The organism is Shewanella sp. OMA3-2 (assembly GCF_021513195.1).
Taxonomy (GTDB): domain Bacteria; phylum Pseudomonadota; class Gammaproteobacteria; order Enterobacterales; family Shewanellaceae; genus Shewanella.
Map to the genome: position 1 here is coordinate 1009730 of NZ_CP090974.1, position 57671 is coordinate 1067400.

Consider the following 57671-nt stretch of genomic DNA (forward strand, 5'->3'; position numbering starts at 1 on the left):
GCTCAGCTAACGTAAGCCTAGTTAATACAAGCCAAGCACGAAAGGTGAAGGCATTAGTGTTAACTCCAACCCGCGAATTAGCTCAGCAAGTGCATCATAATTTAACGCAGTTAATGGCTGATACCGACATTAAAGCCGCATTACTTTACGGTGGTGTTAGCACTCAAGCTCAAATGAGTGAATTAGCCGCAGGAGTTGATATTATTGTTGCCACCCCAGGGCGTTTATTAGACTTATTGCGTCGACGGGCAACCAGCTTATCTGCGGTTGATTACTTTGTCATTGATGAAGCCGACCGCATGTTAGATATGGGCTTTAGAGATGAAATCATCGAAGTATTAAAGCGCTTACCTAAACAGCGCCAAACCTTATTGTTTTCTGCCACCTTAGACGACCGTATTTTTTCATTTAGTAAGCGGTTACTGACCCAGGCCAAAGTGATTGAAACCCATGGCCGCAATCAAACCGCAGTAACAGTTACCGAGCGAGTTTATAATGTTGATGCAGATAAAAAGTGCGATTTACTTTGCAAACTCATTGCCGTTGAAGCATGGCAACAAGTATTAATTTTTAGCCGTACCAAGCAAGATGCCGATGCGTTGGTGAAACAAATGAGTCAACGCGGGGCAAAAGTGGCAGCTTTACATGCGGACTTATCGCAATTAGTACGTGAGCAAGTACTTACTGACTTTAAGGGCGGCCAATTAACGGCTTTAGTCGCTACTGATGTCGCGGCGCGTGGAATTGATATTAGTCAGTTGGATTACGTAGTGAATATGGAGCTGCCGTTTAAACTTGAAGACTATGTACATCGCATTGGCCGCACAGGCCGAACAGGGCAAGCTGGCCATGCCATTACTTTATTCAGTGTCGACGATGAACCGTTGTTAATAAAGCTAGAAGCGTATTTAGATAAACGTTTACCGCAGCAATGGTACCCAGGCTTCGAGCCCGACTTAACCCAGGTTGCGCCAGTAACACGTAAAACTAAGAAGGGCTCGTTAAAGCAACAGGCTAGGCAAAAAGCATTGGCGCAATCAAAGCGTTAAGTTGATATTTCAAAATTCTGTGGGAGTGAATGGGATCACTGGATCATAACCGCCAGCTTGAGCTGGAGGGTTAAAAGTGGCGGGGAGATCATGCATTCTTTAGCCAGTGCGATGATTGCAGGTTGTATTATTTTACGAATAGCAGCTAAACGTTATTTCGCTTATGTTGCCGCACTAAATAGGCTATCTTGTATTATAAAGTATGCAAAAATACCAAGATGTTGATTATCTGCTGCGAGTAAATCGTTCCAAGGAGTTGTTCTATGCTGATTGAACATGACATTGCTGATGTATGTGTTGGAATGTATGTGGTTGAAATCACCGAATCTAAAGGTAAGTTTTCATTATCAAAGCCTGGGGTGCTTAAAAGTCAGCGTGTTATCGATGCATTAAAACAAAAGTCTGTTACTAAGCTTTTGATTGATACAAGTAAAACAGAGAAAATCCCAGCGGAAGTGATAAAAAGCGAACCTATTCCTGACATACAGCCGCTACAACAAACGCCTAAACTCGCCACCATTGAGAAAAATTTTTTTAATCATGAATTAACCAAAGCTCGTCAAGTTTTTGATTAGTCTAAAAATATCCAAAAAAAGTTATTTCATAATGCACAACATGGTTTGCCGTTAGACATGGGGCCTGTGCAAAAAATTACTACTGAATCGACAGATTTAATTTTCAATAACCCAAATGCATTATCGTGTGTAATTAATATTCGTAATAAAGACGAATATTTACTAGAACACTCTGTGTCGGTATCAGTTTTGATGACTATGTTTGCCGTATATAAAAAAATCGATAAAGACATTGTTAACCAACTCGCTATCGGAGCATTTTTACACGATGTTGGTAAAATCATGATCCCCGATCGCATTCTGAATAAGCCAAATAGATTAACTGATGAAGAGTTTCATATTATGAAAACTCATGCCAGTTATTCAATTGACATCATGAAAAATACTCCAGGTATCAGTACACTCAGTTTAGAGGTGGCCAGTTTACACCATGAAAAACTCAATGGATTAGGTTACCCATTTGGCGTATCAGCAGACAAGATTAGCCTTTACGGAAGAATGATCAGCATTTGCGATATTTTTGATGCACTTACTTCGCACCGTTGCTACAAACAAGGGTACGCCCAAGTAAAGGCCTTCAGTATTTTACGGGTATTAGCTGAAAACAATGAATTAGATAAAGACTTAGTTGATCAATTTATTCGTTGTATGGGAGTTTACCCTGTGGGTTCTGTGGTGCAACTCGCATCAAATAGGCTGGCTATTGTTGAAGGCCATAATCCTAAAGACCCTATTCGTCCACTTGTTAGGCCATTTTACCATTTAAAACCAGATCACTTTGAAGTAGGACAAAAAATTGACTTGGCCACAGTCACTGATGAGCTAATCGTTAAATGCGTTCGTGCAGATGATTTTAATTTGAATATGGAACAAATTATTGAGTATTTAGCTCATGAAGGCTAGCTTGCAAACCAAGTTCATTTATTGTTTGGTAATGAGAATGAGTTATCCCGCCAGCCATATTTTATCCCGAGCAGTCTATTGAGTTTAGTGTGGGTAAACCGTAAAAAAGCCAGTGACTTTGTCACTGGCTTTTTTATATAAAGTGCCTTGCTGCTAACTAAAGCTTAATCCTTGTGGCCTTTATGCTCTTTATCTTTTTTGTGTTTCTTATTGTGTTTCTTGTCATGTTTGTCATGTTTATCATGGTAATAAGGGACGTATTCGTTGTTGTACCAGTTGTCCTGAACAAATAGTACTCGCTCACCACAGGCATTGTAGCGGTGACAATGTTTATCCCATTTTTTGGCGTGTTTATCGGGTACCCGTAAATAAACAACTGGGCGGGAGATAATGACTGATTCAATCATCATAGGCTCGGCGTAGATAAGTTGTGGCGGTGACACATTGCCAAGATCTATCCGGCCATAGAATCCAGGTTGACCTATATTAATGGAAACCCCAACATCTGCGGCGACAGCCTCGAAGCCGAAACTCGTGGTCACTAACACGGTAGCGAAAAGTAAACGCATCATAATGAAAATCCTTTGGAATCGAGAATTGGCCTAGATGAAGCCTGTTAATAGAATCCAGCAAAGCTAGGTTCAGTACTTCAAATAGGGAAAGATGACATTCTAACTGTGGTGCCTAGGGCCTGTCGATTTTCGCTGCAAAAACAACTTTGAAAGATCAACAGATCTAGTATGTAGACTATATTTTGTTAATTAGTTCAGTGGATAAATGTGGCTTAAGGGCTATACCACTGCAGGATAACCTAGAATGCATCTATCGGTAGAGACTTACAAGACTATCTGATAAAAATATTTTCTCTATGATTGCGTTTTGCCAACTTTGGTTACGGATTCTGGGTAACGACCTAATTTATAAAGAATCTTAAATCCGTTATGTTAGTTTATGATAAAAATGGGTTTAATTTTTACTGTTGAGTGTCGATGTTTTTTTAAGACAGTTGTCATTTCGGAGTTGATATACTGACCTGGTCAACTGAATTCGGTCACCCTAGTTAAGTTCGTTACGCCACTTCTGTTAACGGCTTATCCGTACGCTCAAATTCATTGGGACTTTGGTAATTAAGGTATGAATGCATCCGTTGGCTGTTGTACCACATAGTGATGTAATTCAAGACATCTTGTTGAGCTGCGTAGCGTGTTCGATAATTGCGCCAATGAACTCGTTCCTGCTTCAAGCTTCCGAAAAAGCTTTCAGCTACTGCATTATCCCAACAACATCCTTTTTTACTCATACTGCCGACAAACTTATGCAGCCTCAGTATTCGTCTATATTGATGGCTCGCATATTGAACACCTTGATCTGAGTGTATTATCAATCCAGCTTTAGGTTTTCGTTGCCATATAGCCATTGTGAGCGCATCACAAACGAGTAGTGCCTTCATTCTGCTGCCCATACTCCAACCAACAACTTTACGGGAATAGAGATCGATTACGACGGCTAAATACAGCCATCCTTCGGCAGTCCATATGTACGTAATATCTTGAACCCACGCTTGATTGGCGCATTGAACATCAAAATCCTGTTCAAGCTCATTTTCATATATAGGCTTCTTGTGGCCGCTGTTGGTTGTTGCTTTGTACTTCTTTTTATAGCGCACCCAAACGTTTGCTTCTTTCATCAGTTGCGATGTTTTCCTACGCCCAACAGGGTAATCAAGGGAATTCAATGCCTTTTGAATGCGTCTTTGTCCGTAGGTGTTATCGCTAAACTCGGCAATATCCTTAACCCACTGCAACATCTCTTGATGCTCTGTATCAACAGGTGACTGAGACTTCCGCTTTTGATAGCTGTAGTAATTATTGTTTTTCACACCCAACACGTGACACATTAATATCACAGGCCAGATCTTCTTATTTTGGGTAATAAACGCGTATTTCACTTCGTTTCTTTGGCAAAGAAGACCGTCGCTTTTTTTAATATTTCACGCTCTATTTCTAAGCGCTTTACTTGTGCCTTTAGCTTGCGGATCTCTTCCTGCTCAGGTGTCAGCTTGCCGTTGCCTCTAAATGCATGACCATCATCATTTTCTGCTTCTTTTATCCAGCGGCCGAGCAGTTGAGGAGTCACCTCTAAATTTCTAGCGGCTTCAGCAATACTGTAATTTTGCTCTCTTACCAGTGTAATGGCATCAAGCTTGAATTCTTTTGAATAGGATTTACGTGTTTTCATTTGAATCTCCAGTTAAATCAATTATGTCTTAACTGGGTTAGTCGTATCAATTAAACCACGTCATAATCAAAGGCATCATCTTATTTGCTGTATTACTGATCTCCGGCTGTAGTTCTGCTTCGACAGCATTATCGTTAACCGCCGAGTCTGAGCAGGCTAATAAGATTAAGGTATTAAATTTTGGTAGTTTTCACTTGGCGCGACCAATGATGCTACCAAAGTGGCGTTTTATGAAAATTTATTCCAATTTAAATCGAATAAAAATGCATTCAAAAGATAGAGTGTTCATTTTGATGGGCTCAGCACACACCGCTATGCTGAAGGAGTTTATCAACCGTAGCCCTAAGTTTGAAATGGTGGACACTGCCTTGTATTTGCAACCGTTAGCACTGACTCCATTTGGTAATTAGCCCTTGCATCTTGATTGCTGCATTAGGGCTGTTTCTGTTATCATCACCGATCCGATATTCTACCTCTATCATTGTCGCGGATTAACCAAAACCAGTGATGGAGAAAGACTAGAATACGCGCTTAAAATATGTGATATCTATCGACAGCTTTTCGCCTACAGGTAACCTTTATGATTAACCACTTCACTGTACTGGGTGTTAAAGCCAGTGCCAAAGAAGATGAAATTAAAAAAGCCTATAAACGTTTATCCAACAAGTATCATCCAGATAAACTACTCTTAGCCTCAGATGAAGAACGGCAGCAAGCAGCAGTGCAACTGCAAAGAGTGAAGCAAGCTTATGACGTGCTAAGTGATAAAAAGCTTAGAAACGCATTCATCAAAGACTTTAATAACGTGATAGTGACCGATCCTACTGCCGCAATGCGCGAGCTGTGGGACCAATTTTACCCTTGAGTATCCCATGGCCAAATCATTAAATATTGCTCGTATCCATGAGCTTAAAAACAATGCCTATGACAATATCGAGTCATATAACGATCCTGATACACCAAAGGCATTAGAGAATTTTTCTCGTCAGATAAAAGAAATTTTACTGGCCGATATCAGCATGCTGTCTTCAGTACCTGAATACTTACCCGTTGCCCTTTTTGGCCAGGTTAAGTTTGCCGCTGATGCTCAACTTAAGTGGGCGCATTGGATTGATAACGCTATTCAGCCAGAGTGGGACGAATTTAAAGTCAGTATTGCGTTTAATAATAGCGATATACCGTTAGTGCAAGCTGTGCGTGCCCAAGGTGAGTCGTTACTGATTGAAAGTTGCGCGGTATTATATTTGCTGAATCAAGAAGCCAATGGCTCGCAGAAAAAAGCCAAGCCAGCACATGAAGATGACGACGAAGAATACGGTCAATCTAATAGCGACTATGACGATGATGACGATGATAGCGATGAAGAAGGCTATTACGATCAATACGATGATGAGGACAGATAATGACAACCAGTTTGATTGAAATTGCCGCTCAAGAAATAAAGCAACTTGCGGACGTTGAACCACAGCAAGCCAGCAAGCGTTTTGAGATTATCGCTAATACCATGACCGACGCCCAACTTGTGGACGTTATTGAGCTGATGGATATCGTTACCTTGACGCAAATCAACAGCCATCATGACATTTCTTGCCCGTCAATCATGTCTGAGTTGATGAGCCCAGAGCAAATTCGCGACATCGTTTGTCAGCAACCCTTATATTGGGAAGAACAAATAAAAACCAATGCCGATGAGCTGCTTGCGCATACCTTTGAGTTTTTAACGTATTTAATCCGCATTCAAGGCAGCGAAGAAAAACAAGCCGCTATTTTGGAATGTATTGCTGAAGATCCCGCTGGTTTGTTCTATTTATCCATTCCTTTCATTGAGCTTATTCTTGCGCCCAGTGAAGCAGAGGAAGGTTCACCAGAACGTGATAATTATGACGATGAAGATGATGGCACCACAGTGGGTTACGACAACTGGCATGCCAGTGAAGAGTCGCACAGCCTTAGTATGGATGATCCACGCAGCTTAATGGCACTTATTCAAGAGCTTACACCAGAGGTTGCCAAGTCGATTAAGAACTTACTGCGCAACGAAAGTTCTGGTTGGGAACAAATCATCGCTAAGTTCGTTAATGAATTGGTTTTACAGGCGAAAGATAAAAACCAAGTGGCCGATGAATATGCGGAAGTTGACGATATGTTTAGCTTTTTAGATTAAGGATGCCAACTATGCAACTGGCATTACGGGACCCAAATCAAGGGCCATACCTGTCAAAGGTCATCGCTTACGGTCAAAGTGAAAACACGCTAAGCCAAGAACAGCTTGAACAAATAAAAGCTAAGGCGATTTTAATGAGCCTTAAGCTGGCCGATAAGTTTTATAACAAGCATAAAGTGCACTTGTTAGAACATGCCGCCCATGATGTTATTGGTGTGGTCAGCATAGGGCTTATTGCGCTAACAGGACAAGAGCCGGCAACGTCGCTGCCTTTACTGCAAAGTCCAGATGGTGTGCTGAAATGCTTTCAAAAGGGCTGGAGTTTACTCACCCACGCAAGCAGCTTGAACACCAATAAGTCACTTTATGGTGATGTGAGCGAAAGCTTGCTTGAAAATGTGTCTAGCCCTCCGGATATGGAGGAATGGTTAGGTTGGCAAAGCTATCAAAGTGCGTTAACTGAGCATCAGCGCCAACAAGGTATTAAAGCGCTATTGCAGGCGTTTTATGTCACTTCAGATCACGACCCTTTAGATTGTCTAAATCTTGAAGCTGTGTTGGCTGAAGCGGTTATTTATCGCACTTTATTTGCCGATCGCGGTGTAAGGCAAGATCTTAAAAAACGCTTAGGTAAAATTGAGCTTGATGATGCTTGGTTTAATGGCGATTACTTGATGGCGCAAACTGAAAGTGCCCTGAGTAAATTACCCCAAGAGTTAGCCGAGATAATTCGTCAAGATTTGAGCAAGCATTACATTCAAGGTTTATTACGTACCTTAAGTTTTGCAAAAAACTATCGCGAGTTGCAAATGCAAGGTGCCAGTATCGAAAAGCTTGAGCGCTTTGAGCAAAAAGAAGGCCTACACGGCTTACTGGGTTGGCCGCTATACTTGGACTTATAAAGAAAGTTGGTTTTATAAAAAGAGTTGGATTTATAGAAACAGCTAGCGTTTAGACGCTGCTAACGTAATCGTGTTTACGGTGTTATATGGTCTCAACCTAGTCTCAACTTAATTTCACTTTAGCCTCAACAAAAAATAGCGACCTTGGGTCGCTATTTTTTTAACGACACTTTCCTGTCTTTTAATTGCCATCTTTCTGTCATCTAATTGATGCTCAATTGTCATAAATCCCGCTTATCTTATGTCCGGAAACTAATCTTATAAAAAGAAAGTTTACTTGTTGCAGATGACAACGATCTTGAAAACACCTAGACATTCAAAGGACATATTATGAGCAAAGCGACATTTGATCCACGACGTTTTAACCAAAGCGATAACACACCATTTGCACAGGTGATGGAAAAACATTTATCTCGTCGTAACTTTGTTAAAAGAGGCCTAGGGATAGGTGCGATGACCGCATTCGCCGGTGTGGGTTTAACCGCATGTGGCTCAGACGATAATACAGTAACCCCTAATCCAACGCCGACTCCGACACCTACACCGACTCCAACGCCGCCAACAAAAAGTTCAGCAGTGTTAGGTTTTGAGTCTATTGCGGGTTCAAAAACCGATGCAGTGACTATTCCTGCCGGTTATTCAGCCTATGTGCTTGCACCTTGGGGCACGCCACTAAATGCTAAAGCAGCAGCATGGAAAGCCGATGGCACTAATACAGGTGAAGACCAAGCAAACTCTGTGGGTATGCACCATGATGGTATGCATTTTTTCCCACTAAATGACTCAAATGATGATGGTTTACTCTGTATTAACCATGAATATATTGATGAAGATGCGCTGCACCCAACAGGACCAACCTTTGATGCCAATGGCAAGCGCACCATAATTGATGAAATTCGCAAAGAGATTAATGCCCATGGCGTATCTGTTGTGCGCATTAAGCTGAATAACGGCATGTGGGAAGTGGTTAGCAATGATGCCCATAATCGCCGTTTCACTGGTGCTAGCGTAATGGATATTGCGGGGCCAATGGCTTATACCAGTTACTTAGAAACACGTTATTCACCCGATGGCAGCCAGGCTCGCGGTACATTAAATAACTGTGGTAACGGCAGCACGCCTTGGGGCACTTATTTAACCTGTGAAGAAAACTGGCCAGGTTACTTTGTCAATAAAGGCACATTACCAGCAGACCAATCACGCATTGGTATTTCAACTTCAGATACCCGTTATGGCTGGGATCATCTAGCGGGTGATGATGATGAACGACTCGATGAATTTGCGCGTTTTAACATTACGCCTTCAGGTAGCAGCGCCGGTCAAGACTACCGTAATGAAGCTAACGGCCACGGCTATATTGTTGAAATTGACCCATATAACCCCAATTCACGCGCAGTTAAACGTACCGCATTAGGCCGTTTTCGCCATGAAGGGTGTACTTTTGGTAAGTTAGAAGAAGGTAAACCAATTACCTTCTATTCTGGTCATGACTCTCGTTTTGAATACTTATATAAGTTTGTCTCTGATGCGGTGTGGACAGCAGCAGATGCGAATACCAACAATCGCATTGCGATGGGTGATAAGTACATGAATGCTGGCACCTTGTATGTGGCTAAGTTTAGCGAAGACGGTGTGGGTGAGTGGTTACCATTAACCCTAGATGCCGTAACAAAAGATGGCAGCACCTTAGCCAGCAGTTTTGATTCACAGGCAGCGATTATTCTAAACACAGCCGGCGCAGCCGACTTGGTTGGTGCCACACCAATGGACCGTCCTGAATGGGCAACAGTAGACCCGTTTACCGGCAGTGTTTACTTAACATTGACTAATAACACTAAACGTACTGAAGCAAATGCAGCCAACCCACGTTTGAAGAATAGTTTTGGTCATGTCATTCGTTGGGACGAAGGCGATAAAGCTACCGATTTTAGCTGGGATATCTTTGTATTTGGCGCTCCTGCTGACGGCGATGCTGATACTAACTTGTCAGGCTTGGACGACTTAAATCAATTTGCTAGCCCAGATGGTTTAGCGTTTGATGCTCGCGGTATTTTATGGGTACAAACCGATAACGGTGCTGATGAAGTGACCTCTTATACTAATGATCAAATGCTAGCGGTTGTGCCATCTACTTTGGTTGATGCAGATGGTAAGCAACAAGTGATTAGTGCAGAAACACAAGCACAGTTAAAGCGCTTCTTTGTTGGCCCTAATGATTGTGAAGTAACAGGCTTTGCTATCACGCCAGATTATAAAACAGCGTTTGTTAATATTCAGCATCCAGGCAACTGGCCATACTCGAATAACGCCACCGAAGTTACTCCAGCGGGTACTCAGTTACGTCCTCGCGCTGCGACTGTGATGATCCGTAAAAATGATGGCGGCGAAATCGGTATTTAATCACACTGATTAAATAGCCTTACTTAGCAGCAACTATTTAACGGTGCAGAATGTTAATAAAATGGCCCTAGACGTAAAGTCTTAGGGCCTTTTTATTGTGTACGCCCAGCATGGGCATGAACTAATGAGGTGAAAGTCCTCTGTAGGAAGGTCACCGTTTAAATAACATACTGTTATTAAACGTTAACTACTAGCGAATGGCAAGGGCTTAATCGCGAGGTTAGGTCCGGAGGAAGCCGCTAGCAAATTTGCGAGCTGATGAACAAGAACATCATATGAGGCGTAGGCTAGAGGTGAGTTGGCACAAGACGACGAAACCACGTGATCTAATGGCCACCGTAAATGATGCAGCAGTGCAAAGAAAGTTCATGTTCTTATCTGGGGAGATCTGCTTAACACGCGATTGGTCATTAACCAGTAAGGCTCTGGTTTATTAAGTGCCTTGGCTTTTCAATTTCATCGACTGAAAAGAGCGAATCAGATGGAAACCGATAGCGCATGACGAGGTAACTTGACATGTGATTAAGCAGAAGTCAGCAGACGGCATAGTAGCCCAACGCCCATCGTAATGGTTGGGACATGGTGAAGGCCTGAACATTTAGAAGAAGGAGGAGTCTTGTCAAACTTGTCGATACCCACTACGTCGCCAGACGATTACTATCGGCAGCGTATTGATATGCAACCGGCCTTCAACCGCGATCTATTTCAACAACTGCTCGAACCTGAAAATCTACACCGAGCTTGGCGTCAAGTTAAAGCCAATAAAGGTGCAGCGGGCATCGATGGCATGACCATCGAAGCCTTCCCGCTCTGGATGCAACAAGGCGGCTGGCAACAGTGTAAATCTCAATTAGAGCGAGGTGAATACCAACCCTCAGCGGTCAGGCGCGTAGAGATCGACAAACCCGATGGCGGTAAACGCAAATTGGGGATCCCTAACGTCATTGACCGTGTGATACAGCAAGCTATTGCACAAATACTCACGCCACTGTTTGACCCATTCTTCTCGACTAATAGCTTTGGCTTTAGGCCGAACAGAAATGCTAAACAAGCGGTACTGCAAGTCAGGGATATCATCAAACAGAAACGCAAATTTGCCGTTGATGTTGATCTGTCTAAGTTCTTTGACCGAGTTAATCATGATCTCTTGATGACTCAGCTGAGGAGCAAGGTACAGGATAAGCGTCTGTTGGCGCTTATCGGTAAGTACCTACGAGCAGGGGTGATGGTCAATGACCAATTTGAAGCAAGCTTTGAAGGTGTGCCTCAAGGCGGTCCACTCTCGCCATTACTCTCTAACATTATGTTGGATAGTCTGGATAAAGAGCTGGAAAGCCGAGAGCACAAATTCGCCCGCTACGCGGACGATTTTATCATATTGGTAAAATCTCAACGCGCTGGCGAACGGGTACTCAAGAGTATTACTCAATACCTTGCCACTAAGTTAAAACTGGTTGTAAATGAACAGAAAAGCCAAGTGGTTAAGGTCGCTCAAAGCAAGTTTCTTGGGTTTACATTTAACCGAGGCAAGATCCAGTGGCATGCTAAAACATTACACATTTTCAAACAAAAGATGAGACGACTAACGAACCGAAATTGGGGCGTGAGTATGAGTTATCAGCTATTTAAAGTGCGTCAATACATGCAAGGCTGGATCAATTATTTTGGCATCGCTAACGCTTATCAAGGGTGTGTCGATTTAGACCATTGGATCCGACGTCGTGTTCGTATGTGTTACTGGCGTCAGTGGCGAAAACCACGGACTAAGGTACAAAACTTACTTAAGCGTGGCGTCAGGATCCAAGTGGCTGTTGGTTGTGGGATCACAAGCAAAGGTCCATGGCGAAGTTCGAAAACACCAGGGATACAGCAAGCGCTGAGTAATGAGTACCTGAAGAAAGCAGGATTATATTCACTAAGAGATGGATGGATCGCAGTTCATTATCCTAACCCAAAAGTGAGTTAGGAGTTCTAAATGAACCGCCCTGTGCGGAGCCGCATGCAGGGTGGTGTGGGGGCTGGAGGCTAGATACCTCCGGCTACCCGATTAGCTGAGTATGACGTTTTTTCAATAGGCCCAGCCAGCGTAAACGCATCGATCGCCAAATCAATAGATGCGACAAAGTACAGGCTTAACTAGTGAGCCAGTGCATAACCGCCTTTTAGGTGAGCGATATGTGAAAACCCCAGACGCTGCATAGCTTGAGCGGCCACAAGTGAACGACTGCCACTACGACAAATTAATACCCATTCACTGTCTTTATCTTGCTGATGTTGCTGCATAAATTGTACTAAACGTGTTAAAGGCACATTTTCACAAGCTTTGGCAGTATGCTGTAAGGCGTACTCGTGTGGCTCGCGTATATCAAGTAATTTAACCTTAGGTGAGTTTAAGGCGATAGCTAAACTAGTCGCCGAATATTCTTTTATCGGTTTAAATTTGCTGCAAGCTATTATAGGTAATGCGCCGCAAAGTATTTCACTGCCAGTTTGATCGTTGAGTTGGCTGTCGAGTATTAGCTTACTCGCTACAAACTCATCAACCGTGATGGCGTTCTGTATTACCTGTTGTAATAGCGGATTACGCAGGTATTCCGCACTTAAATGGGTGGCAAATTCGTTTTGGTAATCATGGCTTGCACATATAAGACTTTGTGGTGCTAAGACGCTGCTGAGTAATTGAATGCTGTCATACATGGATATCGCACAGCTAGTGTCAAAATTTGTTCGGCCTAAGGTGCCCATCAAAATAGTGTCACCACAAAAAGCAAATAAGGTGTTACTGGCTAACGTGTCTGAGCCGGTTAAAGGTTGACACAAAAGTAAGCTAATACTGTCGTTGGTATGCCCAGGCGTAGGCACTTTGACTAACCATTTATCAGCCACTTTAATATATTCAAATTGGCGATCATGGTCGGTGACGAATAAAGTGGTTTGTGGCCAACCTAGTCCGTCGCACTGAATGCTTTGCGGATGTTTTTTCGCCAGTAATACCCGTCCTGAAACATGGTCAGCATGGCCGTGGGTATCAATAATGGCCATTAGTGCTAATTGCTGACATTGCAGTAAGGTGTCTAAACGCTCTGTTAATTCAGGCAGGGGATCAATAATCAATGCATGTTTTGACGCCGCATCGACATATATCCATGTACAGCTCGCTCCTGAGCGTAATTGTACTAAACCATTTAAAGGGGTTTTATCATCAATATTGGCACCATCTAACACCATACAACTTTGGGTTAACGCTTGGGCGGTACTGATAATACGTTGGCAAGCGTGATCAACTTCAACCTGGGTCATGGCTGGGCCAAAAGACAGCCTGATAGCCGACTCACTTTGCCAAGCAGGTAAGCCCATCGCATCTAACACAAAGCTGCGGGTAACTTTAGATGAGCAAGCTGATCCAGAGCTAACGCGAATATTAGCGGCGTCAAATAAGTCCATTATTTCTTTACTGCTAAAGCCTTTAATCGCAAAGTTTAGTGTGGTGGGCACGCTGTTGTTAAAACTGTGGTTAAACACTATTTGCGGAAAAGCTTTAATTAATGTGTCGGCAAGTTGTTGACGGTATGCATATAAGGTTTGATGATTAGCAAAACAGGATTCAGTCGAAATCAGTTGGTCGAAAATAACACTCATCGCCGCCATGCCGGGCAGGTTTTCTGTACCTGAACGCTGGCCGCTTTCTTGGCCACCACCAGCAATAACCGCTGTCAACGGGGCATTTTCTCGAATATAAATAAAACCAATACCTTTTGGCGCATACAATTTATGGCCGCTAAAAGGTGCGTAGTCGATGCTGGTTTGAGCTAAATTCAGCGATATTTTGCCAAGCGCTTGTACGCAGTCAACTAGCCAAAAAATAGATTTATTCGCTTGGCGAATGGTAGTTTCTAAAGCCTTGAGGTCTTGATATACGCCAGTTTCGTTATTCACCGCCATAGTACAAATCATTAATGATTTGGGGGCGTATTGGCTAATAAAGGCATGATCTAAGTTACCATAACCATCCACCGGAATGGCAATAAGTTTTGCATTGATACCTAGCAAGGCATTCCAATGCTTAAGCGACTCAGGTACCGCTTTGTGCTCTGTTGCGCCATAGAGTAAATAGTAATCATTACCTTGTTGCTGAGTGGCTTTTAAGGTATCTCTGGCACTGATTAATGCCGACAAAATAGCTGTTTGAATACCTTCGGTTGCGCCGCTAGTAAAAATAATTCTACCTTTTTCAGAGCCTAAAACCTGCTTAGCTTTACAGCGGGTTTGTTCCATTAAGTCCTTGGCACGTAAGCCGGTAATATGGCTTGAGCTCGGGTTGCCAAATAGCTGTTCCATCGCAGAAAGTGCAGCTTTGGCGGCTTGAGGCAGTACTGGGGTTGTTGCATTAGCATCGAGGTAAATTTGGCTTAGGTCATTGTTATTGTTCATTTAGATAAACTCTGCTTGATTTTTTAGGGTGAAATTGTTTATTTCTTTTTGTTATATGTAATTTCGTTTGGTTATATTAGCAGTTTATTAATCAGTTACAAGCCTAAATCTATGGCGAACAATTTGTTAAAGCATTTTTAGTGTCATTGTTTTAAAACCGATTAATAAGCGCCTTCTTGAACCTGAGCATCTTGCAACGTATGATGCATTTTTTTAGCAGTAGGCCCTAAGATGCGTCATTTAATCACTTATTATCATCCTGATACGCCAGCCGAATTTATCGATAATAATCCGTCAACTATGCTGACCCGTTTGGCCACCCGCGCCATTGTGCTGCGTGGTAATGATATTTTAATCTTATATACCCAGCGTTATCATGACTACTCGCTACCGGGTGGCGGAGTCGATGCTGGTGAGGATATCGAACAAGGATTAGTGCGTGAGCTGCGGGAAGAAACCGGTGCCAATATTGTTGGCGACATTATTCCGTTTGGTGTGTATCAAGAATACCGCCCATGGCGACGTGACGGCTTTGAGTCGGTTAATATGCTGTCTTACTGTTATGTGTGTCAAATTGAAGATAAATTGGGCGATACCCAGTTTGAGGCACACGAGATCAATAATGGTATGACCCCGATGTGGATTGATATTGATACCGCGATTACCCATAATTTGGCAACTATCGCCAACAGTGATAAAAAAGGCTTATCAATAGAAAGAGAAACCTTTTTATTGCAGTTGATTAAGCAAGAATTATTGAATTAAACAGCAAGCGACTTTGTGGTAAAAGTCGCTGCGAGTAGGATAAGGAATAGCATTCATTCAATGCTAGCTATGACATTTCGCAGTTAACTTTCAGGTCAATACTGACAGTTAAATACGGACAGTTAAATACGGACTTTAATCACCACTTTACGCACTTTTTGAGGTGTGGCTAAAGTACCAGGCATGTGCATATCGCCAGGGAAGAAAATAGCAAACATACCGGTTTTTAAAGCAATAAACGCAGCATCTTGTTTATTTGATTCAAAGTCGAACTCGGCATAATCATGTTTATCATAATACGGCTTAGACGGTGTTTGATCCGCTAACGGTAAATAACCAAATTCTTCTGCGCCACTGACTACATATTGCACATCAATATACTGCTGATGCACTTCAAAAGACTCAAGCTCTCTTGGTTTAGTTTCATAATCATTAACGATGACAAACAGGTTTTTACCGTCTAATTCATAATTACCAACAGGTTTGGTGGTAAAATCTGTTTCGGCTAAATGCGCTAATGCCGATGCTAAACGCGGATGCAGTTTTGTATATAGGTGGCGATTTGCTAAAGTGTCAACAATCATAAGAGTTCCAATGAATAATTCAGCAGTGAAAGTGTCATAGTGTGGCAATAATATCACTGTTTCAACTCTTCAAGTATTAGAGGATCAACATTTGTCAGCATTACGGCTTATTGCCGGTGAGACCGCTTTTAAACAGATAGAAGCACAAGGTCTACAGCAAGCTATGTTTACTCAGCTATTAGCCGCTTCAGGTGGTCCTAAGTGGATTAGTGTTGCTGGGCTAGATAAGTATATTTTTGGTGAGTTTTTTAAGGGGCGTGAAGACCCTTTGTATATGCTTGGCGCCTCTTCAGGGGCATGGCGTTTGGCCTGTTTAGGCCAAGAAAACCCTTTAGCAGCCTATGAGCGATTAGAGCATTTTTATATTAATCAGCGTTATGACGAGGTGCCAACAAGAGAGCAAGTCACTCAGCAAGTACAGGGTGTGGTTGATGGCATTTTAGGTGACAAAGCGGGGGCCGATATTATTGCCAACCCGATATTTAGAGATCATATTATTGCCTGTCGTGCCCGCCATGTTAATAGTAGTCAATCTAAGGTGGGTATTGCTATTGGTTTGGCCTTAGCTGCGGCCAGTAATAGCGTAAATCGTAAAAGTATTGCGTGGCATTTTGAACGCATTCTATTGAGCCATAAAGATGCCGCATCTCCGTTTGGGCGCTTAAAAGACTTACCAACCAAGCAAATGGCACTTATTGAAACAAATATTCGCCAGGCAATGCTTGCCACAGGGTCAATTCCGTTGTTATTGGATCCAGTACGTGAAATTGATGGCCTGCCAAAAGGTAAGTATTACGATGGGGGTATTACCGATTACCACTTTGATTTGCCCTTACCCAAAGAAAGCGGCTTAACCTTATATCCACACTTTTATCCGCATATGAGCCCTGGTTGGTTTGATAAGTCATTGATATGGCGTAAAGCCCGCAGTAATTATCACAATGCACTTATTTTGGCACCATCGGCTGAATTTATTGCTTCACTACCCTATGGCAAAATCCCAGGTCGTGAAGACTTTAAGCATCTTGATACTCAATCTCGTATTGATTACTGGCAAACAAGTATCAAACAAAGTCAAATGTTAGCGGATGAGCTAGCAACGATTGTGGCTAATGGTACTGTGATGGATCATCTTGAGATGTGGTAAATGACTAGGGGTTACGGAACACTGTCAGTTGAATTTCAGATCGTACATTAGCATTATTTAATCTCAGTTTATTGTTGGTTTTTTCACCTTTGACTACACTCATATAACGCAGCATCTTATTGATGCTCGCTTTTTGTGGTGCTTCACCTTTATGGTGTAGGAGGCGAAAATGCAAACCCGTGAAATGGCTTTACTGATACAAGATGCGGTATTACTGCCCAATGGTCGGCTCGAGTTTAGGGTAGCGTTTCCTGCTGAATTAGCGCTGGTGGCCTCAGTGCTTAAAGGTGAATATGGTTTGGCGATGGCAGCGCAAAAAGCAAAAAGTGAACTGCCCTGTTATCGCAGTGTCACAGAGTGTGAAATTATCGACTTTCATCAATTAGAAGATAAGTCGTTGAGTATTGTGCTAGAAGGTAAACAGCGCTTAAGAGTCTTATCGGCGGCTAAACAACGTAATGGCGTGTGGATAGCACGCACTTTGCCTTGTCAGAATTGGTGCCATGAGCCAATAGCAGGTAAGTTTGAAATTATTAGTGCAGCGCTTGAACAGTTTTATGAAGTTAATCCCGATTTACTGGGTTTGTATTCACAAATTCATTTAGAAGATGCAACCTGGGTAAGTCAGCGTTGGCTAGAGGTTTTGCCCATGTACAGTCGCGATAAGCTACGTTTGGTAGAACAGCCCAATTGTCACAAAGCGATGGACTTTGTGCTGCAATTACTAAAATCCCATGTTGACGTATAACCTGATAATATAAGGGTATCTATTCGGTACCCTGATACTTTTTATGTCGATATTTTCTCACCAGTCACCTTCATCTACTGGCGCTATAGCAGCGCAGCCGTCCTATGTAGTCTTACCTCGTGCCAGTGCATCCAGTCCAGTTTATTCTACTGTATTGGCTTTTTTGATTGATAAATTTCCACAAATACCTCCTTCAGCGTGGGATCAACGTATTAAAGAGGGCAAGGTACATTGGCAAGATGGTCAATTGATTGATCACCGAAGTGAATTTATTGCCACTAAGCGGGTTTATTACTATCGTGAAGTTGCAGTTGAAAGAAAGGTGCCCTTTACCGAGCAAATTCTTTATCAGGACGATCATAAAATCATTGTCTATAAACCGCATTTTTTACCCGTGACTCCCGGTGGTAATTACGTTAATGAATGCTTAGTGCATCGTTTACGTATTCGAACAGGTATCGACACCATAGCGCCAGCGCATCGATTGGATAAAGATACCGCAGGGGTGATGTTAATGACGGTTAATCCAGACACTCGCCATGCCTATCATCAGCTTTTTCTTGACGATAAAATAAAAAAAACCTATCAAGCCGTGGCGGAGTTATCGCAAGGTTTTTTATCGGCCCAAACGATAATACCGCAACATTGGACGGTTAAAAATCGGCTCGAACGTGGCCAGCCAAGCTTTACTATGCAAATAGTTGATGGACTCAGTAATAGTCACTCAGAGATAAAATTGCTCAAGGTTAGCAATAATCTAGGCTTGTTTGAGCTTGAGCCCGTTACCGGAAAAACCCATCAGTTACGGGTACATATGCAAAGTTTAGGTTTGCCGCTACTGCATGACCGTTTTTACCCCAGCTTACAGGCCAAAAGCGAAGATGAGTTTGATAAGCCCTTGCAGTTATTAGCGCAACGCCTGCAATTTGTTGACCCTATCACAGGTGAAGATAATGACTGGTGCTGTGAAGGTTTGAGCGTGTGATCTAAGTTATTTAAATCAGAATTTTATAAGCTACCGAACGACTTTATCGTTAATAGCAATGCGCTAAGCGTACATAATACTAACGTTGCTTTGCGGGTTTTGTTTTTATCGACTCGTCCAACAATTCGCCCAGCAATAATATACCCAGCAATAACTGACGGTAGCAGCATTAATGATAAGCCAATATGCTTGCTTTCTACTAAGCCTACAGATGCCAAAATAGCCAATGCAATCATAGAACTAAAGATAAAAAATGCTGATAACGCGGCGCGAAATTGGCTCGCATCTTTACCCGATAATAAAATAGCCATAGGTGGCCCGCCAATGGCGGCAATATTACCAAAGATACCTGATACAAAACCGGCGATAAATAAAGTGATACGATTAACGGGGGCTGAAAGTTTAAAAACACTAAGTAAAACGGCGGTAAATACGATGCCTGCAATAGCAAGGCCTAGCACGGCTTGTGGTGCAAATAATAATAAACTTGCCCCTAAAAAACCACCAGGAACACGTCCAATTAACGCATATTGTAAGCCATTAAATTGTAAGTGGCCGCGCTCACGAAATAAGGTCATCAGTGATATAGAAAATCCCATTACTATCACGGGGACCGGCACTAACTGCGGGTCAACAATATACAATAATGGGCTGGCAACAACGGCTAACCCAAATCCAATCAGGCTTTGGGTTAATGCACCACAAAAAATAATCAGTGAGGCAAGCAGTAGGGTTGTAGGATCAACAAATAACATTCAGTTACTCTCAAAAACGGGATGATATTACTTCCCCGCAGCCTAAAAACAACAATCCACCAAAGTAAACTACCTCAAGTAAGGCAATTTAATGTGGTGGAAAGTGCAGGAATGAAATCGAGTCAGAAAAGACGCGTGGTCAGATTATTCCAAATCTTCCCATTCAATCCCCATTTGATCCATTAAGGCTTTCGCTTCGCGCGGAATACTATCAGGGAGCTCTTTTGATAAATCATTATCATCAGGTAATGGTTGGCCTGTGTAAGCATGTAAAAATGCTTCACATAACAATTCACTGTTAGTCGCATGGCGCAAGTTATTTACTTGTCGACGGGTACGTTCATCGGTCAATACTTTTAAAACTTTTAAAGGGATTGATACAGTGATTTTTTTTACTTGCTCGTTCTTCTTGCCGTGCTCGGCATATGGGCTAATATAGTCGCCATTCCACTCAGTCATTCATTCACCCTTAACTTTAAATACGGTGCAGATTTTAAACTCTTACAATCTCTAGTCAAATTATTGCTGTGTTTTAATGTACATTGCAAATAGATTTCTTGATGTTTAGACGTCTAAACGTCTATTATTGTTGACCTAAGCACTTCTATTAGGTAGATTTAGCCATCTAGACATCTGTGTGTGTGTTCGTAATGTTAGGAGTCACCCATGACCAAACCTTTTAAAGCACATAGCAGTGCAACAATAGCCGTTCGCCAAGGCATAGAAAGTGACACCCAACATGGCGCTGTGGTGCCACCTATTTATTTATCGACGAATTATTCTTTTGAAGGCCATAAAAATCCACGTGAATTTGATTATAGCCGCTCAGGCAACCCAACACGTTGTATTTTAGGCGAAGCCTTAGCCAAATTAGAGCAAGGTGCCAGCGGTATCATCACATGTACTGGTATGGCAGCGATTACCTTAGTCACTCATTTACTTGGCCCTGATGACTTACTTGTTGTGCCCCACGACTGTTATGGCGGCAGTTATCGCTTATTTACTAATCTAGCCAAAAAAGGTCAGTTTAAACTGGCTATTGTGGATCAAACTGATGCTGTAGCATTGGCGGCAGCGATAGCGAAAAAACCTAAAATGGTGTGGTTAGAAACCCCCTCCAACCCTCTGCTACGGGTGGTGGATATTGCTGCAATAGCCGAAGCGGCTAAGCAAGTCGGTGCATTAGTGACCGTGGATAACACCTTTTTATCGCCAATATTACAACAGCCACTTAACTTAGGGGCTGACATTGTGATTCATTCGACCACTAAGTACATCAATGGACACAGTGATGTGGTTGGTGGCGCCGTAGTGGCCAAATCACCTGAATTGGGTGAGCTATTGCATTGGTGGTCAAATACCTTAGGCTTAACAGGATCTGCGTTTGACAGTTATCTGACCTTACGTGGTATTCGTACTTTAGCGGTGCGTATTCGTGAACATCAAGCCAATGCAAAACAGATAGTTGATGTGTTATGTCAAAGTCCTGTGGTGGAAAAAGTGTATTATCCAGGGTTATCTAATCATCCTGGGCATGACATTGCTAAAAAACAGCAAAAAGGCTTCGGCGCTATGCTCAGTTTCGAGCTAAAAGGGGGGAAGCAGAGGTTGTGGCATTTTTAGATGCGTTAACCCTGTTCAGTGTTGCTGAAAGTTTAGGCGGAGTGGAAAGTTTAGTCGCCGTTCCTGCAACCATGACCCATAGAGCAATGGATGCCCAAGCCCGTTTTGAGGCTGGTGTTAAAGATACATTATTGAGACTATCTGTTGGTATTGAAGATAGTGAAGATTTAGTGGCAGATATTGAAGCCGCATTAGCTGCAGTCGCAGCGCTATAATAGTTGTCGTTTAAGGAGTTATACATGGCGCGTGGTCATTTACATAAATTTGGTGGTTCAAGTCTTGCTGATGCAGATTGTTATCGCCGAGTCGCCCACATTTTACTCACCCATGGTCACAGCGATGATTTGATTGTTGTTTCAGCGGCAGGCAAAAGTACTAACTTTTTATATAAGCTGCTCAACTTGCGTGAAACCGGTCAGCTATGGCAAGAAGAGCTACAGGTCTTAATCGGCTATCAGCAAACCTTAATCGAACAATTATTATCTAATGAGCAAGCGCGTGATTTACGTGAGCGTTTGTCGACTGATAAGTCACAGTTGATCAGCTTATTATCGCTTGAACAGCGCAATGAATATCAAATTAGTCATGTGGTGAGTTTTGGTGAACGTTGGTCAGCAAGATTAATGGCCGCGTTATTACGTGAGTCTGGTGTTGCGTCATCCCATGTAGATGCTTGTTCAATACTGGTCGCTGATGAAGACGCTGTACCTAACATTAGGGTTGATGAGTCGCGCGCCAAGGTACAGGCTTTGTTAGCCGCTCACCCTAATGAGCGTCTAGTGATTACAGGGTTTATTTGTGCCAACAGCCAAGGTGAAACGTTATTACTTGGGCGCAATGGTTCTGATTATAGCGCGACATTAATTGCCAGTTTGGCGGACATTGACCGGGTGACAATTTGGACCGATGTTGAAGGGGTATTTAATGCCGACCCGAATAAAATTAATGATGCCAAACTGCTAAAAAGTATGTCTTTGGCTGAAGCCGACCGATTAGCTAGACTGGGCTCTCCGGTACTGCATTCTCGTACATTACAGCCTTTGTTCAATACTGAAGTGAGTTTAGCGGTACGCTCAAGCTATGCCTCTCACACAGATTTTACCTTGATTGCGCCCCATAGTTCGTCAGCGAGCGCCCCTGTGGTAACCAGTTTAAATGAAGTCGTGCTATTTAGTTTTAAAGCCGCTGCAGATATAGAGCCTTTGTTAACCTTGTTGACCGCAGCGGGTTTAACCCCGCTGGCTTATTGGCCATTGGCACAACATAAGTATGAATTTGCTTTTACCTTAGAAAGGCAAAAGCAAGTGCAGGCCTTGTTAGTGGCTCAAACCCTTGAGTTTGATATTACGCAATTGCAGGTGCAGTGTGATCTGGGGCTAGTGGCTTTGGTCAGTGCCGATGCAGAATTATACCGCAAAAGCTTTGCCCGTTTGTTAAGCCGTGACGCCAAACCTGTCTATCAAGATGGCTTAAGTTTAGTGACATTGGTACCGCGGGGGCAGGTGAGCCTACTGACTCAAAAGATACATCGCCGCTGTGCAGGCCCAAGAATGCGCATAGGTGTGCTACTACTGGGGGTAGGTAATATTGGTGAGGCTTGGATTGATTTATTTAAACGTGCTCGTCTTGGACTAAATAAAGACTTAGAAGCGACGGTTGAATTAGTGGGTTTGGTGAGCTCTAAAAAAGCCTTAGTTGATAATGCCGGGATTAATTTAGACCACTGGCAGCAACAATATGAACAACAAGGCACAGAATGGACCTATGACAGTTTGTTTGATCAATTAGAACAACTGTCTTGTGACGAGGTAGTTGCACTTGATATCAGCGCCAGTGCGGCCCTGACCTTACAATACCCACAATTATTCGCTAAAGGTATTCATGTGGTTAGTGCTAATAAATTAGCGGGTTCAGGACCATTGCCTTTTTATCGGGAGCTAAAGCAGCAGCTGTGTAATCGACGCTTGTTCTGGCGTTACAATGCCAGTTGTGGCGCTGGGTTGCCTATTCAGCATGCACTAAATGATTTACGTAATAGCGGTGACACGATTGAAGCCGTTGGCGGTATTTTTTCAGGTACTTTATGTTGGTTATTTGAAAACTACGATGGCAGCAAACCCTTTTCTGAGTTAGTGCTTGAGGCCAAAGGGCTGGGTATTACAGAGCCTGATCCCCGTGATGATTTATCGGGCCGAGACATGCAACGTAAATTGCTTATTTTGGCGCGTGAAATTGGTTTAGCAATTGAGTTAGAAGATATTACCCTTAATTCATTAGTACCAGAGGCGCTAGCAAAACTGACTGTAACAGACTTTTTAAAGCGCATTACTGAACTTGATGCAGGTATGTTGCAGCAATTTTTGGCCGCAGCGGAGCAAAATAAAGTACTCCGTTATGTGGCAGCATTGGACAAAGTGGGTGGTAAATTAAAAGCAGAGGTGGGTATTCAATGGGTAGACAGTAATCATCCGTATGCCAACTTAACGCCCGGTGATAATGTGTTTGTTATCCGCAGTGCATTTTATCAAGGTAATCCACTGATTATTCGCGGTCCAGGTGCAGGCAGAGAGGTTACCGCTGCAGCGGTTCAGTCTGATTTAGTGCATATCTGCCGCGACTTGCTACAAGAATAATAACCTTGCTTTGACAGTAATCAAGTTTCATTAAGCAAGACTCAGTTGAGTCTTGCTTTTTTTTATCTTCAAATTGAGCATTCTTCATCTTAGTTATACCGACTCAATGGATATTTACGCTTGACATCATGGTCAGTTAAATTACTATGTAGACATATGGACGTCTAAACGTCCGTAGCCGATTTCTAGTAAAGTAATAGACAGTCTCATCCGAGTATTAAATCCATCGATGTCCGCATCGAAGCAGTTGAAGGAAATAGAAAATGGCTTTTCATCACGCCCAACACTCACAGTCGTTAAATCAGAGCTTATCTGAGTTAGGTGATATCAACGTGTCATTTGAGTTTTTTCCACCTTCAACACCAGAAATGGAAACTATTCTATGGAATTCTATTCGCCGTTTAGAACCGTTAAATCCTAAGTTTGTTTCAGTGACTTATGGTGCTAATTCAGGCGTGCGTGACCGCACTCATAGTGTTATTGAGCGTATTCAAAAGGAAACCAATTTAATTGCAGCGCCGCATTTAACGTTAGTAGATGCCAGTGATGAAGAGCTGATTGAACTTGCCAAACATTATTGGAATTCAGGCATTAAAGATATTGTCGCCCTGCGTGGTGACTTACCTGATGGCAGTCCAAAGCCGACTCGCTTTGCCAACGATTTAGTGCGTTTACTTCGTTCGGTCGCTGATTTTGATATTTCGGTCGCGGCTTATCCTGAAGTGCATCCAGATGCGCGTAATGCTCAAGCTGATTTAATTCACCTAAAGAAAAAAATTGATGCAGGTGCAAACCGTGCTATTACTCAGTTCTTTTTCAATGTTGAGTCATACCTTCGTTTTCGCGACCGCTGTGTTACCGCTGGTATTGATGTTGAGATTGTGCCAGGTATTTTACCGGTCACTAACTTTAAGCAAACTAAGCGTTTTGCCGATATGACCAATGTGGCCATACCGCAATGGTTACACCGTCAGTTTGAAGGCTTAGATGATGACCCTGCCACGCGCCAATTAGTCGGTGCCAACGTTGCCATTGATACTGTAAAAGTATTGGCCCGCGAAGGGGTAAAAGACTTCCATTTTTACACGCTAAATCGTGCTGAATTAACTTACGCTATTTGCCATACTTTAGGTGTGCGACCTAAGTAGCGTCATTAAGTTGTCATTTTAGATACTCACTAAAGCTTCTATAGCATCACTATGGAGGCTTTTTTGTATTAATCACATACTGAGTAGAATAATCATCTATAGTTTATGTCAAGGTATAGATTCATGAAGGATGAAATGATGAATAAAACAATCATCACTGCAATATTTTTTAGCTGTGTAATTAGTTTACCTGCAAGCGCATCAACTCCTGACTCCTCAACCAAAGAGGCACCACAAACAGTGCCCGTTGCCGCACAGATGTGTGTTAGTTGTCACGGTGCTCAAGGGCAGGGAATGGATGTTGCTGGACCAAAGCTAGCAGGGCTATCAGCAGCTTATATGGTTAAGCAGATCAAACTGTTTCAGTCGGGAAGTCGACAAAGCCCCCTGATGCAGCCAATGGCAATGATGGTTCAGGGTGACGCAATTCAAGTGGTAGCGGATTATTTTGCATCTCAACCGGTCGACCACGTTACGCTGCGTTACCGTGGTGATAAGCTGGTTATGACTGAACCCGCCGAAAAGTTAGCTTATCAAGGGGATTGGTCGCGTGATATTCCCGCCTGTTTTTCCTGTCATGGTCCTTCAGCTGTGGGTGCTGAGTTATTTCCACGCTTAGCGGGTCAACAAGCCAGCTATATTAAAAGTCAGCTTGAAGCTTGGCAAAAAGGCACTCGCAAAGGCGATACTGATAATGTAATGGGTAAGGTTGCCAGTAAGCTCACCGCAACCGAGATAGATGCACTTGCGCACTATTTTACTTCGCTTAAGTAAGGATACGCCATGAAATTTCAATTGAACATCATCTTAGGCGCTGCGGTACTGTGTAGTTTGCAAATGAGCGCTACAGTCGTTGCGACAGAATTGCCTGATCGCCAACAAGCTTTACCCTCTGTGTCTAAGCAAGCTGGACAGACATACCTCCAGCCAGCAGCATTGTCAGACATACCCGTAGGTGAGTTTGGTGACAAGGTTCGTTTAGGTTATCAATTATTTGTTAATACTCAGCAATTGCGTGACAAGTATGTCGGCAATCAACTTAATTGTGTTAATTGTCACCTTAATGCAGGCAACAAAGCCAATGCCTCACCTTTGTGGGGGGCATATTTTGCTTATCCGGCTTACCGTAAAAAAAACGATAAAGTGAATAGTTTTGAAGAACGCTTACAAGGCTGTTTTACTTATTCGATGAATGGCAAAGCGCCAGAATCAGGCAGTAAAGAATTAGTCGCGTTGTCAGCTTATTCCTATTGGTTGGGCATGTCTGGGTTAATGCTGCAGCACAATGTTGCTGGCCCTGTGGCTGAATTAAGTGATAGTGAGTTGGTTAAAGGGGCAAAACGCGATGACCTTATTTTACCTGATGCCATTTCAAGTAAAATGGATCACAATGCATTAGCGCAATTACCCGGGCGCGGTTTTCCCAAAGTGCCTAAAGCAGCGCAAGCTTATTCGCCAGAACGTGGTTTAGTGGTTTATCAAGCACATTGTCAGTCTTGTCATGGGCAAGATGGTCAAGGACAGATTATTGCCGGGGTTGCCGCTCTGCCACCAGTATGGGGACCACAAAGTTTTAATTGGGGGGCAGGCATGCACAGAGTCAATACAGCGGCAGATTTTATTTATGAAAACATGCCTTTAGGTAAAAGTATCCAACTGACACCTCAGCAAGCTTGGGACGTCGCGGCGTATATTAATTCGCAAGACCGACCTCAAGACCCAAGGTTTAAAGGTAATGTGGCTGACACGCAAGGTCAATATCATCAACATGATGGTTTTTATGGTCAAAGCGTTGCAGGAACAATATTAGGTAGCGCTTCTTCTGCTAATTTTCCGAAAAAATAGTGTATAACTTACATCGTTCTAGTTTGAGTTTGTCAAGCTGGGCGATGTAAGCTTTTGTCTGTTATCGATTAACATTTTTTATTTAATAAACAATTATCAAAGGTATGTCTTTGTCTGCAATCAATTGTCCAATCTGTGATCAAATGAACCAATGTATGATGGCAAGCGGGCAGGATATTTCAACTTGTTGGTGTTTATCGCTAGATTATTCTGCGGTAGAACTGATCCAGCGCTATCTGTTAGAGCATCCTCAAGTTAACATCAATGCAGACCAATGTGTCTGTTCATCATGTTTAACTCAAATAGCATTAATGTTCCAACCTGCATTAGCTGCAGCTGCAGTACAAATTTTTAAACCATAAATTGATCATTTAGCCGTAAATTCAATTGTTAACTATTTGTTGTTAACGCGATGTTGATGAGTATACTGATGTGCTAACTAACAATGAGGATACCTAAAATGATAAAGAAAATTCTCATAGTGCTTGCCACTATTATCGCCATTCCATTTATTGCAGCTTTATTTATCAAAAAAAGTTATCAAGTCGAAAAAGTGATTGTTATCAATCAACCTATTGCCGAGGTCTTTGATTATGTAAAACATCTGAAGAATCAAGATAACTTCAGTAAATGGGCCATGATGGACCCTGATATGCAAAAAACGTATCAAGGTACAGATGCTACTGTAGGTTTTGTATCCGCTTGGTCAAGTGATAACCCCGATGTGGGTATGGGTGAACAAGAGATTAAAGCCATTGCTGAAGGTCAAAGAATTGATTTTGAACTGCGATTTCTATCACCATTTGAGTCAACTGAGCCTGCGTATATGACGACCGAAGCTTTAGGTGACAATCAAACTGAAGTGCGCTGGGGATTTAGTGGGCATATGGATTACCCAATGAACTTAATGTTTTTATTCATCGATTTTGAAACCATGATTGGTGCAGATTTACAGCAAGGATTAGATACACTTAAAGTGGTGCTTGAGAAATAAATTATCATCCAATAGCGGTTTAATGGCTTGCCGTATCGTGAGTTGGTTTTTGCTAGATTGATTGTTGCAAAAATCTGCTTAATCAAGGTACTCTAAAAAATTGCTGCAAATAATGCTTCGGGTTCGATAGATTTCAGCATTAATAAAACATAAATAATAATAAACATAATAATTTAGTTAAACATGGGATGTTAAATGGAAGCGATCACACTTTTAATCAATAATATTAACGGCATCGTTTGGGGTATTCCCATGCTGGTGATGATATTAGGCGTTGGGTTATTTTTATCGATTGGTTTAAAGTTCATGCCAATCCTCAAGTTAGGCACAGGTTTTAAATTACTATGGTCAGGCAGAACGGTCACTGACGAAAGTGAAAAAGGCGATGTGAGCCCTTTCAATGCATTAATGACCTCGCTGTCTGCCACTATCGGTACCGGTAATATTGCTGGTGTTGCTACCGCAATTGTAATCGGTGGTCCAGGCGCCTTATTTTGGATGTGGTGTACCGCATTAGTGGGCATGGCAACCAAATTTGCTGAAGCGGTATTAGCGGTAAAGTTTCGTGAAACTGACAGCAATGGCGATCATGTTGGCGGCCCTATGTATTACATCAAAAATGGCTTAGGTAAAAAGTGGGCTTGGTTGGGTACCGCCTTTGCGTTTTTTGGTATGTTTGCAGGGTTTGGTATTGGTAATACTGTGCAATCAAATTCGGTAGCAGACGCATTAAGCAGTAACTTTGGTGTGCCGAGTTGGATTACGGGTGTGGTGCTAATGGTATTAGTTGGCGCAGTGTTAATGGGCGGTATTAAGCGTATTGCTGAAGTTGCAGGCAAGCTTGTGCCATTAATGACGGTATTTTATATCACTGCCGGACTTGCAGTATTAGTGGTTTATATTGATCAAGTGCCTGCGGCGTTTGAGCTGATTGTGCATAGTGCATTCAATCCCGTTGCTGCCCAAGGCGGTTTTGCTGGGGCAGCTGTTTGGGCGGCGATTCGTTTTGGTGTGGCACGTGGGGTATTTTCAAATGAAGCTGGCTTAGGCAGTGCACCAATTGCCCACGCTGCGGCAAAAACCAATAACCCAGTTAAACAAGGCCTAGTAGCAATGTTAGGTACGTTTATCGACACCATTATTGTATGTTCTATCACCGGCTTAGCCATTGTTGTTTCTGGCTCGTGGACATCGGGTGAAAATGGTGCAGCCTTGACCTCGCTGGCATTCTCCCATGCGTTGCCAATGGGTAATTACATTGTGGCAATTGCATTGGCTATATTTGCATTTACCACCATTTTGGGTTGGAGCTTTTACAGTGAAAAGTGCGTGCAGTACTTATTTGGTGATAAAGCCGTTAAGCCATTCCGTTTAATATTTACCTTAGTTGTGCCGATAGGGGCAATTAGTTCACTAGAGTTTATTTGGCTATTAGCTGATACGTTAAATGCCATGATGGCGCTACCAAACTTGATCGCATTAATGTTATTAAGCCCAGTAGTATTCGGGTTAACCCGCGAGTATTTTGCAAAACAAAAAGCACTTAAAAAAGCGAAAGTATAAAGCGTCAGCACTATAAACAATAAAAGGCATATGTGAATGACATATGCCTTTTTAGTGAGAATAAATTCTCTGTGTGTTGACTCAATTAATCCGAGTTATTATCAAATTCAGAGTCATCAAATAAATCAGCTTCTGGGGTTTTGAAGGTGACTTTGTTAAAAGAGCGCGCAAAGTGACGCTGCACCCCTTTCAAATCAATATTACCAATGCCTGATGCAAAACCAAACCATGCATATAGACCACTAATGTCTGCAAACATTGGTGGAAGATACTTGGGGCCAGCGATGACACCTTCTTGATAAGCCTGATAGAGATCGGGAATATCTTCGATAGCTAGCTTACCTAAAAACAGCATAGGAATAAGTTCGGGTAACCCAGTACTAATAGCACTGCGAATAAAGTTGATGTTTTCAACATAGCCGCGGACATAGGAAATATCTTTGGTAAAGAAACTGCCGCCTTGCACCATGCCGCCACGAAATACACGTTGGGTAACGCGGTAACTGTCTTTTGAGCTTAAGTGCAGGTTTCTAAAATATCGGTACACTTCGATAAAGTCAGCCCCTTGTTCAGCCATATCAACCGCAGATACGCGATCGCTGATACGTCTTGCTCTGCCTGGGTTAGAGCTTAGGGTTAACATCTCCATCAACACTGCCAGACCTTCCTGTGAGGCGGTCACGCGTGGCGAGCCTACACTAAGCCAGGTTGCATGGGGTTGAGCACGTCCATTGAGCGTGGTGCCGACATGCACCCAACCTTCATGGACTTCATACACATTCATATCTGATTCGCTGAACATGGCGCGGGTGTTTATTTTAACCGTGTCACCGCCGACAGCGGCATCTGACACAATACCATCGCTAAGTTTTACGTATATTTGGTCATCATGAAAGTAATTAACCAGTCGTTGACTGAGCTGGTTTACTGCCTCTGGTGCTGTGATGATTTTAGGGTGTTGCTTACTCATATGTCTTGCTGCAGGCAATGAAAAAATATGACTTAGCCTGTCACCTAACTGACGTAATGTATGGCGATCTCCGTGTAATTTATGACTGGCACTACCATAAAGCTCTTGGCTGAGTTTGCCAAACATGGGTTTACCACGGTTATTAAGCATATCGATCACAATGCGATATTGGTCGACGTTGGCGATGAGTATTTTGCCTAGTTTGTCTTTCTTTCCTAAGCCTTTTTCAATTGCAGAACGAAGGCCTTTTAAGTCTTGTTGGGTTTTATCTGTATTGAAAGACAGTGGGATAGAGTCATAAAAGTCAGTGCTAATTTCTGGTAATACTTTGGTTTGTTTGGCTAAAAATTTGTCTTCGATTTCACGTGGCCATTTAATGGTGTCGAGGATTTTAATCGGTGCTTGTATACGGATTAACTCATCCGAAAAACGGCGAATATCTTGTTGATAACGAGTTAAAGCATCAGACATTGCATTACCTATGGTTTGATAAATCGTAGCAAAGTGAGCCAATGTTCTCATTAATTGCTTGGTTTCACCAATTGAAAATTTTCATCTGCCATGGATTAATTCGGTGCAATTGCACAGGTTTGAGATCTAAATAAGATGCATTTATTTTTAAGTTATTGAATTTGTTATGACAATTAGTTGGCGTAATCACTGCTTTAACATCTTATGCTAAAGAGGGAGTGGTATATGGCTGCAATGAGTTTTTTAAGTGTTATTGCACGTTATCATGAGCATGAATCGGTTATTCATGAATTATTGGATTCCATTATATTAGGGTTAAGTGATGCATCGATATTTCATCATCCTACTTCAGACAAGGTGTTTACTGGGCTAGCTAAGAGCTATCCTTTTGTGCAATTGCTGTATCTACTTGATAAAAATGGCACTCAAGTGAGCGACAATCTTGTGGTGTCTCAAGGCAAAGTTAAATTATCTGCTAAGGGGCGTGATACCGACAGAAGCCATCGTCCCTATTTTACCGGTTTAGCGGAGCAAGACAGTAGCCGTTATATTACTAGTCCTTATTATCGATTGCTGGCTCAGCCTGCGCAAAATGATCCGTTACTGCTTTTTGGTATTATTATTTTTCTGATCCTTGCTCTGGCCATTTTCGACTTGGGTAAAACGATTTTGGAAGAAGAAGTGTTAATGCATAAAGATATATTTCGTCATAGCTCAACACGGCGAACGATAACCTGCTTTATTTCCACCATCTTAATCGCAATTTCGATAGAAGCTTTGTTAACTATGTTTAAAGCTTCTTTAGGGGAGGAGCAATTGTTGACTCAAAATCAGCAACAAAAATTTAATCGATTGTCTTAAGGATTGAGTTTTTACAGCGATTAAAATAATAAACCATCGTGTTAACGGCTTACCAATAGCAGTTGTAACGATGGTTTTTTATTGGTGTGATGGTTATGCGACTAGAAGAAGTCGTCATCACCAATGGCTTTTCTAAGCTGTGCTTGTTCAAGAAAATCTTCTAAACGCCTTTTTATCTGACGTTTATGTTGCAGATTCTCTGCTCCTTTAGCACTTCTTGGTGAAGTCATCGCTTCAATTTCTGTATCGTCAGGCACTCTTTCAGTGATATTAGCCATAATAAAACCCTCATAACCAATGGTAAACAACAGTACTAAACCAATGAGCTCTTTCTAACTAAAAAATTATCCTTAGAAAAGCAAAATATATTGTTCGATATGAACAGTTTTTTTTACCTTCATGATTTGAGCTTAGCAGTTATTTACTTACAAGCTAATTGAGCGTTAAAGATAGGAAGGAGTGGCTTTGTGCTTTTTAGGTATTTGGCAATTATATTGGGGATGTTGATCTTTGGAGCTGAATTTTTAATACACAAACGCCACCCAAAGGTGGCGTTAAGGCAATTTAACACACTAATGTTAATTGCTTACTTTGCAGGCTAGTAAATAATTAACATGGTAGTACTGTTATAGATCAAAGCTGTATGAATAACCTAAAACAACTTTAGCATCATCATCTGCTAAATCTGTGTTAGATACCATGAAAGAGACGGTGCCGACATCGGTATCAGCGCTTAGTGACACATTGTAGTCAGAATAAGTTTCGCTAAAGATATTTTTAACCACATCGCCTTGTGAATATCCATAATGTACGCCTAGGCTGACTTTTTCTGTTAAAGGAAAGCTGACATTGGCTTGCAAGTAACTCCAATCAGTTTCGCTGTCAGCACCAGAGACATCTGAGTCTGCATTAACGACTTTTGAATAACCGAGTTCTAGCCATTTCCAACCAAGTAAAAATGTTATTTCACCAAAATCATAGCTGCTGTCAGCATCTGGATAAGCGTAATATAAATAACTCACGTCATAAGTGAAATCTTCACCGAATTCACCTGAATATCCAGCATAAAAGTCAGCTTCATAGGTTGCTGCGTCACCAAAATCAACATTTGATGCCCAAGTGCCAGCATAAAAACCAGATTCGTGTGCGTAATCAATTCCACCCTGTACCGCTACAGCACCATCTGTCTGGGTGACTCCTCGCCATAAGTAGTTAGATGTCGCGCCAATATTAGCGGAGACTTCGGCAAAAGCTGTGCTGCTAAGCAGTAGCGTGCTTGATAATGTAACGGCTTGTAATAGTGATTTTTTCATCATCTTTCCTCAAGGTTTATTATGCATTTACATACCGTGTATGTCAGGACGTGAATACTTCATATATCGAGACAGGCTAGTAAATGTTGGTTTATCTGTATTGAATTAAGCGAAGCGTGTGCCAAGATTAAAACTTGTTTTATATTAGGTGGTTAGATTTATTTAGCCATTTTTAACATGTTTGTTGCTTTGTCATGGTGCGACATTGCACTTGGTTTGGGCACTAGACTAAGTTTGCGTAGCGAACGCGAGGGGAGCTAGACGTTGCTTGGAAAATGATATGCTTTTGTATTGGCAGGATGATGATTTGTTACAGGGTAAACTATTTTGGGGAGGGCAAGTTGACTGAAATTCGGGTATAAAAAAACCTCCAAAAGGAGGTTTTTAAAAACAACAATTAACATATTTTTAGTTAACGCTATCTTTTAACGTTTTACCTGCTTTGAACTTAGGCACAGTTGCAGCAGCAATTTGGATTTCTTTACCGGTTTGCGGATTACGACCAGTACGTGCAGCACGTTGTGAGGTTTCAAATGATCCAAAACCAACGATAGAAATTTTTTCGCCGTTTTTCATTGCTTCAGTTACCGCTGCTTCAAATGATTTTAATGCACGGCCAGCTTCTGCTTTAGTTAGATCTGCGTTTTCAGCAATTTTTGCAATCAGTTCACTTTTGTTCATATTGATATTCTCTGCTTTCCATAGAAATGTTTCAAAACGTGGTTAACATGCCATAAGCGTTGACGCTTTAAAAGTATTTTGTCCGATAAAAGAGTAAAAAGAGTGTGAAATGCGCACTATGTTACTCTTCGAGCAGTTGATATAAGATCCGTTTGACTAAATTAGGTTCAAAAGGCTTATCACAAAGGGCATTCACTCCAGCACTGGATACGTTACTTAAATGGGTGTCATTAGCCTCAGAGGAGACCATTAAAATAGGAATGTGTGACTGTTGGCTTTCATTACGAATATATTGTGTTAGTGCTAATCCATCAACACTGGGCATGTTGTAATCGGTAATCACTAAATCATACATATTATGCTGCATTAAATTAATCGCTTGTTGACCATCTTCTGCTTCCGTAATAATTCTTATGCCTAAATTACCAATAGTCCTTTTGATCACGTTACGTGCTAAACGACTATCATCAACTACCAGAACTCTTAGGTTATGCACATCAAAATGGCTCAAATCTAATTCGTCATTACTGATTAAATCTATGGTTGAATTTAATGCGCGAGCTAAATGATCGGCATTAAAAGGCTTTGGTAAAATAGCTACTACACCGGACTGTCTAAAAATTTCAAGTTGTTCGCGGCGGCATTCACTCGACACCAACATAAACTGAATATCTTGGTATTCTGGCTTTTGCTTGATATAAGCCAGTAAATCTGTCGCTTCGCCATCTGAAAAATGTAATGCACTGGTAATTAAGTCAGGCTTATGACGAGCAATAATGGCTTTGGCATCAGCCAGAGTGGTGGCGGTTTGAATGCTGACAACGCCTTCTTGTTGTAAGTGAGACATGATGATTTTTCGTTGAGTCTCAGACGGCTCAAGCAATAAAATAGATAATTCGCTAGGGGATAAACTGTGCATTTATTAAACTCTTTATTATTGGTTGCAACTAGATAGATTATAGCATATACACATTAAGTACATTATCATCAAATACGTCCTCAGAAATCAGTGTTCACTGGGTCTTTAAGCGCTGGAATGATTCAGATACTGACGGACTTTATGGTTTAGTGCAGCCCACCATTGTAAGGTAATTAGGCTTGTTGCTGTGCATGTCACCATCCAAATCGGAATGATTTGGCCATTAAATTCAATTATCACGTCTTCAGGAGTAATTTGAAACGCGATCAATGCAGTTGTGCCCATCGCAATTAACACTAAGGTTTGCAATCCTAGATGAAAAAACAGCACTATTTTAGCCCATTTTGCCTGCATCAATAGGCCCACTAAAACGGGTAAAACCCCAAGGGTTAGTATGTCGAAAGCCGCATGTTGAGTCGCGCGCCAAAGGGCGATAAGGGTAAATAAGGTGTATAAAGCAATCAGTAATATAATCCCCAAAGGGCGCTTAACCTGTGTCATTTTGTTCACTTGATTGAGTGTATTTAGGATAGAATATCGTAATTTAGTGGATATTGGGAAAGTTCAATGACTGAAACACAATTTTGGCAACTGGTTACCCGCACTCAAGCTGATCAGTCTTCTGAACAAATCGTGCAGCAATTACAGCAGTCACTCGATTCTTTAGATGATGAGTCATTAAAGGCATTTGATAAAATGTTTGGCCAACAATTACGTCGAAGCTACCAATGGGCTATTTGGGGAGCTGCTTATATTGTGACTGGGTGTGATTCTGATTATGCCTTTACTGAGTTTCGGTGTTTTATTTTGTCATTGGGTCAAGAATGGTATGACAAAATTATTGCTCAACCGGATAGCTTAGGTGATTTGGCTGATTGGCCATTAAAAGATAATTATGCATATCCCTTTATTGAAGATTACGATTTAGTTGCCGGCCAGTTATATGAAGATCGCAATGAAGATGAGCTCCCGTTTGTGCCTTCTGGCAATAAAAAGCCCGAGGGGAAAAAGTTCTCGACTAAACCTAAAGTGTTAAAGCTAACTTACCCTAAATTAAGTGCACGATTCCCATTTTAATTAATACTTGTATTGACTTAAAAATGGTCTATGAGTCGAACCTTACATTCCCATAAGTAAAAGCCCCGACCAAAGTCAGGGCAATTATTACATCTATCGTGAGAGCGGTATTTCGTTCTGTACTGACTCACTATTGCTTTAGACAAGTTGACGTATCATTATCGTAAGATAAATTATATTGTTGGCAAATTTGAGCAACATATTGACCTTCTGCTTTTGCTATTTGCTGATTAAGTTGTTGCTCTGACGACAATTCTAGCTGTTGTTCATTTTGCATTATTTGTTGGCTTAATTGAATGCTCTGTTGCTCTATTACGTTACTGTGAAGGCCTCGCTCATTGGCTTGGCTTTGAGCTGAAATCGCCATTCCCACAACAAGAGTTGCTAATAAAGCTGCTAAAGAAACACGCTTGGTTGAATTAGTGATTAGTTTCATTGTTATGACTCCGTAGAATAAATATTAATTAGTCACGACGTTAGTTCCTTGAACAATCGCTAGTATAAAGACACTGTCTTTTCGTTGGAGTGATAGTAGCTTCAGTTTATTGAACCAAAGCTGAACGAAATATAAAAAAGCAGAATAATTAGTTTGTATGATTTTAATGCTTAAAAATAACGTTTTAATTAATTTATTAGAATTTGCTTTATGTTAAGCAAATGTACAGGTTCACTTTGTTAGAGTTGTTTCATCAAGTAAATATCTATTTAAATTTTTGCCTGGAGGCATTTTATGAACATTAACTATTTATTAGTGGTTGGGGCATTCGTCAGTAGCGTGGTAATTGCAGAAGAAGCCGAAGTTGTCAGCCCTATCACTGAGACAGGTATTGTTAAAGTAGAATGGCAAGAGCCTGATAACTACCGTGACATTAAGTCTTCAAATGAACTGCAATCACGCTTTGAAAATAGATTTTTTGAAGCAATAACAAAAAACATTAATAAACAGGCAGAGAAGATACTTAAGCCTAATCAAAAGCTTGAAATGCAGGTTTCTAATGTTGATTTGGCGGGGGATGTTCGCCCGACTTTTGGCGCAACAGTTGGTGATTTACGAATTGTCAAAGAGTTATACCCTCCAAGAATGACCTTTACGTATCAAATTTTGGAAGATAGTAAAGTTATTATCAGCGGTGATGAAAAGTTGACTGACATGGGTTTTTTAAATCGTATCAGTCGCATAAATGAACGTCCTTTCGAGGCCGAAACCAACATGTTGGATGACTGGTTAAAACGCACGGTTGCACCACAACTTGAGGCATCCAAAGCGCTTTAAGTAACATGTAATTTAATTAGTTCGTCTAAAAAAGGCAAAGTCGCTACCAGCGGGCTTTGCCTTTTTTACTAGCATTTAATATCGGCAGTTAATGTGGTGTCGTATTAGCAGTAATGTTTGGGAAGTTATTTACTTTGTTGTTTAAATGCCTGTAATGTTTGCAGTAGAATTGCCAATTTTTTTACAAATGCCTCAAGGGTTTCTGGTGCAGTGTGGACACTTTGTTCTATTGTTTCAAATTCTGTGGCAAGTTCTTGAACATAAGGTAAAAAACGGTTGCTGCTCTGGCTAAAGCCATGTTCTTCTGTGAATATAGCAATAAACTTACCGTGACCCGCCTTGCGAAGTTCATCTAAGCGAATATCGCAGTCAATGGCTTGTCGGTATGCGACTTGCATGTTTTCTTTTAACTGTTGAATGACTTTGGTGTACGGCATAAGAGTCTCTAAATCTAACGATAAATTTGTACAAATTATAAGGTTCTGACATGGATGCAACAAGGAAAAGTCACCATAGCGTGAATATGAATAGACAGGTGTTAACTATATTGAGTCTTAACGTGTTGAAAGTAATGAGTGTTAGTCAGTTTACTTTGCTGATCATATTGATAAGTTTTTTCATTTCGCCTCAGCTATATGCCGCAAAAGATGATCAAGCCCCTTTCTATAAAGTGACCTGGAAAAATCAACAAGCTTATTTACTGGGCTCTATTCATGTGGGCAAGGCTGACTTTTATCCTATGGCGCCTCAGATTGAACGCGCTTTTGAGCAAAGTGCTGCCTTGGTATTAGAAGCTGATGTCAGCAAAGCTGATACTACCAGGTTGTTACAACAATACGGCTATGCAGAGGCTGCACTACTGCAACAAGCCAAGCCAGTTACAGATAAGTATTGCCAGTCAATGGAGCAATTTTGTGTTGCGATACAACCATTTGCTCCTTGGTTACAAGCTGCACAAATCAGCATTATGCGTTTTAGCACTTTAGGCTATAGCGCAGAACAAGGGGTCGATGTCACCTTTGCTGCAAACCGGCAGTCTAAACCCTTATTGGAACTTGAAAGTGTGGCTTTTCAATTTGAGTTAATCTCCTCTTTTAGTCAACAAAGCCAAATTCAAATGTTAGATGAGGCGGTCAATGCCACTGACGCTGAAATGCTTGAATTAATCGGCGCATGGCGTAATGGTGATAAAAAACAGTTAGCTAATATTATGGAGCAACAAGCTGGTGACTCTGATGAGTTATTGAATAAGTTGTTATGGCAGCGAAACCACACCATGAGCGACAAAATGCTGTTGTTGATGCAACAAAAAGCTCAACAACAGTTATTTTTTATTATCGGTGCGGGTCATTTAGTCGGGCAACAAAATATACCTCAATTGCTACGTCAACAAGGAGCCAAAGTACAAGATTGTTGGCAGCAAAGCTGTAATTAAAGCTACATTAATGACAGCGGCTAGCTGCCGTAGATGTCATCGTATTAATAGGATTAATCAAGTTAAAATGATATTGAGTTATGTTTTGAAATGCGTTTAAGCTTGTTTAGCCAAAAAGTGTACATAACGACCAAGTGATAAATAGGGTTCGCGCTGCGAATAAAGCAGCTCCATGTCAATCAGCTGTTTAGCATCGAAATTAGGCGGTAATTGATTTTTTAAATAATCATTTATCACTCGAACACCAGACTGACAAATCATTTGCAGCTGCCATTGGTTAAACCATTGGCGGACATCTTCGATATATAAAGGATGTGTAGGGGTTAAACCGACTTGCTTTTTAACTTTCATATCACGCATTACATAATCAAAATTACCTGAAATTAGGCTATGAAAACGCATTGCCTCTTTGTTGTAAAACATCAAAGAGAATAACCCTTGTGGCTTTAATAAGGGTAATAAACCCTGCAATGTTGATTGTGCATCGATTAGCCATTCAGCCACAGCATGGCATAAAATAATATCAAACTGGCCATTAAGCTCAGGTGTTAAAGCTTGAATAGGGCTGTGGAGCAAGGTGATATTTAACGGTGTTGCATGGGCATCAATTTGTTGCTGCGCCTCGGCCAACATTTGCGCTGAAATATCGCACAGCACTACTTCGTGTCCTAGTTTAGCTAATTTTTGGCTGAGTAAACCAAAACCGCCGCCGGCATCTAATATTCGTAGCTGGGGATGATTTATGGCGGCCAATGCACTGATGGCAGGCTCAAGATCGCGCCACAATACTGCTGCTCGAATATCACCTTTTGTGGTGCCATAGATATTTTTGGCAAATTTTTGGCTAAGTTTGTCGAAGTTAGTGTCTTGCACAATACATCTTTTGATTAGTTTGACAGACGCTCATTTTGCAACGACTGTGATGGTGGGTAAAGCTAAAAATAACAGTATTTAAGCCATCAATTCATGATAAATATTAAGTGTTAATTCAAGTATTTCAATATTAGGGAAATACTGAGTTATAATATTAGCCTATGGCGCAAGGCGTGCCGTTTAAAAAGGGTTGTCACATTGAGTTTCGATTACAAAATTGATTTAAAAGCGATGCCATCGCTTTTTACACTTTATCGCAAAATATTTTTCAGCCGTAAACCTGGTTGGGATAAAAAACCGTTACCTAAAATTGAGATTCAAACTGACAATGTTTTTTTATCAAATGATAAAGTGCGTCAATACGCTAATGTCTGTGGCTTTCAATTTGATGAAAAAGTATTACCACCCACTTATTTGTATGTACTGGCCTTTCGTCTACATGCGGTTATATTTGCGCACAAAGCGATTACCTTTCCTTTGCTTGGCATGATCCACCTTAAAAACAGTATTAGTGTATTTCGTCCAGTGAAAACGAATGAGATATTGACCCTAAAGTGTCAGCTTACCAGTAGCACTGAAACCGATGCAGGGTTAGAGTTTGTACTTGAATCGAGTGTTTATGCAGCAGAAGAGTTAGTTTGGCAAGCGCATTCAACCTACTTGTACCGCATTGAGTCAGCTAATCGTCGTCCTCGTCCACCTCGAGCATCTGATATGGCATGGGAAAATATACAGCAATGGCGCTTAACCGAAGACTTAGGGCGTCATTACGCCAAAGCATCGGGTGATTACAATCTAATCCACTTACACCCGTTATTGTCAAAACGATTCGGTTTTGAGCGAGTACTTGCCCATGGAATGTGGTCAAAAGCACGTTGTATGGCGCAGTTAATGCCATTTGTTGGCGAGCGTCCATTTACCGTGGATGTGGAATTTAAGCTGCCGGTATTTATGCCATCAGAAGTTACTTTTGCCTATGAGTCGCTTGCTGATGGTAAGTGTTTTGAAATGCGTGATGTAAAGGGTAAACGCCCTCATTTACATGGCAAAATGCGTTATCTAGATTAGTTAACTTACCCTCATATTTTAGTAATATGAGGGTAATTGATGTTTACGCAACGCTGTGTCCCGTTGATGCTTGCCAAATACTAAACCATTGTTGCTTGGTTAATTGAATAGTGCTGGAGTTAACTGCACTACGAATTCGCTCAATGTTACCGCTGCCAATAATAGGTGTCGGTTTACTGGGTAACATAGCGACCCAAGCATAAATGACCTGACTTATATCTGATGTTCCTACCTGTTCAGCCACCACAGTTAAACAGCTTCTTAATCGTATAGCTTGCTCTGTTTGCTCACTAAATAATGTACCGCCTCCTAAACATGACCATGCCATAGGGCGTATATTTAATTGTTGGCATTGATCCAATACACCGTCGTGCAAATGGGTTAAGCATTGCGGTGATATTTCCACTTGATTGGTGATCAGTGGGGCGTCTAACCGTGACTGCAACAAAGTGAAATGATGGGGCAAAAAGTTGGATACCCCAAAATGGTTTACTTTACCTTGCTGTTTTAACTGCAAGAAAGCCTCAGCAACCTCATCCGCTTGCATTAAAGGATCGGGGCGATGAATGAGTAATGCATCTAAATAGTCGGTTTTTAACTCGACAAGTGAACGCTCAACGCTACTAATAATATGCTGTTTACTGGTGTCGTAATGGTTGACGTAACGATTGTCGAAACCATCAAATGCGGGTTTGATACCGCACTTACCAATAAGCTGCATTTGTTGGCGTAAATGCGGTGCAAGAGCAAGGGCCTCTCCAAATAAGGTTTCACATTGATACACGCCATAAATATCAGCGTGATCCATGCTGGTTACCCCAAGTTCAAGATATTGTTCAATAAGTGTGAGTCGTTGTTGAGGAGTCATGTTCCATGCATCAATACGCCAAAAGCCGGCAATAAAATCTGAAAATTCAAAATGAGAGGTTGTCATGGAATATCCTAATGTAGTTTGACGGTAAATTGTTCCGCTGAATTTTCGGTACACTATTTTTAGTGGGTAAGTTATTTTTGATCAGTGAGTTGATTAAAAGATCCTGTGAATAAACGATGTATCTTTGGCGTACCAACAATCGGATATTTTATCATAAAATGTTTCTATCACTTAACCAATAAGCTTTTGGCATTAAGCTAATATTAGCCCATAATACACCGCTGATTTAATAGGGTTGTTGACGTTATTTAGGCTAAGTTACGTTTGATGAGTGATGTTTACCCCGCAAGGATTTTTAGATGTTATTACAGTGTGCGTTTTGTCATAAAGGATTTTCAGTAGCCAGTGTCACGCAAAGCCGTGGTAAGGGTCTTGGTTCACATATTCAATGCCCTAAGTGTGGTGCTTGGTTAGGACGGAATAAGTGGCTAACATCAGCTAAAGTGATAGGCTTTTACAGTGCGGTGGCAGCGGGAGTTGCTGGATACTTTTTAGATAATGTGATGCATATAGTTACCCCAACAATCATACTATCTGTCATATTAGTTGGGATAACGCATATTATGGATCACTTAATATTAATTGAAGCGCCGGAAGAACCTGCTCAAAACATAAAAGCTGATTAATCTATTACCTGTACTTGTCCCTCTAAAGAGGCTTCTACCCAGTAGATACCACCGAGTACAACCACGCCAATGATTACCATAGTGAGAATAATACCGATGTTGTCACGTATAAAGTTAGCCATGGTCAGTCCTATTTTTACAATTTAACAGAATATGTGCCAATGTTACGAATAACAGCTTAAGTTTATCTTAATTTGATAAAGTCTTTGGTTGAATAGCCAAGCCGCGAATAAAGTGACGCTAGAAGTGATTTGTAACAATCTATAGCTTGCTTTTTCAATACTGTCTTTTAGAATTGTGCTCCTTATTACATCTTCTTAAGTTTGGTATTTTTGTGAGATTTAGCCTTCAGTTAAAGCAACATATCGCAATTTGGCTTTGTGCCATTCTGCTGGTATTGGCTTTTGCTGCGTCAAATCACAGTACTGAACACCATGAAGACGGCGTAAACTCCCATCACTGTACTTTGTGTTTTCATCAGCATCAGCTGAATAAAGTACTGCATTCATTTTCTTTTTCTATTCCCATTCAAAAGCAACAATACCAAGTTAGTATTGATGTGTTGCCTGTTTTTACCTCAGTTAGTACCTTTCATTATTACAGTCGTGGCCCTCCCACTATCGTATAGACCCATTACAAATTGTGATTAATTTTTAATTGAATCGTCAGCAATGATTGCTTTGACGATCGTGAGTTTATGGTTCTAGTGTTGCTAAATAAAATGGCAAGCTAGAACGTAGGGAGCATGTATGTCTGTTTTAAAAACACCTTTATCTTTAGTCGCTATCGGCTGTGCGTTTACTGCTGTTGCTGTTATGGCGGAAGACTCAAGTTTAACTAACCCAAATATCAGTGCCGTGCTAGATGGCTATTATCAGTCGGGTGACCGCGCTATGTCTGAACGTGCTGAAGGCTTTGGCTTAGGTGAAACCGAATTGGCTATTAGCGCCAATATTGACGATATGTTCTACGGCAAGGTGACAGCAGTATTAGCCAGCCATGACGGTGATACTGAGTTAGAGTTAGAAGAAGCCTTTATTCAAACTATGGCATTACCTGCTGGTTTATCAGTTCGCGCAGGACGTTTTTTATCTGATGTGGGATACCTTAACAATCAACATCTTCATACTGATGCTTTTGCCGACCGTCCAGCCGCTTACCGTGCATTTTTAGGCGGACATTATTTTGATGATGGTTTACGCGTTAGCCTGGTTGCTCCAACAGATATTTATTGGAACTTAGGTCTTGAAGTGTTTCAGGGTGATAAAATGCACGCCGCAGATGAACATGGTGAGCGTGACTTTAGTGATTTGGGTGTGTATACCGCTTTTACCAAGCTAGGTGGCGATATTGGTGTTGATAGCTCTTGGCAGCTAGGCTTAGCTTACCTTGGTAATGACAATGGTAAATTGATTGGCGAAGAAGAACGCGATCATGCCGACGAAGGCGATGCTCATGATGCCCACGAGGGACATGATCATAGTGCTAACTATACTGGTGAGAATACCTATATTGCCGATTTTGTTTATAAATGGGCACCTAATGGTAATTATAAATATCAACACTTAACTGTAAGTGGCGAGTACTTTCGTGTAACGGATATTTTTGGCGTTGAAGAGCTTGACCACGACCATGCAGATGAAGGCGATCACGATCATGGCATGTTAGGTGAAGACGCTAATAATGACTATCATGAAGGTTGGTATGTCAGTAGCGTATATCAATTAAACCCAAATTGGTCTACGGGTTTACGCTATGGTGAAGTTGATACTTTTGAAGCTCATGGTGATCATTTACATTCACAAAAGTTAAAAGAAACTGAAATCAGCTTAGCTTGGCATCACAGCCATTTCTCAACAGTTCGCCTGCAATATACTCATCAGCAAGGGACTAACTTTGAGGGTTTTGAAGACGACAATATCATCACTTTACAATATGTTATGACATTAGGAGCTCACGGTGCACATCAATTCTAGAATGATTAAAATGGCTGCAGGGCTTGCGTTGATATGTTCCGCATCGGCCAATGCAGAGTTAAACGTATTTGCTTGTGAGCCAGAATATGCCGCATTGGCGCAGTCACTTGCGCCTGGTGCAAAAGTATATTCCGCCACTACAGCGATGCAAGACCCGCACTTGGTGCAGGCTCGGCCAAGCTTAATTGCCAAAATGCGCCAGGCTGATTTAGTGGTTTGTGCTGGTGCTGACCTGGAGATTGGTTGGTTACCTATGTTGCAGATGAAGGCGTCTAACAACCGAGTGCGTTCAACTGATACCGGATTATTTTATGCCGCCGAACATACTGACACCTTAGATAAACTCGATACTGTCGATCGTTCTATGGGTGATGTGCATGCTAAAGGTAATCCACATTTGCATTTCGATCCTGTTAAGGTGCTTGAAGTCGCTCAAGGTTTATCTGTTAAATTGATCCAGTTAGATCCGGATAATAAAGCGGATTATGAACAGGCATTGAGTCTTTTTAGCAGTCAGTGGCAAGCTAAAATTCCACAGTGGCAACAACAAGCGCAAAGTCTGAAGGGTAAAAAAGTTATCGCTTACCATTCTAGTTTTCGTTATTTGTTTAACTGGACCGGAATAGAGCAGGTGGCAGACTTAGAGCCTAAACCTGGTTTAGCACCAACAAGCAGTCATTTAGCCACTTTACTTGCTCGTGCTGAAAAGGGCGATGTAATGGCGATTATTGTGGCATCTTATCAAGATGAACGTGGTGCAAATTGGTTAGGTGAACGGGCTAATCTTAAGGTTATTACCTTACCTATGTCGATTGGCGGGAATGAGCAAAGTACTGACTTAATCAGCTTGTACGATAATGTGTTGTCGTTATTAAACGGGGTGAAATAACTCATGTTTGATTTCGAACTTGCCTCCATTCTATTGCCAGCCTTAGTGGCTGGCTTGCTGGTGTTATCCACTCATGTGGTGCTAGGTCGGCAAGTGTTAAAGCGTGGCATAATCTTTATAGATTTGGCCATTGCTCAGGTTGCTGCACTTGGTGCTATTGTGTCGCATATTGATCACGATATTGAGAATATCCCTTTTTCACATGTGTGGATGCCAGCGCTATTCGCGTTAGCTGGCGCGGGTGTAATAGCTTGGATGGCACGTAAATTTGAAGGTGAGCTTGAGGCTTTTATTGGTTGTTTTTATGTGCTGAGTGCCGTGGGGGCTATGTTGCTGTTAGCCAATGATCCACACGGTGCTGAGCTGTTAAAACAGTTAATGTCGGGTCAAATATTGTGGGTGAGTTGGTCACAATTAATTTTACCCGCAGCAGTCTCAGCAGTTATTTTAGCCGCTATTGCGATTAGGCCTAACTTACTCGAAGGCATGAGTTTTTACTTTCTATTTGCGATTGTAATTACTTTGTCGGTGGAGCTTGTAGGGGTTTATTTAGTCTTTAGTTCGTTAATTTTACCGGCACTTGCACTGAATAAATACTTAGGTAAAGCAAGATTAGTATTGGCTTATATGGTCGGCATTATTGGTTATGTTAGTGGCTTATGGTTATCAGCCAGTTATGACTTACCCAGTGGTGCCGCTATTGTTGCTACTTTAGCTATTAGTGCTTTAGTATTTAGATTAGCCATTGCACAAATGAATAAAACCTCGCCAATAGTGATGAATTAAATTATTTATTGTTCATCTATAAAGGCTTGTAGTTCATAAATAGTCTGTATCATTAGGCGAAATCGACGGTTTGTGTTGGTTTCGCCTTTTTTGAGCGTACACATGTATGCAAAATTGATTGAGTCAACTTACAGCCATCGTTATACTGTCGCCAATTAATCTGCAGGAGTCTGTTGTGCTGCTAATCGCTCGTACGTTAATACTTGCCATACTATTGTGCCTCGCGTTTGTTTTGGTACTTATTTTATGCATCGTTCGCCCTATGCACCGTGACAATGTTCATGTGTTGGCTAGGATTTTTTCCTCAGTATCGCCAGTGCTCGGCATTAAGGTGATAACTCGTCATGTACAACCTGATGTAGTTAATCAACAGAATATCTATTTAGGTAACCATCAAAACACTTTCGATCTTTTTACCCAAACATCAGCAGTGCCTAAAGCGACTGTGAGTTTAGGCAAAAAAAGCTTGGCATGGGTTCCCTTGTTTGGGCAAATTTACTGGTTAACCGGTAATATTCTTATTGATCGTAAAAATCGTTCTAGTGCATTTGATACTATGGCAAAAACGGTTAAGAAAATGCAACAAAAGTTATTGTCGGTATGGATTTTTCCGGAAGGCACCCGTTCACGGGGTCGTGGCTTATTACCGCTTAAGGTTGGTGCTTTTCATACCGCGATAGCAGCTCAAGTGCCAGTTGTGCCGGTATTGGCATCTTGTCAGGCGCATATTAAGCTAAATCGTTGGAACAACGGTGTGGTGATTGTTGAAATGATGGCACCAATAACTACCCAAGGTATCGATAAAGCAGACGCAAAACTTTTTGCAGTGCAAGTACATACTATTATGGCAAAGCGTTGGGCAGAGCTAAATCTAGAAGCGGCCGAATTAATGGCTAAACCTACGGCTTAAGATAACGTATAATAGCCAAATTATTGCCTTATCTATTTTAAAGTCTTGGAGTACGTTATGTCCGTCGAACGTCAGTTGAAAGAACAGTTAGCCGAAAACCGCGAAATTGTTGAAACCCTTATTGCTGATGGTTCAGAACCTGATGCTGAATACACAATTGAACATCATTTTTCATCGAATAATTTTGATCGTTTAGAAAAAGCGGCTGTTGAAGCGTTCAAAATGGGTTTTGAAGTGAATGATGCTGAAGAGATGGAATTAGAAGATGGATCTATTATCTTCTGTTTTGATGCTATCTCAAATCATAAGTTAGAGGTTTCTTTACTGGATCAAGCTTGTGAGCAGCTGATTGCTATTGCGGTCAAACAAAAGGTCGATTATGACGGCTGGGGCACCTACTTTGTTGGTGACGTTGAAGAGGGTGAAGAAGACGACGATGGTTATGACGATGACGGCTTTGAAGATGAAGATGAAGACGACTATGAAGATGATGATAACAGTGTTAAAAAGCACTAGGTTTAACAGTATTCGATTAAATTGCGTTGCTTAACATTAGGCTCGTTTTAAAGCCAACACCAAACATAAAAACCACTATTTAGAGTGGTTTTTATGTTTACGGCTTATGCTTAATTTACTCGACTTACGCGCGGCTTATTCGTTATCGGTAAATACTACACTCTGGTTTCGGCCGTTTTGTTTCGCTTGATAAAGCGCCTTATCCGCACCTGATAACCAAGTAGAGCAGTTCTCCGTGCTAGGTTTGATCTCGTTAATCCCCAAGCTTACAGTAACTTTAATGATACGGTTATCACTTATTATCTCTGAGGCTTCAATTTTTTTCCGTAACCTTTCTGTAAAATATAAGGCGTCTGCAGAGCCTGTTTTAGCCAATACAATAGCAAACTCCTCTCCGCCATATCGGCCTGCACAATCGGTTTCACGTAAAGACTGCTTTAATAAATGGGCGATATGCTGAATGACTTTATCGCCCGCGGGATGACCATAGGTATCGTTTACACTTTTAAAGTGGTCAATATCGATCATCACTAATGTTGCTTGATCTTGATAACGAATATTGCGTTCATACTCACGTTCCATACAGTTTTGCCAATGTCGGCGGTTGTATAGTTGAGTTAATCCATCAGTTTGACTTAATTCTTCAAGTTGTTCGTTCATTGCTTTGAGCTGTAATCTATTGACTGCGACATCACTGACATCGTAAACAATAATACTCATATGGGTGATATTACCCGTCAATGAGGCTAACGGCAGCAAAGTAATGTTTTGGTACATAAAGTCAGCACGGCCAGTGATTGGACGATAGTTTTTAAACTTAAACACGTATGGTCGTTGTTCCCAGCTGATGAAAGTGCGGTTTTTGAGTAAAAAAACCGATTCCATTTTCTGTTTTAACCAGTCAGCAGGGACTTCTGGTAACTCGGTAAACAGATTTTTGCCTTTAATAAAATTCGGTGAAATACCACTGTGGTTTTCCATAAACCCATTCCACAGTTGAATATTGTAATTGCGATCTAACACAATCAAGCCGACATCTATGGTTTGCACCATATCGATAAGCCAATGTAGTTCGTTCATCGCATCGTGATCATTTGACATATTAACAATATCCAACTTTTAATCGAGAAGATAACCAAGCTTAAAATTAAGCGTAGGTATCGAGTCTTCGGTAAACAGTAGCAGTAAGTCGCATTGGATATTGTAATCTTCAATGCGATAATTAATTTCCATTGCAAGTGTACGTTGCCACTTTTCTGAGCTGGCATGAATAAGGTCGTTAACAGTGCAATGACGTCCCAATACAATTGGGTGGCTTTGACTAAATTTCATATCCAGTTGTTCAGAAATGCCGCTTAAAAAAGCGCCTATCAGCACATTGCCGGTATCCATTAACACTTCAACTTCGGTGTGGGTTTGTTCTTCACTATTAATTTTCATCAGTTTTGCCATATCTTCAAAACTGGAATCATGAAACAGCAGCAATGCCTCGCCAGCGACACCAGCACCAATAAAGCCTTGGCAAAGAGCCGATATTGAGGATGAATCTTCAGTAGCTTTAAGTGCCATGGTCAATTCACTGACCTCTAACACGTTAACATTGGGAATAGGTAACACCACAAAAACATCAAGCAGTTTTGACAGTAAATCAGCTGCACGCCCCATAGCAACGTTAGCAATTTCTTGGCAAGCATCACGTAGGTCGACTTTGACCATAGGCTTTATATCAGCTTCAGCACCCTGAGTCAGAGTTAATATGCCATATTCTTGTAAAATATGGCTGATAGCATCTGCGCTAACAGGTTTTTGGATAAAGTCTAATGCGCCTAATGCCTTAACGCGCTCATGGGCTTTTATTTGAATATCACCAGAAACAACAATAATTAATGCGGGTAAGTCTTGCTGTTGAACTATTTTTAGTACTTCATAGCCGTCCATGACTGGCATATTAAGGTCAAGGAAAACAATTTCACCTTTTCCGGCGCGAATAGCTTCAATACCCTCGGCGCCATTATTGGCAAAAGTCACTTCTACATCCCAATCTTTTGGGAGTGTACGTGCCATCTGTTTTCTTGCTAATGCAGAATCATCACATATTAGTACCGGAATGGTCATGTTGACTTGTTGTCCTTATTTCGCCTTGATGAGGTAAGTATTTACTATCACGTGGGCAGCAATACAATCTGGGCGTTTATTTATTATTATAAGACATTTTGCTGCTTTATCTTTCATTCTAGAATACTCGACAACAAGATGCGAAATTATTAATAGTTTCATACATCAACTTAACGAGATGGTCATTTATATCATGCAGTGTTTTGATAAAATCCCACTGAAATATGCTCAAAAAGTGAATAACTTGTTTGCTGTATCTCACCCGTAGTCGGCATATTGACCTTGGACAATAAGTTGACATGTTATATCTATTCGTTAAATACGACAAACATGTTAACCTAAAATCTGGACTGACCAGTAAGGAAATGTTTCATGGAAATCAATTTAGTGACTCTCGAGATAAGGCAGCATATTGCTTATGTTTGCCTTAATCGTCCCGAGAAAATGAATGCATTAAATTTTGATATGTTTGTTGCTATTGATAACACGATTAAACGTATTGCCAAAGACCGTAACATTAAAGCCATTATTTTATCAGGATCGCAAGGGAATTTCAGCGCTGGTTTAGATGTTAAAAGTCTGTCCAAGCAGCCGTCTAAGGCTGTTTCATTATTGTTTAAATGGTTGCCAGGGAATGCTAATTTAGCTCAGCGCGTATCGATTGGTTGGCAGCGGCTACCGGTACCTGTGATTGCTGTAATACAAGGGTGTTGTTTTGGCGGTGGCACCCAAATTGTACTAGGTGCTGATATGCGTATTGCAGAACCTTCGGCAAAGTTTTCTATTATGGAAGCTAAATGGGGGTTGGTGCCTGATATGGCAGGTCTTGCCAGTTTAAGACAGATTATGGCTAAAGATAAAGCGTTACAATTAACCTATAGCGCAGAAGTATTTAGCGCAGATATGGCCTTAGAATATGGTTTAGTGTCAGAGGTGTCTGAGGACGCGATGGCAAGGGCGGAAGCTTTGGCTTTACAGTTTATGCAAACATCACCCGATGCAATAGCGGCCATTAAACACAGTATTAATCGCAGTTGGGGGGCATCGGTTAGGCAGTTGTTATGCCGAGAGTCGTTAAGCCAAATACGTCTTTTAATTGGTAAAAACCGTGTTATAGCTGCAATTCGTCAAACTAAAAATCCTGATAAATCTTATCAACCTCGTCAACCTTGGTGGTAAAGTTGTCTTTGTCGCAGCGATTGATTAACAGTTTTGGTGAGCGTATTGGGGCTTATGATGTTGTAGATACAGAAGTTTAAATAAGTGGAGAACAGTGCTCCACTAATTATCTGAATTCTGGTTGTTTATTATTAGTCACCAGCGTTATCGGCCGATAACGCTTCTTGAAAACCCTTCGATACGTTCAAGTGCTTCTTGCCAACCACTGGCGTTAGCTAAGGTTAAATCTAACTGATATTGGCGATAATACTTAATCGGTTTGACTTGGTTGTATTGCTTGCGCACAGGCGCATTTGCCTGTGCGAGTGGGTGAGCGTCAGGTGACACTAAATCTAAGATCGGAATAGACATCATTACCAATTGTTCAGCTATTTGTTTGCGTTGATTCGATTCATCAATTAAGTCTTCATATTCGCGATACGGGTTCACTAAAATCAGTAACTCAGGGCTGGGTATTTTCTTTTCAAATAACAAGTGAGTGACCATGCCTGCACTGTCATCAAATGCGATGATAATTTTTGCACCAGGATATGGCTGGCTAATTGTGGTTAATTGATTTAATGCTTCAGTGAGATTAGCTTGCTGAAAGTTGCGTAGCTCCAGTAGTTGCGCTGAATTATATTTAGGCACGGCTTGTTGTGCGGGTAAGCTAAGTTGCGCGTCACCGGCTTTTTTTATCTGCTCACTTTCGGTGGCAAAGTTAGGTCTATATAACCCTTTGGGTGGGGTTAAACTGACAGTAGCCCAGCCTTTAGCGTTGAGTTGATGGCGTAAAAAACCTACCAGCCCCATACTTTCTGCCTGACTGTCTGACGGCCCGATAATGATAGCTAAGCCAAACTGTTGTTTGCCACTCCAAGGTCTGACTAATACATCAATCTCTTTTTCCGCTACGGTGATTTTTTTTATTTCAGTGGCGGGAATGGGGGCAAAAGAAGGTTGAGCCAATACAGATGTGGACATGAACAACACGCATAATAAGTAATACCAAGTACGTAATGGGCTCAAATTAACCTCTTTTTTATGCTAGTAATCCACTGTGATACAAGCAGTTATATATCAATAATAGCTTAATTGATTTAAAAAAAGAAGCACATGCCTTTTAACAGTACATGTGCTTCTACTTTTATCTGCTATTAATACAAATAGCTTAAGTCAGGCATTATTACACGTGGCTGACCAACACCATGCGAATTGCATCAAGTTGCAGCAAGCTGTCGTCAATATAGTCATTCAATTCTGCCATTTGATTACGGATATAATCCAGTTCAGCGTCACGAATGTTAGGGTTAACCGCTTTAAGCGCTTCAAGGCGGTTTAATTCACCACCAAGTTGATGACTCATTTTATCTTTAGCTTTGACAACTAATTCAGATAATACCGTTTGGGCATGGGCTTCGCCATGGGCAAACAAAGGGTGCAATATCGGCTGAGAAGCGTTGACTAATTTACTGGCAATATGGCGGTTAACCGCACTAAGTTGCTTGTCAAAACTTTTATAATCAACTTTGTCCGACATATTATTACCACTTTTATCCAGTAAAATACGGATAGGCGTCGGTGGCATATAACGGTATAACTGAGTCGATTTGGGGGCTGAAGCATCAGCCATATAAATCAGTTCTAAAAATAAGGTTCCAGCAGGGAGCGCTTTGTTTTTTAGTACAGCCACACTAGTGGTGCCTGTTTCTGAACCGGTAATTAAATCTAGACCCGTTTGTACGATAGGGTGCTCTTGCGAAATAAAGGCTATATCATCACGCGATAACGCAGTTTCGCGATCGAAGGTTACAGTGACCCCATCTTCAGGTAAACCTGGGTAAGTTGGGTACAGCATATGTTCGCTTGGGCGCAACACGATAGTGTTTTCACCGCTATCTTCCTGGTCAACGCCAATAATGTCCCATAAGCGGATGACACTGCCGACCAAATCTGTACTGCTGTCATTATCTGCTAAACGTTTTATCAGCGCGTTGGCGCGTTCACCGCCATGTGAGTTGATTTCAAGTAGCTTATCGCGACCTTGTTCCATGGATATTTTTAATTGCTGATATTGCTGCTTAGTGTGATTCAGTAGCTGTGTCAGTGCCTCTTCGTCATCATTGGCCAATACTTGAGTTAACTCTTCAGCAAACTGATTAAACAATACATGGCCGCTTGGGCAGGTGAGTTCAAATGAGTTTAACCCATCGCGATACCAACGCATCAGGCGTTCCTGAGCGGTATCGGCTAAATAAGGTAAATGAATTTGAATGTCATTCTTTTGGCCAATACGATCTAAGCGACCGATACGTTGTTCGAGTAAATCTGGGTTAAGCGGTAAGTCAAATAGCACCAAATGACTGGCAAATTGGAAGTTACGTCCTTCAGAACCAATTTCAGAACAAATAAGCGCCTGAGCCCCACCGTCTTCCTGGGCAAAATAAGCACCGGCTTTATCACGTTCGATAATAGACATGCCTTCATGGAATACCGTTGCCTGAATACCTTCGCGGGTACGTAAAGCTTCTTCAAGGCTTAACGCTGTTTCGGCTAAGCTGGCAATAATGAGCACTTTTTTACTGCGATGACTTTTAAGGAAATCAATTAACCAGTCTACACGGGGGTCAAACTTCCACCATGAGCTGTCATTTTCAAATGCTTGATACAGTTTTTCAGGGCTTAGGGCTTGTAATGCTTTTGCTTCTGGCGTTTTAGCGCCGCCCATCATGTCATTCACTCTTTGCGCCGTGATGTATTGCTCCGGCATTGCTTGTGGATAGGCATTAAAATGACGCTGCGGGAAACCTTTTACTGAGGCTCGGCTGTTGCGGTAAAGCACGCGGCCAGTGCCATGACGGTCTAATAGCTCTTGTAATAATTCATCACGGGCTTCTTGTTGTTGCTCTTTATCAACATCAGTGGCTTGAATTAAGCGAATACTGGGTTCGATGTCTTTCTCTGACAATAGCTCAGTTAAGCCGTTGATTGCATCTTGGCTTAAATTATCATTAGACGCTAACGCTTGAGCGGCATCGGCGACATCTTTGTAGCTGTTTTCTTCGCTTAAGAAAGCGTCGTAATCATAAAAGCGATCAGGATCGAGTAGACGTAAACGGGCAAAGTGACTCTGGTGACCAAGTTGATCTGGTGTGGCTGTAAGCAGTAACACTCCAGGTACAACTTCACTTAATGCTTCCACTATTTTATATGCGCGACTAGGAGCGTCTTCAGACCATTCTAAATGGTGCGCTTCATCGACCACCAATAAATCCCAATCGGCATCTAATGCTTGCTCAAGACGTTTCTTTTTACGCAATAACTCAAGCGAACAAATCACTAATTGTTCAGTATAAAAAGGATTATCGTTATCGGCATAGGCTTCAACGCAGCGATCTTCATCAAATACTGAAAACCTGAGGTTAAAACGGCGCAGCATTTCGACTAACCATTGGTGGCGTAAAGTATCTGGCACTATCACTAGAATGCGTTCAGCGCGACCGGTTAGCAATTGCTGGTGGATGATTAGCCTGGCTTCAATGGTTTTGCCTAAGCCCACTTCATCGGCAAGTAATACCCTAGGCGCATAACGACGACCCACTTCATGGGCTATCCATTGTTGATGTGCAATTAAGCCTACACGTGGACCTTGTAAACCGAGTAAATCTGAGGTGGCTAACTTATGGCGTAACAATTGGCATTGGTAGCGCACACCAAAACGTTCTAAACGATCAATTTGACCGGCAAACAAGCGGTCTTGCGGCTTATTAAAACGGATATTATGGCTCAGTAATGTTTCCCTTAAACTGACCTTTTCTTGGGTGTCGCTGTGGATCCCGTGATAAACCACAATGTGATCTTTTTCTTCAATATCTTCAACGGTCAGCTTCCAGCCATCACCGCTTTCAATGCAATCACCAGGATTAAAAATGACCCTTGTTAGAGGTGCTTCAGCACGGGAGAACATCCGGTTCTCTCCTGTGGCAGGAAATAATAATGTGACCATCCGGCCTTCAACTTGCACGACTGTGCCTAATCCTAGTTCTGACTCGGTATCACTGATCCAGCGTTGACCTAAAGCAAACGGCATCTTCAACTCTCATGTTTAAAGCGGGAAACAAAAAGGGGCGTATATTATCTCAAACCCACTCAGATTTAAAATTTTAGCACTTAATTAGGCAGATATTTTAAAATTAATCTGATAACTGTAACAAGCACGTCGCGGGGAGGTTAATAAGTGCTCGTAAAGGTTGATGCAAACGGTGATTTTTTAACAATGTATTATTTCATTTGACTGCTTTTTAGAATTTCTGCCCAAATAGAATCAGGCTGTTCAAGGTTACGTCACTTAAGATATCAACAATTTTATCGTTGAATTTAGATGGTGTGCGGTTTTATCTGACGGACAAGACAACATGATTTACGACTTCAGTATCAATTAACACTACTCAATCGCTGAATTCACTATCCCACCTTTTAACCTATTATGCTGCTCATTTCTGTGTAGTCGAATTGACACAGGCCCTGTTGTTTATTCGACTGCAAAATATAAAAAATGATAATAAAAATCAATATAGTCATTAAATATCAACGGCTTAATTATTTGGCATGAGGTTTGCTATTTAGGAGGTGAAATCTTATATCAAGGAGTCGTTAATGGCTGAGAAATTTACAAAAAGTATGGCCCGTAATATTTACTATGGCGGCAGCTTTTTCTTTTTGTTACTGCTGTTTGGTTTGTCAGTGGACACCGTCCGCCAACTGCCTAAGCGGGAAAATAGAGATGCGCTGACTGAGCAAGTGATTGCTGGTAAGGGTTTATGGGAAACCAACAATTGCATCGGTTGCCACAGTTTGATGGGCGAGGGGGCTTATTATGCTCCTGAACTTGCTAACGTGTTTGATCGTCGTGGAGCGGGTAACGAGGCTGCATTTAAGAGTTATATGCGTGGCTGGATGAATGCCCAGCCTTTGCCTATTCCTCATCGTCGTAAGATGCCGCAATTTAATTTAACCGATGAAGAAATCGATAGTTTGGCAGAGTTTCTGATCTGGACATCCAGAATTGATGATAACAATTGGCCACCTAATATCGAAGGTTAAGGAGAGGAGCGAAATATGAAGTATGAATCTCAACTAATTGCAAAGCCGTATTTTATCTTTGCGATGATTTTATTTGCAGGCCAAGTGATTTTTGGTTTACTCATGGGGCTGCAATACATTAATGGTGATGCTGGTTTTCCTTACATTCCCTTTAACGCAGCACGTATGGTGCACACCAATTTATTAATTGTGTGGATGTTGTTTGGCTTTATGGGCGCTAGCTATTATTTGGTGCCAGAAGAAGCGGAAACCGAACTGTATAGTCCCATGTTAGCAAAAATAACCTTTTGGGTGTTTGCATTTGCAGGTGTGGCGACCATTTTAGGTTACTTACTTGTGCCTTATGCTGAACTGGCTAGAATCACCAAAAATGAGCTATTCCCTACCATGGGACGTGAGTTTTTAGAACAACCCACCATCACTAAAATAGGTATCGTATTAGTCTGTTTGTCCTTTGTATTTAATATCGGTATGACCATATTAAGAGGCCGCAAAACAGTGATTAATATGGTGCTGCTAACCGGTCTTGTCGGTTTGGCGGTGTTCTATTTATTCTCTTTCTATAATCCTGACAGCTTAACCCTAGATAAATACTTCTGGTGGTTTGTGGTGCATTTATGGGTTGAAGGTGTGTGGGAGCTTATTTTAGGTGCGCTATTAGCCTTCGTGCTCATTAAGGTTACTGGGGTTGATCGCGAACATATTGAAAAGTGGCTTTATGTCATTATTGCAATGGCGCTGATCTCAGGACTGATAGGTATGGGACATCACTATTTTTGGGTTGGCCCACCAAGATATTGGTTATGGATGGGATCGCTATTCTCAGCCTTAGAGCCAGTACCTTTCTTCATGATGGTGGTATTTGCCTTCAAAGTGGTGAAAGAGCGTCGTCGAGATCATGGTAACAAGATAGCCACTACTTGGGCTCAAGGTACAGCTGTTATGGCTTTCTTAGGCGCAGGTGTATGGGGTTTCTTACATACCTTAGCCCCCGTAAATTACTATACACACGGTTCACAATTAACTGCCGCACATGGTCATTTAGCCTTCTTTGGCGCATATGCCATGGTAGTCATGTGCATGATTTCTTACTCTATGCCGGTGATGAATGGTCGTTTGCAGGGTAACAGTGCCAGGGCACAAAAAGTGGAACGCATCAGTTTTTGGTTGATGTGTATCGGTATGCTTGGCATTACCTTTGCGCTGACCGCAGCAGGTATTTGGCAAGTGGCGTTGCAGCGGTTACCAGAAGCTGGTGAAGCGTTAGGCTTTATGGCAACTCAAACAGAGTTAACCCCATTTTATGTGGTACGACTTGGATTTGCATTAATCTTCACCGCAGGTGTTATAACGTATTTTACCAGCTTTGTGGTCGCTAATTATGATGGTAAAAAACAGCTTAGCGATAATGCTAATGTAGTTGAGAAAATGGCTTAAACCAGAAGTAATAATGGGTTATTTAAACACGCCAATGGGGCGGTGATTGATTGATGTCTGCCCCATTTTAATGTTTAACAACAGCACCGATTGAGCCAGCCAGGTAAGTTGCCACCCTTTTACTTGGCTGGATTTTATTGAACCCTTGTAGTGGGATTTGACCCCATAGCGCTATTTGTAACTCTAGTGCTATTTCAATCTTAGTGCTTTTTCATCTCAAGTCGCAAAACGAGTCACTCTTTAATTATCGAGGTAAAAATGGAAGAAGTCGTCGGCAAAATATGGGACAAATGGTTAACGTCCCAAGTGACTACTGACCATGACGATACCAAGGTTCATTTCAGTGAATTACAATCACAGTTACTTATTTATTACCGCGCTATGGGCGGCGATGGCGCCAAAAGTGTTGAAATGGCTGAAAAGCGTGAACTTAATATTCACCGCAGCACAATGCAAAAAATTGCCGGCAGTCATAAACAATTCTATGTAAGTTGGCAAGATGAACGTAGCCTTAGACTACCACCTTATATCGCCTTATTTACCGATAAAAATCTTAATCAGTCGCTATATTTTTGGCTCACGGCATTAGCTGCCCAGCTAGATAAACAGCGCCGCAGTGCTGAGCTAAACAATCATAATGTAGGCCACCCTGATGCAAATAATAGCGGTCCTGTATTTAATCAAAATCAACATGATTGGTTTAATGACAATCAGCAGGCAACTTGCCATTTAATAACTGAATACGCCGGCCTAAGGCGACTTTACAGCACCTTAGCGCACGAGGTACTGCGTCTGCGCAGTATCGAAATTGATGCATCCCTTAAAAAA

General features: G+C 41.6%; 56 protein-coding genes and 2 pseudogenes (2 of these 58 running past the window's edge). 37 read left to right on the forward strand and 21 right to left on the reverse strand.

The features are described from left to right. Window positions 1-1049: the 3' portion of a DEAD/DEAH box helicase gene (locus L0B17_RS04480; protein ID WP_235087895.1), read on the forward strand. Its footprint begins 259 nt before the window's first position; only the last 1049 of its 1308 coding nucleotides appear in the window; its start codon lies off the left edge, out of view; it ends in the stop codon at window positions 1047-1049. A 263-nt stretch (window positions 1050-1312) separates the two neighbouring features. Continuing rightward, window positions 1313-2527, forward strand: a pseudogene (locus L0B17_RS04485) (HD-GYP domain-containing protein). Window positions 2528-2691: 164 nt separating this feature from the next. Here the strand turns inward: L0B17_RS04485 and L0B17_RS04490 are convergent. Both L0B17_RS04490 and L0B17_RS04495 read right to left on the reverse strand, forming a co-directional pair. After that, window positions 2692-3099: a hypothetical protein gene (locus L0B17_RS04490; RefSeq protein ID WP_235087897.1), complete on the reverse strand. Its 408-nt coding sequence runs from the start codon at window positions 3097-3099 to the stop codon at window positions 2692-2694. A 497-nt stretch (window positions 3100-3596) separates the two neighbouring features. Further along, window positions 3597-4765 (reverse strand): IS3 family transposase gene (locus L0B17_RS04495; protein ID WP_235084953.1). Its coding sequence is split into 2 segments (ribosomal slippage): window positions 3597-4519 and window positions 4519-4765, totalling 1170 coding nucleotides; the frame shifts between segments, so codons are not numbered across the junction. A gap of 230 nt (window positions 4766-4995) precedes the next feature. Between L0B17_RS04495 and L0B17_RS04500 the strand changes: the two genes are divergently transcribed. The 7 genes from L0B17_RS04500 to ltrA all read left to right on the forward strand — a co-directional run bounded on the left by L0B17_RS04500 (window position 4996) and on the right by ltrA (window position 12197). After that, window positions 4996-5175, forward strand: coding sequence for a DUF5694 domain-containing protein (locus L0B17_RS04500; protein WP_235087898.1), 180 nt, complete (start codon window positions 4996-4998; stop codon window positions 5173-5175). A 170-nt stretch (window positions 5176-5345) separates the two neighbouring features. After that, a complete protein-coding gene (gene atcJ, locus L0B17_RS04505) occupies window positions 5346-5630 on the forward strand; it encodes a cold adaptation protein ActJcold adaptation protein ActJ (RefSeq protein ID WP_235087900.1) in 285 nt (94 codons plus the stop codon). 7 nt (window positions 5631-5637) lie between these two features. Continuing rightward, on the forward strand, window positions 5638-6168 hold the full coding sequence (atcA, locus tag L0B17_RS04510; protein ID WP_235087902.1) for a cold adaptation protein AtcA: 531 nt from the start codon (window positions 5638-5640) through the stop codon (window positions 6166-6168). Continuing rightward, window positions 6168-6929, forward strand: a complete 762-nt coding sequence (gene atcB, locus L0B17_RS04515) for a cold adaptation protein AtcB (RefSeq protein ID WP_235087904.1) — start codon at window positions 6168-6170, stop codon at window positions 6927-6929. The genes atcA and atcB overlap by 1 nt, the downstream gene beginning before the upstream one ends. An 11-nt stretch (window positions 6930-6940) precedes the next feature. Further along, window positions 6941-7831, forward strand: a complete 891-nt coding sequence (gene atcC, locus L0B17_RS04520; RefSeq protein WP_235087905.1) for a cold adaptation protein AtcC — start codon at window positions 6941-6943, stop codon at window positions 7829-7831. Window positions 7832-8161: 330 nt separating this feature from the next. Then, window positions 8162-10231, forward strand: coding sequence for a PhoX family protein (locus L0B17_RS04525; RefSeq protein WP_235087907.1), 2070 nt, complete (start codon window positions 8162-8164; stop codon window positions 10229-10231). A gap of 616 nt (window positions 10232-10847) precedes the next feature. Continuing rightward, window positions 10848-12197 (forward strand): group II intron reverse transcriptase/maturase, encoded by a 1350-nt coding sequence (gene ltrA / locus L0B17_RS04530; protein ID WP_235084858.1) that lies wholly within the window; start codon window positions 10848-10850, stop codon window positions 12195-12197. A gap of 170 nt (window positions 12198-12367) precedes the next feature. Here ltrA and L0B17_RS04535 read toward each other — a convergent pair whose 3' ends face one another. Next, window positions 12368-14662: an aminotransferase class V-fold PLP-dependent enzyme gene (locus L0B17_RS04535; RefSeq protein ID WP_235087909.1), complete on the reverse strand. Its 2295-nt coding sequence runs from the start codon at window positions 14660-14662 to the stop codon at window positions 12368-12370. 231 nt (window positions 14663-14893) lie between these two features. Between L0B17_RS04535 and L0B17_RS04540 the strand changes: the two genes are divergently transcribed. Further along, window positions 14894-15427, forward strand: a complete 534-nt coding sequence (locus L0B17_RS04540; protein ID WP_235087911.1) for an NUDIX hydrolase — start codon at window positions 14894-14896, stop codon at window positions 15425-15427. A 122-nt stretch (window positions 15428-15549) separates the two neighbouring features. Here L0B17_RS04540 and L0B17_RS04545 read toward each other — a convergent pair whose 3' ends face one another. Then, window positions 15550-16011 carry a YhcH/YjgK/YiaL family protein gene (locus L0B17_RS04545; RefSeq protein ID WP_235087913.1) on the reverse strand — a complete coding sequence of 154 codons (462 nt, stop codon included), beginning with the start codon at window positions 16009-16011 and terminating at the stop codon, window positions 15550-15552. 91 nt (window positions 16012-16102) lie between these two features. Between L0B17_RS04545 and L0B17_RS04550 the strand changes: the two genes are divergently transcribed. The 3 genes from L0B17_RS04550 to L0B17_RS04560 all read left to right on the forward strand — a co-directional run bounded on the left by L0B17_RS04550 (window position 16103) and on the right by L0B17_RS04560 (window position 18891). After that, entirely contained in the window at window positions 16103-17158 is a 1056-nt protein-coding gene (locus L0B17_RS04550) for a patatin-like phospholipase family protein (RefSeq protein WP_235087915.1), read from the forward strand. Window positions 17159-17327: 169 nt separating this feature from the next. Further along, entirely contained in the window at window positions 17328-17906 is a 579-nt protein-coding gene (locus L0B17_RS04555; protein WP_235087916.1) for an LON peptidase substrate-binding domain-containing protein, read from the forward strand. A gap of 43 nt (window positions 17907-17949) precedes the next feature. Then, window positions 17950-18891, forward strand: coding sequence for a pseudouridine synthase (locus L0B17_RS04560; RefSeq protein WP_235087918.1), 942 nt, complete (start codon window positions 17950-17952; stop codon window positions 18889-18891). A 23-nt stretch (window positions 18892-18914) separates the two neighbouring features. Here L0B17_RS04560 and L0B17_RS04565 read toward each other — a convergent pair whose 3' ends face one another. Then, the gene (locus L0B17_RS04565) at window positions 18915-19646 is read right to left on the reverse strand and encodes a sulfite exporter TauE/SafE family protein (RefSeq protein ID WP_235087919.1); all 732 of its coding nucleotides are present in this window, start codon (window positions 19644-19646) and stop codon (window positions 18915-18917) included. Between the two features lie 144 nt (window positions 19647-19790). Continuing rightward, window positions 19791-20105, reverse strand: a complete 315-nt coding sequence (gene metJ, locus L0B17_RS04570; RefSeq protein WP_235087921.1) for a met regulon transcriptional regulator MetJ — start codon at window positions 20103-20105, stop codon at window positions 19791-19793. A 207-nt stretch (window positions 20106-20312) separates the two neighbouring features. Here metJ and metB point away from each other — a divergent pair. From metB to L0B17_RS04610, 8 genes and pseudogenes are all read left to right on the forward strand, one after another. After that, window positions 20313-21484 (forward strand): annotated as a pseudogene (gene metB / locus L0B17_RS04575) (cystathionine gamma-synthase). Window positions 21485-21508: 24 nt separating this feature from the next. Further along, window positions 21509-23902 (forward strand): bifunctional aspartate kinase/homoserine dehydrogenase II, encoded by a 2394-nt coding sequence (locus L0B17_RS04580; protein ID WP_235087923.1) that lies wholly within the window; start codon window positions 21509-21511, stop codon window positions 23900-23902. Between the two features lie 263 nt (window positions 23903-24165). After that, window positions 24166-25050, forward strand: coding sequence for a methylenetetrahydrofolate reductase (gene metF / locus L0B17_RS04585; protein ID WP_235087925.1), 885 nt, complete (start codon window positions 24166-24168; stop codon window positions 25048-25050). A gap of 138 nt (window positions 25051-25188) precedes the next feature. Beyond that, window positions 25189-25824 (forward strand): c-type cytochrome, encoded by a 636-nt coding sequence (locus tag L0B17_RS04590; RefSeq protein WP_443019938.1) that lies wholly within the window; start codon window positions 25189-25191, stop codon window positions 25822-25824. Between the two features lie 9 nt (window positions 25825-25833). Next, a complete protein-coding gene (locus L0B17_RS04595; protein WP_235087928.1) occupies window positions 25834-26895 on the forward strand; it encodes a c-type cytochrome in 1062 nt (353 codons plus the stop codon). A gap of 110 nt (window positions 26896-27005) precedes the next feature. Beyond that, complete coding sequence (locus L0B17_RS04600; protein WP_235087930.1) at window positions 27006-27257, forward strand: cysteine-rich CWC family protein; 252 nt, start codon at window positions 27006-27008, stop codon at window positions 27255-27257. A gap of 98 nt (window positions 27258-27355) precedes the next feature. Continuing rightward, entirely contained in the window at window positions 27356-27889 is a 534-nt protein-coding gene (locus tag L0B17_RS04605; protein ID WP_235087932.1) for an SRPBCC family protein, read from the forward strand. Window positions 27890-28084: 195 nt separating this feature from the next. Beyond that, entirely contained in the window at window positions 28085-29452 is a 1368-nt protein-coding gene (locus tag L0B17_RS04610; RefSeq protein WP_235087933.1) for an alanine/glycine:cation symporter family protein, read from the forward strand. A gap of 85 nt (window positions 29453-29537) precedes the next feature. Here L0B17_RS04610 and L0B17_RS04615 read toward each other — a convergent pair whose 3' ends face one another. Next, window positions 29538-30893 carry a flavohemoglobin expression-modulating QEGLA motif protein gene (locus L0B17_RS04615; protein WP_235087935.1) on the reverse strand — a complete coding sequence of 452 codons (1356 nt, stop codon included), beginning with the start codon at window positions 30891-30893 and terminating at the stop codon, window positions 29538-29540. Between the two features lie 225 nt (window positions 30894-31118). On the opposite strand from L0B17_RS04615, the gene L0B17_RS04620 reads away from it, so the two are divergent. Then, window positions 31119-31754: a hypothetical protein gene (locus L0B17_RS04620; protein WP_235087937.1), complete on the forward strand. Its 636-nt coding sequence runs from the start codon at window positions 31119-31121 to the stop codon at window positions 31752-31754. A 101-nt stretch (window positions 31755-31855) separates the two neighbouring features. Here the strand turns inward: L0B17_RS04620 and L0B17_RS04625 are convergent, their stop codons facing one another. From L0B17_RS04625 to L0B17_RS04645, 5 genes are all read right to left on the reverse strand, one after another. Continuing rightward, the gene (locus L0B17_RS04625; protein WP_235087938.1) at window positions 31856-32032 is read right to left on the reverse strand and encodes a PA3496 family putative envelope integrity protein; all 177 of its coding nucleotides are present in this window, start codon (window positions 32030-32032) and stop codon (window positions 31856-31858) included. Between the two features lie 348 nt (window positions 32033-32380). Further along, window positions 32381-33067, reverse strand: a complete 687-nt coding sequence (locus tag L0B17_RS04630; RefSeq protein WP_235089584.1) for a TorF family putative porin — start codon at window positions 33065-33067, stop codon at window positions 32381-32383. A 408-nt stretch (window positions 33068-33475) separates the two neighbouring features. After that, the gene (locus L0B17_RS04635; RefSeq protein ID WP_188840938.1) at window positions 33476-33748 is read right to left on the reverse strand and encodes an HU family DNA-binding protein; all 273 of its coding nucleotides are present in this window, start codon (window positions 33746-33748) and stop codon (window positions 33476-33478) included. 121 nt (window positions 33749-33869) lie between these two features. Beyond that, window positions 33870-34667: a response regulator gene (locus L0B17_RS04640; protein WP_235087940.1), complete on the reverse strand. Its 798-nt coding sequence runs from the start codon at window positions 34665-34667 to the stop codon at window positions 33870-33872. 105 nt (window positions 34668-34772) lie between these two features. Continuing rightward, window positions 34773-35168 carry a hypothetical protein gene (locus tag L0B17_RS04645; protein ID WP_235087942.1) on the reverse strand — a complete coding sequence of 132 codons (396 nt, stop codon included), beginning with the start codon at window positions 35166-35168 and terminating at the stop codon, window positions 34773-34775. A 66-nt stretch (window positions 35169-35234) separates the two neighbouring features. Here L0B17_RS04645 and L0B17_RS04650 point away from each other — a divergent pair, with 66 nt between their 5' ends. Continuing rightward, entirely contained in the window at window positions 35235-35744 is a 510-nt protein-coding gene (locus L0B17_RS04650; protein ID WP_235087944.1) for a DUF4240 domain-containing protein, read from the forward strand. A gap of 130 nt (window positions 35745-35874) precedes the next feature. On the opposite strand, the gene L0B17_RS04655 is transcribed toward L0B17_RS04650, so the two are convergent. Continuing rightward, complete coding sequence (locus tag L0B17_RS04655) at window positions 35875-36180, reverse strand: hypothetical protein (protein WP_235087945.1); 306 nt, start codon at window positions 36178-36180, stop codon at window positions 35875-35877. Between the two features lie 294 nt (window positions 36181-36474). Here L0B17_RS04655 and L0B17_RS04660 point away from each other — a divergent pair, with 294 nt between their 5' ends. After that, on the forward strand, window positions 36475-37017 hold the full coding sequence (locus L0B17_RS04660) for a DUF3016 domain-containing protein (protein ID WP_235087947.1): 543 nt from the start codon (window positions 36475-36477) through the stop codon (window positions 37015-37017). A gap of 125 nt (window positions 37018-37142) precedes the next feature. Here the strand turns inward: L0B17_RS04660 and L0B17_RS04665 are convergent, their stop codons facing one another. Next, window positions 37143-37454: a prephenate dehydrogenase gene (locus L0B17_RS04665; protein ID WP_235087949.1), complete on the reverse strand. Its 312-nt coding sequence runs from the start codon at window positions 37452-37454 to the stop codon at window positions 37143-37145. 122 nt (window positions 37455-37576) lie between these two features. Here L0B17_RS04665 and L0B17_RS04670 point away from each other — a divergent pair, with 122 nt between their 5' ends. Beyond that, window positions 37577-38452: a TraB/GumN family protein gene (locus tag L0B17_RS04670; RefSeq protein ID WP_235087951.1), complete on the forward strand. Its 876-nt coding sequence runs from the start codon at window positions 37577-37579 to the stop codon at window positions 38450-38452. A 96-nt stretch (window positions 38453-38548) separates the two neighbouring features. On the opposite strand, the gene L0B17_RS04675 is transcribed toward L0B17_RS04670, so the two are convergent. Next, entirely contained in the window at window positions 38549-39325 is a 777-nt protein-coding gene (locus L0B17_RS04675; protein WP_235087952.1) for a methyltransferase, read from the reverse strand. 231 nt (window positions 39326-39556) lie between these two features. On the opposite strand from L0B17_RS04675, the gene L0B17_RS04680 reads away from it, so the two are divergent. Further along, entirely contained in the window at window positions 39557-40393 is an 837-nt protein-coding gene (locus tag L0B17_RS04680) for a MaoC family dehydratase (protein ID WP_443019939.1), read from the forward strand. 43 nt (window positions 40394-40436) lie between these two features. Here the strand turns inward: L0B17_RS04680 and L0B17_RS04685 are convergent, their stop codons facing one another. Further along, window positions 40437-41327: an aldo/keto reductase gene (locus L0B17_RS04685; RefSeq protein WP_235087956.1), complete on the reverse strand. Its 891-nt coding sequence runs from the start codon at window positions 41325-41327 to the stop codon at window positions 40437-40439. 299 nt (window positions 41328-41626) lie between these two features. Here L0B17_RS04685 and L0B17_RS04690 point away from each other — a divergent pair, with 299 nt between their 5' ends. Next, the gene (locus L0B17_RS04690) at window positions 41627-41953 is read left to right on the forward strand and encodes a hypothetical protein (protein ID WP_235087958.1); all 327 of its coding nucleotides are present in this window, start codon (window positions 41627-41629) and stop codon (window positions 41951-41953) included. Here L0B17_RS04690 and L0B17_RS18080 read toward each other — a convergent pair. Then, window positions 41950-42075, reverse strand: coding sequence for a hypothetical protein (locus L0B17_RS18080; protein ID WP_268834031.1), 126 nt, complete (start codon window positions 42073-42075; stop codon window positions 41950-41952). The two genes, L0B17_RS04690 and L0B17_RS18080, sit on opposite strands and share 4 nt — an antisense overlap. Window positions 42076-42287: 212 nt before the next feature. On the opposite strand from L0B17_RS18080, the gene L0B17_RS04695 reads away from it, so the two are divergent. The 6 genes from L0B17_RS04695 (at window position 42288) to rraB (ending at window position 47030) form a co-directional block, all read left to right on the forward strand. Next, window positions 42288-42581, forward strand: a complete 294-nt coding sequence (locus L0B17_RS04695; protein ID WP_235087959.1) for an ABC-type zinc uptake system zinc chaperone — start codon at window positions 42288-42290, stop codon at window positions 42579-42581. A 121-nt stretch (window positions 42582-42702) separates the two neighbouring features. Next, window positions 42703-43929, forward strand: coding sequence for a hypothetical protein (locus L0B17_RS04700; protein WP_235087961.1), 1227 nt, complete (start codon window positions 42703-42705; stop codon window positions 43927-43929). Continuing rightward, complete coding sequence (locus L0B17_RS04705) at window positions 43913-44818, forward strand: metal ABC transporter solute-binding protein, Zn/Mn family (protein WP_235087962.1); 906 nt, start codon at window positions 43913-43915, stop codon at window positions 44816-44818. The genes L0B17_RS04700 and L0B17_RS04705 overlap by 17 nt, the downstream gene beginning before the upstream one ends. A 3-nt stretch (window positions 44819-44821) precedes the next feature. Further along, window positions 44822-45604: a metal ABC transporter permease gene (locus L0B17_RS04710; protein ID WP_235087964.1), complete on the forward strand. Its 783-nt coding sequence runs from the start codon at window positions 44822-44824 to the stop codon at window positions 45602-45604. Between the two features lie 175 nt (window positions 45605-45779). After that, the gene (locus L0B17_RS04715) at window positions 45780-46514 is read left to right on the forward strand and encodes a 1-acylglycerol-3-phosphate O-acyltransferase (protein WP_235087966.1); all 735 of its coding nucleotides are present in this window, start codon (window positions 45780-45782) and stop codon (window positions 46512-46514) included. Between the two features lie 57 nt (window positions 46515-46571). After that, the gene (gene rraB, locus L0B17_RS04720) at window positions 46572-47030 is read left to right on the forward strand and encodes a ribonuclease E inhibitor RraB (RefSeq protein WP_235087967.1); all 459 of its coding nucleotides are present in this window, start codon (window positions 46572-46574) and stop codon (window positions 47028-47030) included. A 135-nt stretch (window positions 47031-47165) separates the two neighbouring features. Here rraB and L0B17_RS04725 read toward each other — a convergent pair whose 3' ends face one another. Next, window positions 47166-48131 carry a sensor domain-containing diguanylate cyclase gene (locus L0B17_RS04725; protein ID WP_235087969.1) on the reverse strand — a complete coding sequence of 322 codons (966 nt, stop codon included), beginning with the start codon at window positions 48129-48131 and terminating at the stop codon, window positions 47166-47168. An 18-nt stretch (window positions 48132-48149) separates the two neighbouring features. Next, a complete protein-coding gene (locus L0B17_RS04730) occupies window positions 48150-49145 on the reverse strand; it encodes a response regulator (RefSeq protein ID WP_235087971.1) in 996 nt (331 codons plus the stop codon). 372 nt (window positions 49146-49517) lie between these two features. Here L0B17_RS04730 and L0B17_RS04735 point away from each other — a divergent pair, with 372 nt between their 5' ends. Continuing rightward, window positions 49518-50324, forward strand: coding sequence for a crotonase/enoyl-CoA hydratase family protein (locus L0B17_RS04735; protein ID WP_235087973.1), 807 nt, complete (start codon window positions 49518-49520; stop codon window positions 50322-50324). Between the two features lie 144 nt (window positions 50325-50468). Here L0B17_RS04735 and L0B17_RS04740 read toward each other — a convergent pair whose 3' ends face one another. Next, window positions 50469-51332 carry a DUF3530 family protein gene (locus L0B17_RS04740; RefSeq protein ID WP_235087974.1) on the reverse strand — a complete coding sequence of 288 codons (864 nt, stop codon included), beginning with the start codon at window positions 51330-51332 and terminating at the stop codon, window positions 50469-50471. Between the two features lie 157 nt (window positions 51333-51489). After that, window positions 51490-54393, reverse strand: a complete 2904-nt coding sequence (rapA, locus tag L0B17_RS04745) for an RNA polymerase-associated protein RapA (RefSeq protein ID WP_235087976.1) — start codon at window positions 54391-54393, stop codon at window positions 51490-51492. A 566-nt stretch (window positions 54394-54959) separates the two neighbouring features. Here rapA and L0B17_RS04750 point away from each other — a divergent pair. The 3 genes from L0B17_RS04750 to L0B17_RS04760 all read left to right on the forward strand — a co-directional run. Continuing rightward, complete coding sequence (locus L0B17_RS04750) at window positions 54960-55406, forward strand: c-type cytochrome (RefSeq protein WP_235087978.1); 447 nt, start codon at window positions 54960-54962, stop codon at window positions 55404-55406. A gap of 15 nt (window positions 55407-55421) precedes the next feature. Then, on the forward strand, window positions 55422-56843 hold the full coding sequence (locus L0B17_RS04755) for a cbb3-type cytochrome c oxidase subunit I (protein ID WP_235087979.1): 1422 nt from the start codon (window positions 55422-55424) through the stop codon (window positions 56841-56843). 258 nt (window positions 56844-57101) lie between these two features. Next, window positions 57102-57671, forward strand: partial view of a nitric oxide reductase activation protein NorD gene (locus L0B17_RS04760; RefSeq protein WP_235087981.1) — the 5' portion only. 1419 nt of this gene lie beyond the right edge of the window; 570 of the gene's 1989 nt are visible here — the first part of the coding sequence; it begins with the start codon at window positions 57102-57104; its stop codon lies off the right edge, out of view.

Excerpts from the sequence above, each read along its gene's own strand:
- L0B17_RS04580 (WP_235087923.1), top strand. The coding sequence starts at position 21,509 with ATGGCGCGTGGTCATTTACATAAATTTGGTGGTTCAAGTCTTGCTGAT.
- L0B17_RS04565 (WP_235087919.1), bottom strand. The coding sequence starts at position 19,646 with ATGTTATTTGTTGATCCTACAACCCTACTGCTTGCCTCACTGATTATT.
- L0B17_RS04690 (WP_235087958.1), top strand. The coding sequence starts at position 41,627 with ATGTTATTACAGTGTGCGTTTTGTCATAAAGGATTTTCAGTAGCCAGT.
- L0B17_RS04645 (WP_235087942.1), bottom strand. The coding sequence starts at position 35,168 with ATGACACAGGTTAAGCGCCCTTTGGGGATTATATTACTGATTGCTTTA.
- rraB (WP_235087967.1), top strand. The coding sequence starts at position 46,572 with ATGTCCGTCGAACGTCAGTTGAAAGAACAGTTAGCCGAAAACCGCGAA.
- L0B17_RS04625 (WP_235087938.1), bottom strand. The coding sequence starts at position 32,032 with ATGGCTAATATCACTGAAAGAGTGCCTGACGATACAGAAATTGAAGCG.
- L0B17_RS04755 (WP_235087979.1), top strand. The coding sequence starts at position 55,422 with ATGAAGTATGAATCTCAACTAATTGCAAAGCCGTATTTTATCTTTGCG.
- L0B17_RS04655 (WP_235087945.1), bottom strand. The coding sequence starts at position 36,180 with ATGAAACTAATCACTAATTCAACCAAGCGTGTTTCTTTAGCAGCTTTA.
- L0B17_RS04620 (WP_235087937.1), top strand. The coding sequence starts at position 31,119 with ATGGCTGCAATGAGTTTTTTAAGTGTTATTGCACGTTATCATGAGCAT.
- L0B17_RS04665 (WP_235087949.1), bottom strand. The coding sequence starts at position 37,454 with ATGCCGTACACCAAAGTCATTCAACAGTTAAAAGAAAACATGCAAGTC.
- L0B17_RS04685 (WP_235087956.1), bottom strand. The coding sequence starts at position 41,327 with ATGACAACCTCTCATTTTGAATTTTCAGATTTTATTGCCGGCTTTTGG.
- L0B17_RS04650 (WP_235087944.1), top strand. The coding sequence starts at position 35,235 with ATGACTGAAACACAATTTTGGCAACTGGTTACCCGCACTCAAGCTGAT.
- L0B17_RS04545 (WP_235087913.1), bottom strand. The coding sequence starts at position 16,011 with ATGATTGTTGACACTTTAGCAAATCGCCACCTATATACAAAACTGCAT.
- L0B17_RS04540 (WP_235087911.1), top strand. The coding sequence starts at position 14,894 with ATGCGTCATTTAATCACTTATTATCATCCTGATACGCCAGCCGAATTT.
- L0B17_RS04525 (WP_235087907.1), top strand. The coding sequence starts at position 8,162 with ATGAGCAAAGCGACATTTGATCCACGACGTTTTAACCAAAGCGATAAC.
- atcA (WP_235087902.1), top strand. The coding sequence starts at position 5,638 with ATGGCCAAATCATTAAATATTGCTCGTATCCATGAGCTTAAAAACAAT.
- L0B17_RS04700 (WP_235087961.1), top strand. The coding sequence starts at position 42,703 with ATGTCTGTTTTAAAAACACCTTTATCTTTAGTCGCTATCGGCTGTGCG.
- L0B17_RS04535 (WP_235087909.1), bottom strand. The coding sequence starts at position 14,662 with ATGAACAATAACAATGACCTAAGCCAAATTTACCTCGATGCTAATGCA.
- L0B17_RS04500 (WP_235087898.1), top strand. The coding sequence starts at position 4,996 with ATGAAAATTTATTCCAATTTAAATCGAATAAAAATGCATTCAAAAGAT.
- L0B17_RS04560 (WP_235087918.1), top strand. The coding sequence starts at position 17,950 with ATGTCGATATTTTCTCACCAGTCACCTTCATCTACTGGCGCTATAGCA.
- L0B17_RS04680 (WP_443019939.1), top strand. The coding sequence starts at position 39,557 with ATGCCATCGCTTTTTACACTTTATCGCAAAATATTTTTCAGCCGTAAA.
- L0B17_RS04660 (WP_235087947.1), top strand. The coding sequence starts at position 36,475 with ATGAACATTAACTATTTATTAGTGGTTGGGGCATTCGTCAGTAGCGTG.
- L0B17_RS04605 (WP_235087932.1), top strand. The coding sequence starts at position 27,356 with ATGATAAAGAAAATTCTCATAGTGCTTGCCACTATTATCGCCATTCCA.
- L0B17_RS18080 (WP_268834031.1), bottom strand. The coding sequence starts at position 42,075 with ATGGCTAACTTTATACGTGACAACATCGGTATTATTCTCACTATGGTA.
- L0B17_RS04725 (WP_235087969.1), bottom strand. The coding sequence starts at position 48,131 with ATGTCAAATGATCACGATGCGATGAACGAACTACATTGGCTTATCGAT.
- L0B17_RS04635 (WP_188840938.1), bottom strand. The coding sequence starts at position 33,748 with ATGAACAAAAGTGAACTGATTGCAAAAATTGCTGAAAACGCAGATCTA.
- L0B17_RS04630 (WP_235089584.1), bottom strand. The coding sequence starts at position 33,067 with ATGAAAAAATCACTATTACAAGCCGTTACATTATCAAGCACGCTACTG.
- L0B17_RS04640 (WP_235087940.1), bottom strand. The coding sequence starts at position 34,667 with ATGCACAGTTTATCCCCTAGCGAATTATCTATTTTATTGCTTGAGCCG.
- metF (WP_235087925.1), top strand. The coding sequence starts at position 24,166 with ATGGCTTTTCATCACGCCCAACACTCACAGTCGTTAAATCAGAGCTTA.
- atcJ (WP_235087900.1), top strand. The coding sequence starts at position 5,346 with ATGATTAACCACTTCACTGTACTGGGTGTTAAAGCCAGTGCCAAAGAA.
- L0B17_RS04750 (WP_235087978.1), top strand. The coding sequence starts at position 54,960 with ATGGCTGAGAAATTTACAAAAAGTATGGCCCGTAATATTTACTATGGC.
- L0B17_RS04730 (WP_235087971.1), bottom strand. The coding sequence starts at position 49,145 with ATGACCATTCCGGTACTAATATGTGATGATTCTGCATTAGCAAGAAAA.
- L0B17_RS04615 (WP_235087935.1), bottom strand. The coding sequence starts at position 30,893 with ATGTCTGATGCTTTAACTCGTTATCAACAAGATATTCGCCGTTTTTCG.
- metJ (WP_235087921.1), bottom strand. The coding sequence starts at position 20,105 with ATGACTGAGTGGAATGGCGACTATATTAGCCCATATGCCGAGCACGGC.
- L0B17_RS04595 (WP_235087928.1), top strand. The coding sequence starts at position 25,834 with ATGAAATTTCAATTGAACATCATCTTAGGCGCTGCGGTACTGTGTAGT.
- atcB (WP_235087904.1), top strand. The coding sequence starts at position 6,168 with ATGACAACCAGTTTGATTGAAATTGCCGCTCAAGAAATAAAGCAACTT.
- L0B17_RS04590 (WP_443019938.1), top strand. The coding sequence starts at position 25,189 with ATGAATAAAACAATCATCACTGCAATATTTTTTAGCTGTGTAATTAGT.
- L0B17_RS04710 (WP_235087964.1), top strand. The coding sequence starts at position 44,822 with ATGTTTGATTTCGAACTTGCCTCCATTCTATTGCCAGCCTTAGTGGCT.
- L0B17_RS04555 (WP_235087916.1), top strand. The coding sequence starts at position 17,328 with ATGCAAACCCGTGAAATGGCTTTACTGATACAAGATGCGGTATTACTG.
- L0B17_RS04610 (WP_235087933.1), top strand. The coding sequence starts at position 28,085 with ATGGAAGCGATCACACTTTTAATCAATAATATTAACGGCATCGTTTGG.
- L0B17_RS04735 (WP_235087973.1), top strand. The coding sequence starts at position 49,518 with ATGGAAATCAATTTAGTGACTCTCGAGATAAGGCAGCATATTGCTTAT.
- L0B17_RS04490 (WP_235087897.1), bottom strand. The coding sequence starts at position 3,099 with ATGATGCGTTTACTTTTCGCTACCGTGTTAGTGACCACGAGTTTCGGC.
- atcC (WP_235087905.1), top strand. The coding sequence starts at position 6,941 with ATGCAACTGGCATTACGGGACCCAAATCAAGGGCCATACCTGTCAAAG.
- rapA (WP_235087976.1), bottom strand. The coding sequence starts at position 54,393 with ATGCCGTTTGCTTTAGGTCAACGCTGGATCAGTGATACCGAGTCAGAA.